This is a genomic window from Plectonema radiosum NIES-515 (assembly GCF_025753815.1).
Classification (GTDB): domain Bacteria; phylum Cyanobacteriota; class Cyanobacteriia; order Cyanobacteriales; family Nostocaceae; genus Hassallia; species Hassallia radiosum_A.
The window spans coordinates 1-42,194 of record NZ_JAOWRF010000105.1 but is presented as its reverse complement, the minus strand read 5'-3'; the positions used below and the strand labels follow the sequence as shown (position 1 = coordinate 42,194).

Annotated in this window: 44 protein-coding genes; 29 read left to right on the top strand and 15 right to left on the bottom strand. The window is 41.7% G+C overall.

The window, feature by feature from the left end:
* On the top strand, window positions 1–400 hold a 400-nt coding region (locus OGM63_RS06925; protein ID WP_263744768.1), incomplete at its 5' end, for a hypothetical protein.
* Window positions 401–556: 156 nt separating this feature from the next.
* On the top strand, window positions 557–811 hold the full coding sequence (locus OGM63_RS06920) for a TIGR02450 family Trp-rich protein (protein WP_263744767.1): 255 nt from the start codon (window positions 557–559) through the stop codon (window positions 809–811).
* Window positions 812–1,062: 251 nt separating this feature from the next.
* Here the strand turns inward: OGM63_RS06920 and OGM63_RS06915 are convergent, their stop codons facing one another.
* On the bottom strand, window positions 1,063–1,290 hold the full coding sequence (locus OGM63_RS06915) for a hypothetical protein (RefSeq protein WP_263744766.1): 228 nt from the start codon (window positions 1,288–1,290) through the stop codon (window positions 1,063–1,065).
* 317 nt (window positions 1,291–1,607) lie between these two features.
* Between OGM63_RS06915 and bchL the strand changes: the two genes are divergently transcribed.
* From bchL to OGM63_RS06885, 6 genes are all read left to right on the top strand, one after another.
* Window positions 1,608–2,474 (top strand): ferredoxin:protochlorophyllide reductase (ATP-dependent) iron-sulfur ATP-binding protein, encoded by an 867-nt coding sequence (gene bchL, locus OGM63_RS06910; RefSeq protein ID WP_263744765.1) that lies wholly within the window; start codon window positions 1,608–1,610, stop codon window positions 2,472–2,474.
* Window positions 2,475–2,504: 30 nt separating this feature from the next.
* A complete protein-coding gene (locus tag OGM63_RS06905) occupies window positions 2,505–3,320 on the top strand; it encodes a DUF5331 domain-containing protein (protein ID WP_263744764.1) in 816 nt (271 codons plus the stop codon).
* Window positions 3,321–3,546: 226 nt separating this feature from the next.
* Window positions 3,547–4,950: a ferredoxin:protochlorophyllide reductase (ATP-dependent) subunit N gene (locus tag OGM63_RS06900; protein WP_263744763.1), complete on the top strand. Its 1,404-nt coding sequence runs from the start codon at window positions 3,547–3,549 to the stop codon at window positions 4,948–4,950.
* Window positions 4,951–5,127: 177 nt separating this feature from the next.
* Window positions 5,128–5,379, top strand: coding sequence for a type II toxin-antitoxin system Phd/YefM family antitoxin (locus OGM63_RS06895; protein ID WP_263744762.1), 252 nt, complete (start codon window positions 5,128–5,130; stop codon window positions 5,377–5,379).
* A complete protein-coding gene (locus tag OGM63_RS06890; protein ID WP_263744761.1) occupies window positions 5,360–5,620 on the top strand; it encodes a Txe/YoeB family addiction module toxin in 261 nt (86 codons plus the stop codon). The genes OGM63_RS06895 and OGM63_RS06890 overlap by 20 nt, the downstream gene beginning before the upstream one ends.
* A 93-nt stretch (window positions 5,621–5,713) precedes the next feature.
* Entirely contained in the window at window positions 5,714–6,007 is a 294-nt protein-coding gene (locus OGM63_RS06885; protein WP_263744759.1) for a DUF2442 domain-containing protein, read from the top strand.
* A 49-nt stretch (window positions 6,008–6,056) separates the two neighbouring features.
* Here OGM63_RS06885 and OGM63_RS06880 read toward each other — a convergent pair whose 3' ends face one another.
* Entirely contained in the window at window positions 6,057–7,070 is a 1,014-nt protein-coding gene (locus OGM63_RS06880) for a hypothetical protein (protein ID WP_263744758.1), read from the bottom strand.
* A gap of 245 nt (window positions 7,071–7,315) precedes the next feature.
* Between OGM63_RS06880 and OGM63_RS06875 the strand changes: the two genes are divergently transcribed.
* The 5 genes from OGM63_RS06875 to OGM63_RS06855 all read left to right on the top strand — a co-directional run bounded on the left by OGM63_RS06875 (window position 7,316) and on the right by OGM63_RS06855 (window position 8,899).
* Window positions 7,316–7,678 carry a hypothetical protein gene (locus OGM63_RS06875; protein WP_263744757.1) on the top strand — a complete coding sequence of 121 codons (363 nt, stop codon included), beginning with the start codon at window positions 7,316–7,318 and terminating at the stop codon, window positions 7,676–7,678.
* 5 nt (window positions 7,679–7,683) lie between these two features.
* A complete protein-coding gene (locus OGM63_RS06870) occupies window positions 7,684–7,950 on the top strand; it encodes an HNH endonuclease (protein ID WP_263744756.1) in 267 nt (88 codons plus the stop codon).
* A gap of 36 nt (window positions 7,951–7,986) precedes the next feature.
* Window positions 7,987–8,115, top strand: a complete 129-nt coding sequence (locus tag OGM63_RS06865) for a hypothetical protein (protein WP_263744755.1) — start codon at window positions 7,987–7,989, stop codon at window positions 8,113–8,115.
* A gap of 321 nt (window positions 8,116–8,436) precedes the next feature.
* Complete coding sequence (locus OGM63_RS06860) at window positions 8,437–8,676, top strand: hypothetical protein (RefSeq protein WP_263744754.1); 240 nt, start codon at window positions 8,437–8,439, stop codon at window positions 8,674–8,676.
* The gene (locus OGM63_RS06855; protein WP_263744753.1) at window positions 8,669–8,899 is read left to right on the top strand and encodes a DUF5678 domain-containing protein; all 231 of its coding nucleotides are present in this window, start codon (window positions 8,669–8,671) and stop codon (window positions 8,897–8,899) included. The genes OGM63_RS06860 and OGM63_RS06855 overlap by 8 nt, the downstream gene beginning before the upstream one ends.
* 154 nt (window positions 8,900–9,053) lie before the next feature.
* On the opposite strand, the gene OGM63_RS06850 is transcribed toward OGM63_RS06855, so the two are convergent.
* On the bottom strand, window positions 9,054–10,058 hold the full coding sequence (locus OGM63_RS06850) for an alpha/beta hydrolase (RefSeq protein ID WP_263744752.1): 1,005 nt from the start codon (window positions 10,056–10,058) through the stop codon (window positions 9,054–9,056).
* 221 nt (window positions 10,059–10,279) lie between these two features.
* Between OGM63_RS06850 and OGM63_RS06845 the strand changes: the two genes are divergently transcribed.
* Together OGM63_RS06845 and OGM63_RS06840 are read left to right on the top strand one after the other, a co-directional pair.
* A complete protein-coding gene (locus OGM63_RS06845) occupies window positions 10,280–10,837 on the top strand; it encodes a YbjN domain-containing protein (RefSeq protein WP_263744751.1) in 558 nt (185 codons plus the stop codon).
* Between the two features lie 78 nt (window positions 10,838–10,915).
* Window positions 10,916–11,560: a DUF3318 domain-containing protein gene (locus OGM63_RS06840; protein WP_263744750.1), complete on the top strand. Its 645-nt coding sequence runs from the start codon at window positions 10,916–10,918 to the stop codon at window positions 11,558–11,560.
* Between the two features lie 137 nt (window positions 11,561–11,697).
* On the opposite strand, the gene OGM63_RS06835 is transcribed toward OGM63_RS06840, so the two are convergent.
* Entirely contained in the window at window positions 11,698–11,985 is a 288-nt protein-coding gene (locus OGM63_RS06835; protein ID WP_263744749.1) for a hypothetical protein, read from the bottom strand.
* A 718-nt stretch (window positions 11,986–12,703) separates the two neighbouring features.
* Between OGM63_RS06835 and OGM63_RS06830 the strand changes: the two genes are divergently transcribed.
* The 8 genes from OGM63_RS06830 to OGM63_RS06795 all read left to right on the top strand — a co-directional run bounded on the left by OGM63_RS06830 (window position 12,704) and on the right by OGM63_RS06795 (window position 21,909).
* Window positions 12,704–13,699 (top strand): anti-sigma factor antagonist, encoded by a 996-nt coding sequence (locus OGM63_RS06830; RefSeq protein WP_263744748.1) that lies wholly within the window; start codon window positions 12,704–12,706, stop codon window positions 13,697–13,699.
* Window positions 13,700–14,669: 970 nt separating this feature from the next.
* Window positions 14,670–15,941 carry a glycosyltransferase family 4 protein gene (locus OGM63_RS06825; RefSeq protein ID WP_263744747.1) on the top strand — a complete coding sequence of 424 codons (1,272 nt, stop codon included), beginning with the start codon at window positions 14,670–14,672 and terminating at the stop codon, window positions 15,939–15,941.
* 409 nt (window positions 15,942–16,350) lie between these two features.
* Window positions 16,351–16,962, top strand: coding sequence for a bis(5'-nucleosyl)-tetraphosphatase (symmetrical) YqeK (gene yqeK / locus OGM63_RS06820; protein WP_318528417.1), 612 nt, complete (start codon window positions 16,351–16,353; stop codon window positions 16,960–16,962).
* A gap of 250 nt (window positions 16,963–17,212) precedes the next feature.
* The gene (gene rsfS / locus OGM63_RS06815; protein WP_263744746.1) at window positions 17,213–17,584 is read left to right on the top strand and encodes a ribosome silencing factor; all 372 of its coding nucleotides are present in this window, start codon (window positions 17,213–17,215) and stop codon (window positions 17,582–17,584) included.
* Entirely contained in the window at window positions 17,581–18,090 is a 510-nt protein-coding gene (locus OGM63_RS06810) for a CGLD27 family protein (RefSeq protein WP_263744745.1), read from the top strand. Before rsfS ends, OGM63_RS06810 begins: the two co-directional genes overlap by 4 nt.
* A 472-nt stretch (window positions 18,091–18,562) precedes the next feature.
* Window positions 18,563–19,516, top strand: coding sequence for an asparaginase (locus OGM63_RS06805; protein WP_263744744.1), 954 nt, complete (start codon window positions 18,563–18,565; stop codon window positions 19,514–19,516).
* 447 nt (window positions 19,517–19,963) lie between these two features.
* Entirely contained in the window at window positions 19,964–20,455 is a 492-nt protein-coding gene (locus OGM63_RS06800) for a group I intron-associated PD-(D/E)XK endonuclease (protein WP_263744743.1), read from the top strand.
* On the top strand, window positions 20,452–21,909 hold the full coding sequence (locus OGM63_RS06795; RefSeq protein ID WP_263744742.1) for a YcjF family protein: 1,458 nt from the start codon (window positions 20,452–20,454) through the stop codon (window positions 21,907–21,909). The genes OGM63_RS06800 and OGM63_RS06795 overlap by 4 nt, the downstream gene beginning before the upstream one ends.
* A gap of 201 nt (window positions 21,910–22,110) precedes the next feature.
* On the opposite strand, the gene OGM63_RS06790 is transcribed toward OGM63_RS06795, so the two are convergent.
* Both OGM63_RS06790 and OGM63_RS06785 read right to left on the bottom strand, forming a co-directional pair.
* Window positions 22,111–22,290 carry a hypothetical protein gene (locus tag OGM63_RS06790; RefSeq protein ID WP_263744741.1) on the bottom strand — a complete coding sequence of 60 codons (180 nt, stop codon included), beginning with the start codon at window positions 22,288–22,290 and terminating at the stop codon, window positions 22,111–22,113.
* Window positions 22,291–22,702: 412 nt separating this feature from the next.
* Complete coding sequence (locus tag OGM63_RS06785; protein WP_263744740.1) at window positions 22,703–23,356, bottom strand: DUF1016 N-terminal domain-containing protein; 654 nt, start codon at window positions 23,354–23,356, stop codon at window positions 22,703–22,705.
* A gap of 183 nt (window positions 23,357–23,539) precedes the next feature.
* Between OGM63_RS06785 and OGM63_RS06780 the strand changes: the two genes are divergently transcribed.
* Window positions 23,540–24,736: a DNA cytosine methyltransferase gene (locus OGM63_RS06780; RefSeq protein WP_263744769.1), complete on the top strand. Its 1,197-nt coding sequence runs from the start codon at window positions 23,540–23,542 to the stop codon at window positions 24,734–24,736.
* A 125-nt stretch (window positions 24,737–24,861) separates the two neighbouring features.
* Here OGM63_RS06780 and OGM63_RS06775 read toward each other — a convergent pair whose 3' ends face one another.
* Window positions 24,862–25,080 (bottom strand): Cfr10I/Bse634I family restriction endonuclease, encoded by a 219-nt coding sequence (locus OGM63_RS06775; RefSeq protein WP_263744739.1) that lies wholly within the window; start codon window positions 25,078–25,080, stop codon window positions 24,862–24,864.
* A 207-nt stretch (window positions 25,081–25,287) separates the two neighbouring features.
* Here OGM63_RS06775 and deoC point away from each other — a divergent pair, with 207 nt between their 5' ends.
* From deoC to OGM63_RS06750, 5 genes are all read left to right on the top strand, one after another.
* Complete coding sequence (gene deoC, locus OGM63_RS06770) at window positions 25,288–25,962, top strand: deoxyribose-phosphate aldolase (RefSeq protein WP_263744738.1); 675 nt, start codon at window positions 25,288–25,290, stop codon at window positions 25,960–25,962.
* Window positions 25,963–26,092: 130 nt separating this feature from the next.
* A complete protein-coding gene (gene recO, locus OGM63_RS06765; RefSeq protein ID WP_263744737.1) occupies window positions 26,093–27,067 on the top strand; it encodes a DNA repair protein RecO in 975 nt (324 codons plus the stop codon).
* Window positions 27,051–28,664, top strand: coding sequence for an MFS transporter (locus tag OGM63_RS06760; protein WP_263744736.1), 1,614 nt, complete (start codon window positions 27,051–27,053; stop codon window positions 28,662–28,664). Before recO ends, OGM63_RS06760 begins: the two co-directional genes overlap by 17 nt.
* A 379-nt stretch (window positions 28,665–29,043) precedes the next feature.
* Window positions 29,044–30,192 carry a glycosyltransferase family 4 protein gene (locus OGM63_RS06755; protein WP_263744735.1) on the top strand — a complete coding sequence of 383 codons (1,149 nt, stop codon included), beginning with the start codon at window positions 29,044–29,046 and terminating at the stop codon, window positions 30,190–30,192.
* A gap of 638 nt (window positions 30,193–30,830) precedes the next feature.
* Entirely contained in the window at window positions 30,831–31,796 is a 966-nt protein-coding gene (locus OGM63_RS06750; protein WP_263744734.1) for an orange carotenoid protein N-terminal domain-containing protein, read from the top strand.
* 209 nt (window positions 31,797–32,005) lie between these two features.
* On the opposite strand, the gene OGM63_RS06745 is transcribed toward OGM63_RS06750, so the two are convergent.
* The 8 genes from OGM63_RS06745 to OGM63_RS06710 form a co-directional block, all read right to left on the bottom strand.
* On the bottom strand, window positions 32,006–32,839 hold the full coding sequence (locus tag OGM63_RS06745; protein ID WP_263744733.1) for a peptidase: 834 nt from the start codon (window positions 32,837–32,839) through the stop codon (window positions 32,006–32,008).
* 84 nt (window positions 32,840–32,923) lie between these two features.
* Window positions 32,924–33,157, bottom strand: a complete 234-nt coding sequence (gene secG, locus OGM63_RS06740) for a preprotein translocase subunit SecG (RefSeq protein ID WP_029635452.1) — start codon at window positions 33,155–33,157, stop codon at window positions 32,924–32,926.
* A gap of 123 nt (window positions 33,158–33,280) precedes the next feature.
* The gene (gene gpmI, locus OGM63_RS06735; RefSeq protein WP_263744732.1) at window positions 33,281–34,879 is read right to left on the bottom strand and encodes a 2,3-bisphosphoglycerate-independent phosphoglycerate mutase; all 1,599 of its coding nucleotides are present in this window, start codon (window positions 34,877–34,879) and stop codon (window positions 33,281–33,283) included.
* Between the two features lie 245 nt (window positions 34,880–35,124).
* Window positions 35,125–36,819 (bottom strand): ABC-F family ATP-binding cassette domain-containing protein, encoded by a 1,695-nt coding sequence (locus tag OGM63_RS06730; RefSeq protein ID WP_263744731.1) that lies wholly within the window; start codon window positions 36,817–36,819, stop codon window positions 35,125–35,127.
* A 142-nt stretch (window positions 36,820–36,961) separates the two neighbouring features.
* Window positions 36,962–37,174: a hypothetical protein gene (locus OGM63_RS06725; protein WP_263744730.1), complete on the bottom strand. Its 213-nt coding sequence runs from the start codon at window positions 37,172–37,174 to the stop codon at window positions 36,962–36,964.
* A 41-nt stretch (window positions 37,175–37,215) separates the two neighbouring features.
* Window positions 37,216–38,031, bottom strand: a complete 816-nt coding sequence (locus OGM63_RS06720; RefSeq protein WP_263744729.1) for an Rpn family recombination-promoting nuclease/putative transposase — start codon at window positions 38,029–38,031, stop codon at window positions 37,216–37,218.
* A gap of 920 nt (window positions 38,032–38,951) precedes the next feature.
* The gene (locus OGM63_RS06715; protein WP_263744728.1) at window positions 38,952–41,636 is read right to left on the bottom strand and encodes a DNA methyltransferase; all 2,685 of its coding nucleotides are present in this window, start codon (window positions 41,634–41,636) and stop codon (window positions 38,952–38,954) included.
* 260 nt (window positions 41,637–41,896) lie between these two features.
* The gene (locus OGM63_RS06710) at window positions 41,897–42,055 is read right to left on the bottom strand and encodes a hypothetical protein (RefSeq protein WP_263744727.1); all 159 of its coding nucleotides are present in this window, start codon (window positions 42,053–42,055) and stop codon (window positions 41,897–41,899) included.
* Between the last annotated feature and the right edge of the window lie 139 nt (window positions 42,056–42,194).

The window sequence follows — 42,194 nt, the reverse complement described above, 5'->3', positions numbered from 1 at the left end:
CTCCCCCTGCTCCCGACACACAAAAAGTTACCATAATCTTATGATTGACCCCCACGACTTTGAGGATGATGACTTTGAATTTGAGGAAGAAGATTTCATCTTCCAAAAGCGCGTCAGCGAAATGAACGAAGGTGAATTGCTACAGCGCTTTAAGCGGTTTTTCGACAGCAGCAGTCGGGCAATGTTGCAAGATTGCCGATTTCGCATTGTAAACCACGAAGATGGCACAGGTACTCTAGAAATTCTCTGTCCTAACGAAGTTGTCCGGCAACGCTTATCTAAAAAAAGGCGCAAAATTAACAATCAGATCAGGAGTTGTTGGCTCCATATTAAATCGTTTTCCCTCTGCGTTGAAGAAAATGGTGAAGTCGTTTGTGATACCTTTACCGGTGGGGGATGAGAGGATGAGGGCAGGGGGACGACTTGGGGACAAGGGGACAAGGGAGACAAGGGAGACAAGGGAGACAAGGGGACAAGGGGACAAGGGAGACAAGGGAGACAAGGGGGAATTACCAATTACCATTGACCATTGACCATTGACCATTGACCATTGACAATGCCTAAAAAACCAAAATTTCCTTACTTAGTCGGTTCTAAATGGACAGCGCAGCAAAAAGTAGATGGTTGGCGACACTTTCAAGTTGTGAATCGCAAAAATCAGGCTAAGTGGGTTTATGCTGAGATGGTTGCTGCTTGTGACCCCAATGTTCGCTTCTGGCTCAATGCCAAATTATTACAAGATAATTCTCAGTGGCAAGCAGGCTGGCAAACATTACAAGAAATAAGGGCAGTATCCGAGGATGTATCCTAACTCTGCATATTACACCTTGTAGTTTGTGCTTTAGCGCTAAAGCACAAACTACAAACTCATCACATGAATATAAGAGTAGGACTAATTATATAAAGCTTGCCGACCCAGCCTTAAAAATCTTTGATTTTGTGTTAGTCCACGCAGGTGGACTTTGTAAATTTAGCCTCGGCTTATAGCCTGCGGGGGGTTAGTGCAAGGTATTTAATAAAATTTAACCAATATTCCGTAAATTAATAATTTTTTACAAAAAACTAGAAATCAGTCAAAAATAGCGATCGCCTAATCTTGCTTTCCCAGCCAATTACCCATTTATTGTGATTGACAAAAGTAACTTTATTTGCATTTTCGGCATAAAAACCTGGATTTCCCAGGCTGAAAGCTGAGTTTATCCCAACCAATCTGGCTTCCACAGCCTTTGCTGTCAGTACTTCAGCCTCTCTGAGCAAGCACTCATAACTAAAATTGCCATTGACAATCACTTACTTCGATGAAATCCATTGAAAAAGGCAATTAAGCTTTTTGTGTTTTGTCACTAATTTTAATTAATTAAATACCAAAAATATTAAATTTTACTTTTTTGAGGCTTTGTATAGTTTTATAGTGAATTAAAAGCCAAATGTGATTGTTTAAGACAAAATCTGCCTAATATAACCCTATGACAGATTCACCGCCACTTTCTTTTACATTCGATTTAGATAATAATGACGAAGACCTCACACATCGCGCCTTGTGCGGCTAGGTGAAGGCAAATGTTTTAGCCAAGAGTTTGAAAAGAAACTATAAGAGGCAGACAAAAGTGAAATTAGCAGTTTACGGAAAAGGTGGTATCGGTAAATCCACAACTAGCTGTAACATCTCCGTAGCCCTAGCCAGACGCGGGAAGAAAGTTCTCCAAATAGGGTGTGACCCAAAACACGACAGTACTTTTACCTTGACCGGGTTTTTGATTCCGACAATTATCGACACCCTGCAAGAAAAAGACTATCACTACGAAGATGTCTGGCCCGAAGATGTAATCTACAAAGGTTACGGTGGTGTCGATTGTGTTGAAGCCGGCGGTCCACCTGCTGGTGCAGGATGTGGCGGTTACGTAGTCGGCGAAACCGTAAAATTACTGAAAGAACTCAACGCCTTTGATGAGTACGATGTGATTTTATTTGACGTTCTCGGTGACGTTGTATGTGGTGGTTTTGCAGCACCTCTCAACTATGCTGATTACTGCTTGATTGTTACCGATAACGGCTTTGATGCTTTATTTGCCGCAAACCGCATTGCAGCTTCAGTACGCGAAAAAGCACGTACTCACCCATTGCGTTTAGCTGGTTTAATTGGTAATCGCACTTCCAAACGCGACTTGATCGAGAAATACATAGAAGCAGTACCCATGCCAGTACTGGAAGTATTACCTTTGATAGAAGACATCCGTGTTTCTCGCGTCAAAGGCAAGACTTTATTTGAAATGGCAGAGAACGATCCTTCTCTGAACTACGTTTGCGATTACTACCTCAGCATCGCCGACCAAATTTTAGCGCGTCCAGAAGGTGTTGTACCTACCGACACTCCAGACCGGGAATTGTTCTCTTTGTTGTCTGATTTTTACTTAAATCCGAGTAAACCCCAGGTTACTAATCCGGAAGAGCAATTAGACTTGATGATTGTATAAATCATCTATTTTCTCAGGATGGGGGACAATATGGCTTTCTTTTACAGCTTTACAGATTCTTTAAGACAAAAGTGGTTGCAATTTTTCCAGGCGAATCGTGACTGGATTACCCTCCACATGCAGGTAGAATCGGTTTACACCCCCGATGGTGGAAAGCGACCACCGTCTTACCTCATCCTGGGAGTCGTTAACGCGCTAGAACCGAAGTTAGCGCAGTTAATGCTGCCTTTTGCGAAATTGAATCCAGACGCAGATACTTTGGTAGAAGTGCTGGATTTGCATTTCGATCCTGATATGGCTTTGGGCAACCACGTCATGCCCAAAGTAGAAGAAGATATGGAATCAGAAGGAGTCATTCAGGGAAAGCCTCATGATGAAACCTTGACGATTCACAATGTAAATGGCTTTGGGGAAGAGGCGATTATTCACGAGTTCGTGATGGTAGATTCTCATCAAGAAATGCTGATCCCAGATGAGTTTAGCCAAATGTCCCTAGGTAAAATAGCTGAAATGCCAGTGCCGAATGAATCTGAAAATGGATTTGGCGATATTTCCTTCAGCAACGGACAAAACTCAAACCAAACACCCAGCATGGAATCTGTTGATGATTTTGGCGATATTTCCTTTGATGACTTGAAGGATAGCGACAGCAAAATCTCCGCAGCAACTGCACCATCAGCAAACTTGGGGCAAAACATGCTGGATGATTTGGATACACCAGACGAAAATGCCTTTAGCGACGTGTTGTCTGATGTCTGGAGTGAAGAAAAATCAGTCTCAGGGGAAGATTTGCCATCTGGCATTTTTGACGACTCGGAAATTGCTCGGCTTTTCCCCAACGCGTAATTACAAAGTTAGGGGTAAAGAGTGAGGAGTGAGGAGTGAGGAGTGAGGAGTTAGGAATAAGGAATAAAAACTTGTCGTAATTCATAACTCATAACTCCCGTAAAGACGCGAGGAACATCGCGTCTCTAGATAACTCCTAACTCCTAACTCCTAACTCCTAACTCCTAACTCCTAACTCCTAACTCCTAACTCCTAACTTTAAATACCACGGGGAGTAAATAATAAAATGACTGCTACTCAAGAACCATCAGCTTTAAATTTTGAGTGTGAAACTGGTAATTATCATACGTTTTGCCCGATTAGCTGCGTAGCGTGGCTATACCAAAAAATTGAAGATAGTTTCTTTTTGGTGATTGGGACAAAGACTTGTGGCTACTTCTTACAAAACGCGATGGGGGTGATGATTTTTGCAGAACCCCGCTATGCAATGGCTGAGTTGGAAGAAGGAGATATTTCCGCACAGTTGAATGATTATGAAGAGTTAAAGCGGTTGTGCTTGCAAATTAAACGCGATCGCAATCCGAGTGTAATTGTCTGGATTGGCACTTGCACCACGGAAATCATCAAAACTGACTTGGAAGGTTTGGCTCCTAAGCTAGAATCGGAAATTGGTATCCCGATTGTCGTAGCGCGTGCTAACGGTCTAGATTACGCCTTTACTCAAGGAGAAGACACCGTCTTAGCTGCGATGGCTAATCGTTGTCCAGATAAGTCTCCGGTGGCGGAAACAGAGAAAAATGAGCGGAATGCGATCGCTAAATTACTCAACTTCGGTAAAAAGAAAGAAGAAGTAGCCCAAGACGAATCTGAGTACGCAGATCATCCACCTTTGGTTTTATTTGGTTCTCTCCCCGATCCGGTTGTAACTCAGTTAACTTTGGAACTGAAGAGACAAGGTATAAAAGTTTCCGGTTGGTTGCCTGCGAAGCGCTTTACTGAATTGCCTGTCCTGGAAGAAGGGTATTATGTCTCTGGTGTCAATCCTTTTCTCAGCCGTACTGCTACCACTTTGATGCGTCGTCGCAAATGTAAGCTAATTGGCTCACCTTTCCCCATTGGACCCGATGGTACTCGCGCTTGGATTGAGAAAATCTGCTCGGTGTTTGGTATTACTCCGAAAGGTTTGGATGAGCGGGAAGCACAAATTTGGGAAGGTTTGGAAGATTACCTTCAACTGATTCGCGGCAAGTCTGTATTTTTCATGGGTGATAACTTGCTGGAAGTCTCTCTAGCGCGGTTCCTGGTGCGTTGCGGGATGACTGTTCAGGAAATTGGTATCCCTTATATGGATAAGCGCTATCAAGCTGCTGAGTTGATTTTGTTGGAGAAAACTTGTAAGGAAATGGGTTCACCCCTGCCTTCTATTGTCGAGAAGCCGGATAATTACAATCAGCTTCAGCGGATTTATGAGTTGAAGCCTGATTTGGTGATTACTGGTATGGCTCACGCTAACCCGTTGGAAGCACGGGGGATTAATACTAAGTGGTCTGTGGAGTTCACTTTTGCTCAAATTCACGGCTTTACGAATGCGCGGGATATTTTGGAGTTGGTGACTCGTCCGTTGCGTCGAAATAACAATTTGAAGGATTTGGGTTGGGATAAGTTGGTGAGGGAAGACGCTAAGGTTTAACCTTAGCCTCAGAGAAATTTTGTAGGGTGTGTTAGCGCGATCGCGTAACGCACCTTTTTTTTACGAACCGCCAAGGTGCCAAGGACGCCAAGAGAAGAGAAGGGAGCGATCGCTCAAATCTCTTCTCAGTCAGATACAGTTACAATAAGGTGGTAAAAATGGGAGTAAATAGGAATTATGTTGAGTGGAATTAAACAAAAGGCTATTGTCGGAAAAGATGGCAAAATTGAGTTATGTGCAACGGAACTAGCAGAAGGAACAGTAGTAGAAGTCATTGTGCTAGTTGAGCCACAAACTGAAGAAGATGATACTACCTATCTGATGAAATCAGAAGCTAACAAAAAACATCTGCTTAAAGCTATGGAGAATGTAGACAAAGGAAACCTAATTTACGTTGATTTAGATGAGTATGAAAAAAGTCGCATTTGAACCAGAAGCATTTGAACAACTAGGTCAATGGGCGACAGAAGACAAAAAAGTTTTCAAAAAAATATTGGAACTGATTAGAGATATACAAAGAGAACCCTTTTCAGGCATAGGGAAACCAGAGCCATTAAAATATGAATTACAAGGTTACTGGTCAAGGCGTATTACAGATGAACATAGATTAGTTTACAAAGTAGAAGAAGATTTATTGACTATTCTGTCTTGCAAATATCATTATTTATAGACGATGACGCGCCCTTAGCGGTTCGTTTTTTGGTATTTTTGCGTAAGTCTTAATCCAGTCATAAGGGAGAATATTGAACCATTAAAGTAAATTATGTTAAAAGACATTATAGAAGTTATTCCCCAAGATAATTATCAACTTTATCTAAAGTTTGAAGATGGACAAAAAGGTATTATTAATGTTAACGAATTAATCGAATTTACCGGAGTTTTTGAACCTTTAAAAGATTTAGACTATTTTAGAACAGTTAAAGTTAACTCTGAATGGGGGACAATTCACTGGAATAATGGCGCAGATTTAGATCCAGATGTTCTTTATTCTATGGTGACAGGTAAATCTATTCCTAAATATCGAGAAATAGATGAATATGAAAAAAGTTGCAGTTGAAACATAACTAAGACTCAACTGCATCTTTTTGTAGAGAAATAGCCAAGTGTCAACTCGATAGTTGTAGTTGTAGAGGTTTGGATGGGATGATATACATCAATTCGGCGCTGTCGGGTTTTGCCTCAGAAGGAGTTAATTTCAGCCATTCGTGAAAGCTAATTTTTAGTTGGGCGATCGCTTGAATTTCGGCTTGATATGCTTCAAAACGGCGATTGGTTTCCCACATGGACAGAGCTTTTTCCATAGCTGCACGTTTTCGTTCAGGTTGTTTAATAATTGCTACAACGCCCTTAGCACAGCATTCTAAAGTATCATTGGAGGGTGGCAAAAAGGGCAAATATGTCTGTCGGAAGCCCTCTTGAAACATCCCTCCCGTCATTTTATGTTGAGCTTGTTCATAAGATTTTTGATTGGATACCATTACATGTCCGCTAAAGTGTCCAACATAAGGACGAAGAACTTCTGCACCTTCTTGTAGACAACGATGTGCAGTTTCAATTTCTTCTAATTCTAAATAGCAACGCGCTCTAGCTACATACGTTAAAAATAATGACGCAAGATATTCCTTTGCAACATAGCAACGCGGTCTAATTACAGACGTTAACAAAAATGAAATATCCTCATCAGCAACTTGAATATTTTCTTCTAATGCTGTTTCAAGATAACCAACATAAGTATGTTGAGCTTCCAAAAATCTGTTAATAGCTAAATTTGCCATGTTGACGCGATTTTCAGGTTTAGTCATTGTAAAAGCATCACGCGCTAAATCAAGAGCAGCACGAAAATTAGCGTATACAGAAATGTCAAATTTACGATTAAGCTGCTTTAGGTCTTTTTCTACAAGTTTGAGACGCTGTTCAATTTCCTCTAAGCGTTTGATTACCAAGGCAAATCCTATTACGGAGACACCAAGATTGAGAATACTTGCAGCTGAACCAAATTGAGAAAGTATTGTTGAGGCTTGAGTCACATTAGGTGCTGCTTCACGTAACATAGCAACTATGTGCTTTGTTTGGGAATCACGAATAACACCTCCAACACGTTCGTAGGTTTGACTTTTCAACCCCTGTTCAATCCACTCAGGAATTGAACAGGGGTTGCTGTAACTCTGTCCATAATCCTCTTTTAGTTGCTAAATTCCGAGCAGCGCACTAATTACCTGCACCTCACTCAGTATTCCCAAAGTGCTGCCAGTATCTAACAATTCAGTTATTCTCGGTTTAGATTATGTAAGGAGCCGCATACTACTGCGACCGACTACATCCAAATTTGGATATAATCGAAAGTAAAAGGCTTATGTGGTAGCAAATGGCTGAAATTGTCACCCTTCAACTTCCTGAGACGCTGGCACAAAGAGGAAAGGAAATCGCTGCTTTCACACATCAGCGACTTGAAGATGTATTACTAGAATTTATTGACCGTGCCATTACCGAATTACCTATAGAGTCATTACCTAATGAGCAGGTTTTGGCTTTGTGCGACATGCAGATGGAAACTGAGCAGCAAGAGGTTTTTAGTGACCTTTTAGCGCGTAACCAAGATGGACAGCTTAATGAAGCAGAAGTTAGACAATTAGATGAACTGATGCAAGTCTACCGAAAAGGTTTGGTACGTAAAGCGAGAGCCTTAAAAGTAGCTGTTGAGCGTGGCTTGAAATCGGCTCTAACTTAACAGCAATGGCTCGAAGTTACATCCCTGTAGAGATAGACCGTCGTGTCCGCACTGCTGCTAGAAACCGTTGTGGTTATTGCTTGAGTCCTCAACGTTTGGTGATAGCACGTTTGGAGATTGAACACATTATCCCGATTTCTAAAGGTGGCAGCAATGATGAATCGAACTTATGGTTAGCTTGCCCACTTTGTAATGGCTACAAAAGCGATAAAACTATAGGAATTGACCTGGAGACGAGGGAAGCGGTAAAACTCTTTAACCCGCGTAACTAAGTTTGGTCTGAACATTTTTGCTGGACTGAAGATGGATTGCGTATTGTTGGGAAAACACCAACTGGTCGCGCTTCTGTTGCAGTTTTACATTTAAGTGATGACCCGGATGCCTTAGAAGTTCGCAGTTATTGGGTGCTTGCTGGTTGGCATCCTCCAGAGGATTAATGATATTTTATGAATTTGCGTTGGGATTTTTTACGAACTGCCTTCTTTGAGAGGAGAAGAATGCAAAGAGGAGGAAGAGAGCGATCGCCTGAAATTGAGAGCATTTAGATAGAGTTACAATAGGGTGGTATTGGTTAATTTATCAAGAGTACTCCAAGTAAAAAAGTGCCCAATTGTCCGCAGCGAATGGAGCGTAGCGGAATGAAGCAATCGCAAGATATTGAGATTGCTTCTCTACACTTCGTTTCCCTCGCAATGACGAGTTTTGGATCATTTATTTTTTGGAACACTCCAAAGTAAAAATGAGAGGAAATAAGACTTATGCTTAGTGGAATTAAACAAAATGCTATTGTCGGAAAAGTTGGCAAAATCGAGCTATCTGCAACCGAACTACCAGAAGGAACAGTAGTAGAATCCGATGTGCTGATTGAGCCAGCAACTGAAGAAGATGAAACTACCTATCTGATGAAATCAGAAACTAACAAAAAACATTTGCTTAAAGCTATGGAAAATGTAGACAAAAGAAACCTAATTTATGTTGATTTAGATGAGTATGAGTAAAACACCTTCCCAAAATGAAAGCCGCGAGATCCTGATTTGGCTCAACCAAAACCGCCAAATGTTGTTAGATTTATATAAAAATCAATATGTTGCTTACAATGCAAATGGCTTAATAGCTCATAGTGAAAACTTGCGTGAACTTTTACAGTTAGCAGAGGCTTCAGAGCAGCTATTTGCCATTTACTTAGTTCCCCGCAGCACCGCTTCAATCCAAATTTTATAAACTCGCTTTTGTGCAGTTGCTCGCCATGATTGGCAACTAATTTATCATGTAAAGCTGAAGTATGAAGTCCGCGTAGGCGGACTTTGTTCGTATAGCCCCAGACTTCCAGTCTGAGGGCGATTTGCGTGCATTGTCATACACTCGTGTCAGATATTCACTTATAACTATCAATAATCATTTTATCATCCATCACTGCCAGTAAAACTGATAAATCTGGAGTAACTCGATCAACTAAATCTAATTCATTCACAGCAGCCTCAAAAGTTTTTCCTTGCAATATCTGATAACCAATTTTTATCAATTCATCCCAAGTTATATTGCTCTCTACATAAGCTTTAGCCAAAGTAATCAGCAAGTCTTGATATTTATTACCCTCGGCTTTAGTCATCATCGTGTGGGGAATTTCTAGACTTTTATCAAAGCGGTGATACCATGACTTGGGTTGCTGTTTTAATAGAGCTTCAAATAAAATCTCTATTTCATGGTGATTGATAGCGCGATCGCTTTCACTATAAGTCACAAACATCGGCACTGTTGGCTCTTTTTCCACGCGCTCAAGAATCTCTTTCCCCATATCTAAAAATATTCTAAATGATGGAATCAAAAAGCCATCATAACCAAAGTTACCGGAATTATCTTTATTTAGCCATTCATAATAAATAGGCAGCACTTCTATTAAAAAATCTACTATCGCATTATTACTTCTAAGCGATGGCGCAAATAATAAACTTCTTTCAATTTGTTGAGGACGTTCAAGTGCTAACCAAGCTGCTAAATTACCTCCAGTAGATAATCCGCCAACTATTACTTTATCTCCTAACTTTTGAGCAACTTCCAACCAAGAAAGCGCAAATTGTTGATAAATTTCAATTTCACTTGGCAAAGGAGGTGGATTATCCTTGTCCCATTTTCCGGCAACTCCATGACCGGGCTGCAATGGAACTAAAACATTATAACCGGCTTCAAATAACGCTTTTCCTAGCGGTTCAAACTGATAAGGACCCGCAGTAAATCCGTGGAAGAAAAGGCAAATTTTTGGAGTAGGTTCAGGGTGAAAAAAGAATTTTGGGCGGCAAGCTTCGTTTTTTATTGGTAAAGTATTCTCAAGCTTTTTAGCTTGGTGGATGATGGCTGCTGTTATGGTCGAATAGTCAGACATATTTATTTATACAGAATTCGTTCTATTTTAAGTAACAACCACAACTTACTAAAATCTGTTGTTGGACGGATAATCTGATTACGATTATCTCAAAAGCTCTAGCAAAGAGTAAAAAGCAGCATTTTCCCTTTCCCCCTTCTCCTTATGATGTTATGGCGTTACCAAAGCCAAGTTAAACTAGGTCTGGTGACAGCCGCTCCACCGTTCGTTGTGAGGCTTTTATGGGAGCTAATCTGCAACAGATTGCCAAATACCTAGACAAACTTGGTTGGGATTACCGTTTTGATGACGAAGAAGACCGTATTATCACAGGTGTGGAAGCTGAAAATTTAGAGGATTTTCTGATTGTTGTCCAGTTGGATGAAGAGGGAAAATTTTTCCGGGTATTTGCCCCTCAAGTTCTTCAGGGAGTCAAAGACCATCCTTATAAAGGAGCTATCCTCCAGACGATGCTTGCCATTTCTTGGGAAACGAAAATGCTTCAATGGGAGTATGACCCATCTGATGGCGAAATCCGAGCGATTATTGAGTTTCCTTTAGAAGACTCAATTCTTACCGAAAAACAATTTAAACGTTGTCTTTCGGGTTTAATTCAAATTGTCGATAGCGTTGCCATCCCGCGTCTGTTAGAGGTGATGGTAACAGGTCAAGATCCTGGGAATGTGGAACTTGGGGAAAGACTATTGCTGAGTATTCAACAAGAAGCTCCAGGATTGCTTGACCTTCTGGAGAAGGCAATGGAAGCACGGAAAAAACGCGGAAGTTTACCTAACGAGTGAGGCGAATTATCACTCTTTATAGCTATACTCCAAAGTGATACCCTCACTATATACTGAATTTTTCTAGGGCTGGATTTTATGACATCCTATGCAACCTCCTCTGCCAAAGCGGAAATGAGTGAACTTCGGCGGTTGAAAAACTTACTACCGCCAGAATTGCAGAGCTGGGTAACGGTTGAAGGCACAACTGAGGTTAATCCACCCCTGGTCCGCTGCGAAGAAATTGGCAAAGACCAGGTAGAAATCCAAATTGACCTGGTGAAGTGGGATGCCCTCGCAATGGATCAGCGTAACCTACTTTTTTGGCACGAAGTCGCCCGCGTGCAAAATGACACAATCCCCAAAGATGGATGGGAAATGGCGGCTCTAGCGATTGGTTTAGGAGGTGCTGTCGGTGAATTGTGGGTGCAGGATGGATTGCTGCTGGTGTTAGCTATGGCTTTGTGTGGCGTTTCTGGCTGGCGATTATATCAAAAGAATAATGGCGAAAAGCAAATAAGAGAACTGATCGACGCAGATGAAAAAGCGATCGCACTGGCAACTCGCTTTGGTTATAGTCTGCCCAATGCCTACAAAAGTCTCGGTAGCGCCTTAAAAACTTTGGTTGACAGCACTCCCAGCAAACGCCAACGTGCCAAATACGAAGGACGCCTCTCTGCACTCAAACGCAGCGCTAATAAGGCAAAATCTAAATCTAAGACTATTGATGATGGAGGAATGTAGGGGAGACAGTTAGAGGTTGTCGATCTTCACGCATTCAACAATCCAAAAAATCACCGAATCCGTGACTCTTGACTCAAGACTATTGAAGATCGACAACAAAAGATATATCTGCCAGTTGCTCCCGTGCTAATAGTCAATTACACCCCCACCAGAACCGCGATCGTCATAAATGTTCTGGTAGCGATCGCGGTGTAGAGATCCAAGAAAAATCCCAAACGGTTGGCGTTAGCACCATTACCCTCAAAAGAATATAAATCCGTAGTCTCACCAGGAATTGTCAGAGTATTGGTAACAGAAAGACCGTAGGCAGATGTTGCATACCCCGTAATACTAGCTGCAATAGCGATCGCCCAACAGCTTAATACCAAAAGCCAATATTTTGCTTTCGTCACCGCTAAAACCCAAATAATCACCTTTGTCAGCATCTGATTTTCGTATTAAGAAGAGGTTAACCGTAAAACTATGTACTGATTTTTACGCAATAAATTCATCAAATTTATTTTTTTGCTTGATGATAGCTTTATAAAATTCTTTGGTGTTAGTGGATAGTGGAAGCGTGGTGAGGCAGCGCGCAGAACAGCGGGTTTCCACACGGCAGTGCAACAACAGCGACTGCCGAACACGAAGGGTTAGGAGTAATTTTTGACAACTAATATCGTTTCTATTCAAGCCATTCTATTAAAATGGGTAGTGAGAGAGGTACGAAGGAATTTTACTCATCACGTAATTCAGGCGATCAATCTATCCTACAACTCGATGGTGCATTCCAAGTGTGAGCGCAAGTCCTAAAGTGACAGCGCCAATCACAAAGAGTAAACCGAACAAAAATTTGATGTGTTCCCACATTCAGTCCTTCTCCTTGAATGGCAACAAATGACCTCGACCAGGGGTGCGGTTAGTGTAACAGTATTAGTAGTCATTCGATGATAGCAACGCGTACTCGTCGCGCCGACACAACAACAAGGATGTTTTTTAGCTTCTTGTTAAGTAGTTAATCGTCGCAGACGATATTCAATTTCACACTCCTGCTACTAGCAATTAACTTTAATTCCTATTGGTTAAACACAATAGTTAAGTTATTTGCTCTTGAAAAAACAGTGTTTGGCAGATTACATTTATAAGGCAACGAAAGTGCAGAGCTTCATGACTAGCCAACCCAAAGAGGTGGATTTTCCGGTTACTTCCCTAAACGACACGGCTATAGTGCAGGTACCCGCACGGTTGAGCGTGCTTGAGGCTGTAACCTTTAAGCAAACCTGTCAAGATTTAATCGAGGCAAATTCCCATCCCAAGCAAATAATTATTGACTTCCACCAAACTACTTTTATGGACAGTAGTGGTTTAGGTGCCCTCGTCAGTAATTTGAAAACCGCTCAGGAAAAAGGAATTGCTCTGACACTGCAAAATGTTACCCCTCAGGTAATGGCAGTGCTTAACCTCACAGGACTGGATCAGGTTTTTTCGATTGAGTCTCTTGGAGACACACCCCCAAGACAACCCCAAAAGTTGGGTGAGCAGTTACCAACTACTCATCTGAGCGTGCGCTCTTGGATGAAACGAGTTATAGATGTTATCGGGTCATTGGTAGGTTTGGTAATTACGGCAGTTTTATTTATTCCCATAGCGATCGCAATTCAAATCAACGATCCCGGTCCGATTTTATTTAAGCAAACCCGCTGTGGTTGGATGGGTAAACGTTTTCAGATTTGGAAATTCCGCTCGATGTGTGTCGATGCAGAAGCAAAGAAGGCTCAAGTCAAAAACCAAGTCGAAGGTGCTTTCTTTAAAAATGACAACGACCCAAGAATTACACGGGTAGGACGCTTTTTGCGACGAACCAGTTTGGATGAACTGCCCCAATTTTGGAACGTCTTAATCGGAGAAATGAGTTTAGTTGGCACTAGACCACCCACACCTGATGAGGTGGAACGCTATGAAGTACCGGAGTGGCAACGTTTGGATGTTAAACCTGGTATGACAGGAGAATGGCAAGTAAATGGGCGCTCTGCTGTACGTAGTTTTGAGGATGTAATTCGCTTAGATTTGCAGTATCAAAAAAACTGGAGCTTACTGTACGATTTAAAACTGATTTTCAAAACGGTAGCCGTCCTCTTTAATAGAAATAGTGGTGCTGTCTAGCTTCCCTAAAATCAAAAAAGGGGCAAGGGAAATTTTAATTAAAGCACGCCAAAGTCATATCTTTGTCTCCTTAACTTAGAGCAATATGACTTTTTGCTTTTGACTAGAAGAACATTCCAGCTTGATTCAATTCGGTAAAAACTGGATACAACAGAGCTGTTCTTCAATGCATATAAAACAGGGTATGTTCTGAATCCCGGTTTCTTTGAGAAACCGGGATTCTCGTTTATACGGCAATACGCTTGGTGTTAAGCCTAAAATCCGAGTGTAGAGACGCGAAATTTCGCGTCTCTACAGGTCAAAAATCAGTACCAAAAATCCTTAACACCAAGCGTATTGGTTTATACGGGTATAAACGCAAAACATGTACCACAAGAAAAATTTTAAAAGTTCTTTGAGTATATTTACATAAATGTTTGTCACCAGAGGAGTGCGTAGACGCCCAGGGACTTGTCAATAGACATCACTTTCATACTCCCAATAGTCTTTTTGAAAAAAACCCTAGCAATTAAGCAACAGAACCCGCAAAGCGATGGCTTGGATATTACCAATTTATTTTCTCTTTAAAAATACCTCCACGCAAAGCTGCTGGCACACAACTTGCAATATTTTCTAACTTTTAGTATCTCAATTTTCTAGTCAGAAATTGATTAAAAACCGTTGCAATACTGCTCTTTTTCGCAAAGTCTTCCGTATCTCATGTCCTATTAAACTAATAAATATACGGTTTTTACGTAAATAAATAATAAAAATATATACTCAAAAAAATAATTAATTAGTCAAAAAAGCATCACGTACTAACTCAGCACATGCTATCAAGTTTTACTCAATCTTCAACGAAAAATCACTGACATTAATAGATTTAAAAGCCAAAATGAAAACATAGGCGCTACGCAAGTGCGAAACGATTTTGCTAGCAAGTGTTGTGATTAATTGAACAAAAAACTGGGGTCATTCTGAATAATTTTTTATGCGGATTTTAATTTACTCGTACAACTACTATCCAGAACCAATTGGCATTGCCCCTCTAATGACTGAATTAGCAGAGGGACTGGTAAAACGCGGGCACGAAGTACGCGTAGTTACTGCTATGCCTAACTACCCTGAACGTCAAATATACGAAGGCTATCGGGGCAAGTTATATGTAAATGAATATAAAAATGGCGTTCAAATTCAACGCAGTTATGTTTGGATTCGTCCCCAACCGAACTTGCTAGATCGAGTGTTGCTAGATGCTAGCTTCGTTGTCTCCAGTTTTTTGCCCGCGCTCTTTGGCTTCAGTCCAGATGTAATTCTCTCCACCTCACCATCTTTACCGGTTTGCATCCCAACTACCCTTTTAGGATGGCTGCATGATTGCCCGGTAGTGTTAAATCTTCAAGATATATTACCAGAAGCCGCTGTCCACGTCGGTTTACTCAAAAATAAATTTCTCATCCAGGTTTTTGCCACTTTAGAAAAATTTGCTTACCGCACTGCAACAAAAATTAGCGTCATCGCGGATGGTTTTGTAGACAATTTGCGTTCTAAAGGTGTACCTGCTAACAAAATTGTGCAAATACCTAACTGGGTTGATGTTAATTTTATCCACCCTTTACCGAAAGAAAATAACGCTTTTCGGAAGGCACACAACCTAGATGGCAAATTTGTCGTGCTGTATTCGGGAAATATTGCCCTCACCCAAGGCTTAGAAACTGTTGTGAAAGCTGCTGCGGCTTTGCGCGATCTTCCAGATATTGCTTTTGTGATTGTGGGTGAGGCAAAAGGTTTGCAGCGATTGCAACAAGAATGTCAAGATATCGGTGCAGATAACGTTTTGCTGCTACCTTTTCAACCCCGCGAAAAGCTGCCAGAAATGTTAGCAGCTGCTGATGTCGGTTTGGTGGTGCAAAAGAAAAATGTTATATCCTTCAATATGCCATCAAAAATTCAAGTGCTACTTGCCAGCGGTCGGGCGTTAGTCGCATCTGTACCTGATAATGGTACAGCAGCAAGAGCGATTAAACAAAGTGGCGGGGGTGTTGTGGTGACTCCAGAAGACTCCCAAGCTTTAGCAGCGGCAGTTTTAGACTTGTACCAACATCCAGAAAAAGTTAAAACCCTCGGTTATAACAGTCGCCAATTTGCGATTGAGCAATATTCGTTTGACCAAGCCTTAAATAATTATGAGTCGTTGTGTTACTCAGTCAAGGCACAGACTCCAGTTATTGAATCTACGGTAGTGTCAAAACAGCAAGTTTGACACTCCCCATAAAGATTCACGCTTAAGCAGATTAGCAGGAGATAGTTTTAAACTAGCTCCTGCTTCTGGCTGTTTAAATGTGTAAAATATAGGGATACAGCAGATTGCGTTGTGATTAAATACACGTAGAGACGTAGCACTTGGTAGTCTTGGAGCGGGTGAGCGGGTTTTACGCATGTACCTCCTCAGGAGTGAAATTTGCTGTATATGACAAAAAGTTAGGCGATCGCTCATTTAAACCAATTTAAAGTTATAAGTAAGTGGACATAATTAATTAAACATAAAATGTATTCCTTCGTAGTCAGCGGTTTACCGCTCATAGCAAGGATTTTAACGGCTTCAGCCGTTAATACAAAAAGCTATTTACATTCATTCATCAGTAGCATTTTTTTGCCAAAAGCTTCAATTTGTGGTAATAGCTATTATGCGCGAACAAGTCCTCGCCTGGTTAGCAGAAAATGTGCCTCCTTCTAGAGTCAACCATATTCTCAGAGTTGAGCAAATGGCAACCGAGCTAGCTGTTCATTATCAACAAGATGTCACAAAAGCTGCTATATCAGGGTTGATGCACGATTTGGCAAAATATTTTCCGCCACAAAAACTCTTGTCAATGGCTCGTATTGAGGGTTTAGAAGTTGATGAAGTGATGGAAGCCGCCCCCCATCTGTTACATGCAGACGTAAGTGCTATTATCGCTAGAGATACATTTGGCGTAGAAGATGAAGAAGTATTACAAGCGATCGCCAATCACACTTTAGGTAGACCAAGTATGAGTCTCCTCAGCTGTATCGTGTTTTTAGCAGACAGTCTGGAACCAGGACGCGGCGATACCCCAGAATTAGAAAATTTACGACTCGTTAGCCGAGAAAATATAGACCGGGCTGTCTGGAAAAACTGCGATTATTCTTTAAAATTCTTAATCGAAAGTCATTGTCTGATTCATCAGCGCACAATTGCTACCCGCAATTGGTTCTTGCAAAAATCGAAAAGCAAACAGCCGACACTTCGTTATTCAGAGTGACGCTGATGGTAAATTATTAACAAAGCCAAGAAAGAGCGCAACTTCATAAACATCGATTTTTTGTTAGTATTCAAAAAAAACCAGTTCGCACATTTACAATTCTATGAATTTGTATTTATTAAGAATTGTAAAAAAAGTTGCCAAAAAAGAAAGCACCTGAGGTTTAATGTCTGATTATTTCCAAGGAATTCCATTACAATCTGTCTTTTTAACCAAGAAAGCGGTCGAGAGCTCATCAACTGACGACCAGATGAGTAGAAAGTTAGCGGAAACTATCGTCGAAGCGGCATCAGATCGCAAAGCAGGTGATATTGTATTGCTTCATGTAGCATCCGTATCTTACTTGGCGGATTACTTTGTGATGATGAGTGGTTATTCAAGGGTACAAGTAAGAGCGATCGCCGACGCAATAGAAGAAAAAGTCAAAACGGAATTACAACGAAATCCCTTGCGGACAGCAGGAAAAGCCGAGGGAAGTTGGGTGCTACACGATTACGGTGAAGTGATTGTTCATGTGATGATGCCTAAAGAACGCGAATTTTATAATTTAGAAGCGTTTTGGGGTCATGCGGAACGGATAGAGTATCCAAAACCTTCGGAGGGTGGGGGTAAACCAACATGATTAATTCCTCAGTTTCAAATTGCCCAGTTCCTAGTGAACAGCAACCGCTCAATGAGTATGAAGAATTAAAAATTTCTTGGCTATTTCGTGATTGCACCTTAAGTTGGCGCGATTATATCATGAAAATGGTTTGGATTTGGGGTTTATCTTGGGTGGTGGCAGCACCAGTTGCAGCAGCAAGTTTTACCCCAAATAAGTATATTGCCCAGTTTCTACTGTGTGGAGCTGGTGGAGCGAGTGTAGGGGTAGTTCTGGGACTGACAAGGCTGTATTTGGGCTGGTCTTATGTAGGCTCACGCCTGTTCAGTCCGGTAATATTTTATGAAGAATCAGGTTGGTACGACGGTCAAACTTGGACAAAACCCGAATCTGTCCTCATGCGCGATCGCTTAATCGTCAGCTATGAAATTAAACCGATTATTCGTCGCTTACAAATAACGAGTCTTTGCTTGGCGGGATTGTTAGTTGCTGGTACGATAATTTGGCACTTACTTTCATCGAAATAATTGGGTTTGAAACAAGAGTGCTTCTAGCACGGCTTTACAGTTTTATGCTTTAATATTAGGAATAGCCACATTGACCTTAAAGGTGGGTGAAACTCCCGGTGGTGGGACATCTAGTTAAATGACGACAGCCCGAAATGGTCTGTTTGGTGCGCTGCACTCTAGACCCAGCCCCCACAAACTTCATACTGTCTTGCGAGTGAAGCACAATATTAAAAGTAGACTCAATGGTGTTCGCATCGGAGAGAGTAGGCGCAATTGGCACTGCGTGTCGCACGACACTGGGATTCGAGTAACTACGGTCTTGGGAGTTGTGGTTCGAGCAATGTCCAACGGTGGATATCTCCTTCTAAAGAATCCTCGTCGCTAAAGCGCGAGGAGTGTCAAAAAGTCAACAGTCAATCAAAAGATTGACAATGGAATGCGTGACTTTGGACTCCTGAAAAAAAGACAAAAAAATGATATATTCTCACCCATGACAAGGGGAAAACGAACTCAAGCGGCAGCACTTGAAGTTAGGTTGCTGCGGGAAGGCATTATTGAATCGAGGCACATAGTCCAAGCTGTTGTCTGCGATGAACGGGGACGGGTGTTATCCGTTGCGGGAAACGCGGAAACTGCTACTTTTGTGCGTTCAGCCCTCAAACCATTTCAGGCACTCGCTGTCACCAGCACAGGTACACTGGAACGTTATGATTTGAGCGATCGCGACTTAGCAATTATCGTATCTTCTCACAAAGGTACAATCGAGCAGGTACGACAAGTGTTTAATATACTTTGGCGTGCCGATCTCGATCCGAACTTACTTCAATGCCCGATTCCCGAAGGTAAAAAAAGTAGTTTGCAATACAACTGCTCTGGTAAACATGCGGGGATGTTAGCCGTTTGTCAACAGCGCCATTTTCCTTTAAATAACTACTTGGAACGCAAACACCCCATCCAGCAGTTGATTGTCAGCAAAATAGCAGAATTGCTACGAATGCCGGCAGAAGAATTTATCAGCGCTCGTGATGATTGTGGCGTACCTACCTATTACATGCAACTTGCTCAAATAGCGTCTTTATATGCTCTGCTAGCCTCTGGTAACAACTTGGATATGGAGCGCATTATCCGTGCCATGACTCATCATCCCAATTTGGTCGCAGGAGACGGAGAATTTGATACAGAACTAATGCGCTTGGCTCCAGGAGAACTGGTAAGTAAATCCGGCGCCGAAGGAGTGCAGTGCATCAGCCGGCTTGGCGAAGGCATGGGATTGGCAATTAAAGTCATAGATGGAGCAAAGCGAGCAAAATACGCCGTTGCCATTCACGTGCTTCAGCAGATGGGCTGGATTAGCCCCAGCGTCGCTCAAAGCCTCTCAGAAAAGTTTATGAGCTTCGGTAAATACAAGCGTTTAGAAGTTGTTGGAGAATTATCACTTTTGTAGTTGCCAAATTTAAAAGCTTGGGTTATAGTAAATAAAGACGAACGACGCGGGATAGAGCAGCCTGGTAGCTCGTCGGGCTCAACGAGTAAGATTGACTAAACGCTTAAAAGTTATTCTTACTATGGGCGGTACGTAAAGAAACTTACGTATGTTTACCTGTCAAACTCGGGGAAGCCAATAGCGCGGTAATCCCGAACCAAGCTCCAGAAATGGAGAAGGTGTAGAGACTGGAAGGCAGGTACCCTAACAGTAAAGCTGAGGGTAAAGGGACAGTCCAGACCACAAACTGGTTAATCCAGGCAGTGAAAACTGTAGATGGTAAGCATAACCCGAAGGTCAGTGGTTCAAATCCACTTCCCGCCACCAACTTAAAAAACAAAACCCTGTAACACTAAAAAGTTGCAGGGTTTTGTTTTATGCTGATTAGTAGCTATATCCAAGTAACAAATGGACACAAAGCTAAGGGGAGACATAGCAGAACAAGCTGCGATTCTTCATGCCTTAAAGCGTGGTTGGGGAGTTTTAAAACCTGTTGGCGATCGCCTTGCTTACGATTTGGCGTATGATGTTGAAGGAACTCTGATTAAAATCCAAGTTAAATATGCCTGGTTTGATCAGCCTTCAGGTAATTATGTCGTAGATAATCGTCGCACCAAGACAAATCGACGACTAATGGTAAGAGTTGCCTACAAAAAATCCGACTTTGATTTTGCCTTGGTATATATAGAGAAACTTGACCTGTTCTATATCTTCCCGGTAGATGTGTTCATCAGCTATGGTAGCGAAATACATTTTGTTGAAACAGACAAGCGACAGCGTAAACCACGTTCAGCTAAGTATCGTGATGCTTGGGAGTTAATTTTACAAACGGTAGTAAGTAAAGAAAGTAAAGAAAATTATCCGGACTTGCCTGTGGAATTTGTCCAAGGGAATTTTTGATCTATTCTGGAAGAGAAGGCATCGAAAAAGCGCGGAGAATCATAGTTGTGAAGTTGCAGCGACCGATTTTAGTGGGAGGATTGGGACTATCCTTTTCTCTATGGATTTTAGAAAATATGCATCATTCGATGGTGCAGGTGGGAGAGTTTGGTTTATTGAGTTTGGTAGCAGTCGGTGGTGGTTTGTGGTTATTTAAGCCAAATCGCAGCAAAAAGACTTCTGATATCTTTGATAGTATGCCTGTAAATCGGGCTAAAGTAGAAGAAGCGATCGCACTGACTGAAGTCGTAATTAACCAACTTGCAAGCGAAGTAGAGAATCATCCAGCTTTAAAAACACTGCGAGAACAAGTTAATCAATTATTCTTTGAATTAGATAGACAAGAAATTAAACTAGCTGTTACCGGCGGAAAATCCGTAGGTAAAACCACCTTAATTCAAGTTCTACAGAAAAATTTCCCATCTGTACAATTCAACGAAACAGCACCTTTGTTTGTAGAAGCGGGTGAAAAGTTAGAAGTTAATCAATCTGATTTTGTGCTGTTTTTGACAAACGGTGATTTAACAGATTCAGAATTTCAAAGTTTACAGCAGCTAAAGGCAGCAAATCAACCCGCAATGCTGGTTTTTAACAAACAAGACCAGTATTTACCAGACGAACGGCAGAGCGTGTTACTGTCGTTGAAACAGCGGATGCAAACGAATGTAGTTGCAACTGCGGTGTCTCCTTTGCCCATCAAGGTGCGGAAGCATCAAGAAGACGGTTCCGTACAAGAATGGATGGAACAGCCGTCACCAGACATTCAACAGTTAACGCAGCATTTATTTGAGATTGTCGCACAGCAAAGACAACAACTTGTCTGGACAACTACGATGAGAAAAGCGAAGTTGTTGAAAGCTGATGCGAAGAACTTGTTGAATGGCGTGAGACGCGATCGCGCAACTCCCATAATAGAACAATATCAGTGGATAGCTGCGGCTGCGGCATTCGCTAACCCAGTCCCAGCGCTGGATATCTTGGCAACAGCGGCAATTAATGCCCAAATGGTGATGGATTTGGGTGGTATATATCAGCAGAAGTTTTCCCTCGAACAAGCGCAAACCGTAGCCGGTGCAATGGGAAGTTTGATGCTGAAACTCGGTTTGGTAGAACTTTCTACAAAGGCTGTTAGCACTGTCCTCAAGAGTAACGCTGTCACCTTTGTTGCTGGTGGCGTCGTGCAGGGTGTGAGTGCTGCGTATCTTACTAGGGTAGCAGGTCTTAGCTTAATTGAGTATTTCGAGCAGCAGGAAATCGCCTTAAATTCTGAAGGTGGTTTGAATTTGGATAAATTGCGGCAAACTTTGCAAAACGTCTTTGTACAAAATCAGCAAATTGGTTTTTTGCAAGGGTTTGTTAAGCAAGGTGTGAAGCGTTTGTTACCAGAAGCACAGCCTGAAGCTATTAGTGGTTAGGTAAAGAGGTAGTTTCACGCACTCGTAGAGCTATTAGCCTGCGATTAAAATCGCAGGCTAATAGCCTAAGTCTACTAAAGTAGACTGTAAAGCAATTTTTAGTCTACTTTAGTAGACTTGCGCTATTAGCCAGGGAATTAATTCCCTGGCGGGATATGAGACAGTTAGAATATATCAGTCAGATGCTCTTTAGTGTATCAGCTACTTATCTTTGTCCTTAGAGTTTATCTCTAATAGATGAGAGATTCCGGCAATAAAGACTACAACATTGTTAGCGTAATCCAAAGGTGTTTCTGTGCCGTACTGAACTCGTCCCAAGCCCAAAGCAATAACACTAGCCAAAACTAGGATTATTGGTTTAATATGGTTTTTAGTAGACATGATAAATTTCTCCCTCCTTGGAGTAATTATTAAAAAGTGACTTTTTAATTGGCTAAAAAGCCCCTTGTGCGATCGCTTACTAGGCTATAGCGCAAGACACATAATCTTCAGCAAAGTTCAGTAGAGGTTCCAGCTCTACTGAACTTTTTGCTATTGATTTGTATTTGGTTTATTAATACCGAGCAAGCTATTAGTAACTAGATATAGTGTAGATTAAAAAAAAATATTATTAATTAATTCTAGTCGGTTTACATAAAATTTATTTTTTCTTGATTTTTTCTTGATTTTTTCTTGATGTTTTCTTAAAAATACTTAATTTAGATTCTAAACTGTTTAAATTACTCTAATAAATCACGAATATGGTTGATTAAAGCGCGTTATAAATCACATTTAAGAATCTCCTCTCCCAAGTTTATAAAATAAAAAAGCTGCTTTTTAATAACTGTTGCGCTAGTTCCGATTGTGGTTTGAAACTACCGCTAAATATTCGCTCCGAATAAAATACTTTCAACAACTGTTGCGCTAGTTCTGATTGCGGTTTGGGGAGTGTGCGGTCAAAATTAGTAATAGCTTTACCCTGACGGTGGTACAACTGGCTTTCAATTTGATGGACTAAAACATTCCGACTCCAGCCATGTTGTATAGTTTGTTGTATGTACCATTCACGCTCTCCACTATCCTTGACTTTATCCAAAAGGACGCAATTGTGAAACCAAGGAATTTGTGCAGCAAGCAGCTGCACAAATTGCTCATCAGGGTAAGCTTGGGCAAATGCTCGCATATACTTGAGATTGCGAGGTGAGAAACCTTTAATTTCTGGAAAAGCTTGCTGCAAGTCGGTTGCAAGACGGTTGATTACTTTTGCTCCCCATCCTTGCTGCTGCTGTCTGTGAAGAATATCTCGCCCAATTTGCCAGTAAAGTAATATTAACTCTTTGTTGACAGCAACAGCCGCTCGTATTTGAGCGTGAGAAATCCGTGTTTTCAGTTCGCTGAGAAAGTCATCATAACCGAGGATATCAGAGGTGCCAGCTTGTGATAGGTTGAATTTATCTTCTTTTGGCATAAAACTTGCAATTAGCAGCGGAATATGGCGCAATACGGTTCAGTTAAGGATTTTTGGTAATGATTTTAGGCTTGTAGAGACGCGAAATTTCGCGTCTCTACACTCGTCCGATCAGGCTTAACACCAACGGTATTGGAATATGGCGCTAATGTACTTTAGTTTAAAGTAAGCAGCGTTAATGTGATGACAAGCGATCGCCTTTCTATTTTCTCCTTTTTTGCCGGCTCTGGTTTCCTTGATTTAGGTTTTGAAACCAACGGTTTTAATATCGTTTATGTGAATGAAATTTTTTCCCCTTTTATGTCAGCATACCGCTATTCACGGCAGGCTCTCAATCTGCCATTACCTAAATACGGATATCATTATGGGGAAGAAGCAGATGTAACCAAACTTATTGAAGGTTTACCAGCACAACGTCTGGGAGAGTTAGTAAAAGATTGCCGCAAGTCTAATAATATAATTGGTTTTATTGGTGGTCCTCCCTGTCCTGATTTTTCTGTGGGTGGTAAGAACAAAGGACGTTTAGGAGATAATGGTAAACTTTCGGCTTCCTATGTTGAATTAATTTGCCAACAACAACCTGATTTCTTTTTGTTTGAGAACGTCAAAGGTTTGTGGAAGACGACAAAACACCGTTTATTTTTTGAAGCGTTGAAACAACAATTGCAGCAAGCTGGTTATATATTAACAGAGCGTTTGATTAATGCGATTGAATATGGTGTATCTCAAGATAGAGAAAGAATTATTCTTATAGGTTTCCGAAAAAAACTTGTTCAAGATATGGGAATAATACTTCACAGTGAAAATATTCTTCCTGAAGGTACTTTTCCTTGGCAAAAGCACATTTTATATCCTCAAGATAAAGTCTTTTCTTCCCCTTGGGGGATGCGTGAAGCATTTAAAGAAGATTCTATAGTGTTATGTCCTGATGGAATTATTCAGGAACTAACTGTTGAATACTGGTTTAGAAAAAATGATGTGTTAAATCATGCCAATTCAAAACACTATTTTCAACCTAGGGCTGGGATAAAAAAATTTGCTGTTGTTGATGAAGGAGATGATTCCAAAAAGTCTTACAAACGTCTTCACCGATGGCGTTATTCTCCCACAGCTTGTTATGGCAATAATGAAGTACATTTACATCCTTACAAAGTTAGAAGAATTTCTGTGGCAGAAGCTTTAGCGATACAATCTTTGCCTGCAAATTTTGTGCTTCCAGAGAATATGACGTTGACGAATATGTTTAAAACTATTGGTAATGGTGTACCATATCTAGCTTCAAAGGGTTTGGCTCAAACTATCCTTGACTTTTTAGCAACTACAGAATGGTGCTATGAAGAGGAAATCAGCAAGCAATTAGAGCTACCGCTGATGTTTTGATTGTTTGACGGCACCCTATCTAGCTAATCGAATACACGTAGAGACTATTCTGTGCTACGTCTCTACAATGTTTTGGGTTTTAGACATGTATTTCATTTACCTGAAATCTGCTGTATTATACCTAGCTATTGTTTAATAGCCGCTGCAACTAACGGCACTAAATCTGCTTTTCTTGTGTATGGGTATGTACCATCTACTAGCTTAAAATTCTGTTCTAATGCAACACCGTGAGGGGCAATCGCTGTATTAAATATAGTTCTATCAGCGGAGGGGAGCAAATACTTGGCAGTAAACGCTTTTATCGTTTCGTTTCTAATCCACCCTAAAATTTCACTAACAGACAAATTTCCCCAATCGGACTTTGCCTTCCTAGCCTGACTAGTGCCAGATGTAAACTTAAACACTAAGGGGAACAAAGAGCGAAACTACCCCCAAAACTCAATAAGCTGTCACATACTCAGGAAAAATGTCACGAATTATGGTTTAATTTAATAAAAATGTCTTTATGATTCTAAATAAAGTTTAATAATCAATTACTGGTAAAAGTAACAATGGCAGCAGATTATCCAGACATTGATATTGCGCCATACATCGATCATACGCTGCTGATGCCTACCGCTACAAGCGAGCACGTTAAGCAATGGTGTGAAGAAGCAGACAGATTTGGCTTTGCAGCGGTTTGCGTCTACCCCGTGTATGTCAAACAAGCGGCGGAACTCCTGCACGGCAAAAGTCCTAAAGTCTGTACGGTGATTGGCTTTCCTTCTGGGGCTACAACTTCAGCCGTAAAGCTGTTTGAAGCTCAAGAAGCACTAGAAAATGGTGCTATTGAGTTGGATGTGGTAATTAATTTGGGCTGGCTGAAAGCTGGCAAAACTGAGGAAATACACCGGGAAATTGCCGAAATTTGCGAAGCCGCGGATGGAAATGTCAAGGTAATATTGGAAACTAACCTGCTGACGGATGCGGAGAAAAGTGTGGCAGCAGAAATAGCTATGGATGCAGGGGCAGCATTTATTAAAACCTGTACAGGTTGGAACGGTGGTGCGACAGTGGCAGATGTACAACTTTTGAAAGAAGTGGCACGAGAAAGAGTGGGAATTAAAGCCTCAGGAGGAATTCGCACCGCCTCGCAAGCTTTAGACTTAATAGTAGCGGGTGCAACTAGATTAGGCACGTCTCGCGGTATCGATTTGATCCGCCAGCGCGATACTCTGGAATCATAGATAGTAGTCATTTGTTTTTTGTTAGTCGGAGCGTTGTTAGTCGTTAGTCGATTTTCTTTGACTACTAAGCACTAACTACTAAGCACTAACTACTAAGCACTAACTACTAACCGACTTTGACTAATGACTAATGAGTAGAACCTATAAAGCAACTGGGATTAATCTGAAAACCCAGGCGTTTGGCGAAGCCGATAGGCTAGTGACAATTTTGACACGAGAGTTTGGTTTGATTCGAGCAATTGCTCCAGGGGCACGCAAGCACAAGTCAAGTCTTGGTGGTAGGAGTGGGATGTTTGTGGTCAATGAACTACTGATTGCAATTGGGCGATCGCTTGACAAAATTACACAAGCACAAACTATAAAAACTTATCCAGGTCTTGCTAAAGACTTGGGAAAACTCGCTGCTAGTCAGTATTTAGCAGAAATTGTATTATGTCAAGCTCTAAGCGAACAACCCCAAGAGGAATTGTATGAGTTACTCAATGAACATCTGGGTAGGTTGGAAGCGATACCCATCACAGAAGTAAAAAGTATTTTCGCTCATCTGGCACATGCTGTATTTCACCTTTTTGCGAATTCAGGACTCACCCCCCAAGTGCAAGTTTGTTGCTTGACTCAGAGTCCCTTAATACCAGATTTTACAGACCCCAAGGCTCAGGTCGGCTTTAGTGTCTCTGCTGGTGGAATAATTAGTTTACAAGCTTTGGAGCGCTTGCGTAAAGAGGGGGACAAGGGGACAAGGGGACAAGGGGGACAAGGGGGACAAGGGGGACAAGGGGGACAAGGGGGACAAGGGGGTAAGAAACAAATTCCTATCTCTCCCTTGTCTTCCCCCTCTCCCTTGTCCTCCCCATCCTCCCCAGCCTACGAAACCATTGTCCATTGCCAAGAAATACCAGTGCTTTCTAAAAAACTAAATGCGACAGAACTGGCTATGCTCCAGCAGTTGCCGCAACCAGAGATAATGCCTAATGCTGCCAATGATGGCTGGTCATCTGTTGAGCAAATTCTGCGCTTATATGCTCAATATCATCTTGGTCGTCCTATTCGCTCCGCTGCGTTGATCGATTCTTATTTTGCTGCCAACCATGATGCAACCGTCTGATTTAGAACCAAAAGTCTTGCCGATGTCACCCAGTCACGGCAAAAAACATAATAGGACACCTAATTCGCCACAAACACCACATCTTAGTGCTGTTTCCGACTTGAGGTGCGATCGCATGTATACCCAAGAAATGTCTCCAGACGTTTCTCAAAATGAAAAAAATTGGTCAAAGTCGGAAATATCAAAAAGCGATATAACAAAAGTTGGGGAAAAAAACACAAGTGAAAATGGCTTCATTGATGCTTCTGAGCATAATTTGCCATTAACTTCTATAAATGGCAAAGAACCGTCACATAAAGGTGAAGCAGTATCAAGTGATGTTCAACAGGGTTTTTTGCCTGTATTGAAAAATCCTAATTTTTTAGCTCTTTGGGGTGGTCAAGTCTTCTGCCAATTAGCAGATAAAATATATTTGGTGCTGATGATTGCTTTAATAAATACTCAGTTTCAGGCAAGCGATCAAAGTATTAGCGGTTGGGTATCAGCGCTGATGATGACTTTTACCATTCCTGCGGTGCTATTTGGTTCTGTTGCGGGTGTATTTGTAGACCGCTGGTCGAAAAAGGCAGTGCTAGTAGCAACAAACTTTTGGCGGGGTATTTTGGTTTTGGCAATTCCGATGCTGTTGTGGTTAACTCATGATTGGAAACCAATCGGAGTCTTGCCAGTTGGTTTTTGCATGATTTTAGTTGTAACTTTTTTGGTTTCGACGCTGACGCAGTTTTTTGCACCCGCAGAACAGGCAGCGATTCCTTTGGTAGTGAAAGAGCAAGATTTACTCTCGGCTAACTCGCTGTATACAACAACCATGATGGCATCGGTAATTGTCGGGTTTGCTGTCGGGGAACCGTTATTAGCTGTTGCCGAGCATATTTGGCAAATTGTTGGTGGTAGTGGGGGATTGGGTAAAGAACTTTTGGTGGGTGGTAGTTATGCGATCGCCGGCATAATTTTGTTACTTTTGTCAACTAACGAAAAATCTCACAAAGAAAAAGCAGAATACCCCCACGTTTTTGCTGACCTGCGTGATGGTTTTAAGTATCTAGGAGAAAATCATCGCCTTCGCAATGCTTTAATCCAACTTATTATCTTATTTTCTGTCTTTGCCGCATTAACTGTTCTTGCCGTTCGCATGGCAGAAATAATTCCCAACTTAAAAGCCTCCCAATTCGGCTTTTTACTCGCATCTGGTGGTGTTGGTATCGCTCTTGGGGCAACCATTCTTGGTCAATTTTGTCAACGTTTTTCTTATACCCAATTAAGTGTATTTGGATGTATGGGTATGACAGCATCCTTAATTGGTTTGTCGATATTCACAACACAGTTATGGATTATCCTTTTGTTGGTGGCGTTGTTGGGTGTGTGTGGAGCGTTAGTCGGTATCCCTATGCAAACAGCGATCCAAAGCGAAACCCCACCGGAAATGCGTGGTAAAGTTTTTGGTCTGCAAAACAACGTGATTAATATTGCCCTCACCTTGCCCTTGACATTGGCAGGTGTCGCAGAAACATTCGTTGGATTACAAGCTGTATTTTTGGGATTGGCGGCGATCGTCTTTTCAGGTAGTATATTAACCTGGTATAACTTCTCTGACTAGTTATCAAAAAAAAGGAGTTATTATTCACTCTTCTGACACGATCAATTATTTACTGAAAGCTTTTGTTTTCGTGCTAAACTGAAGTCAATAATGATTTATCAGGTACTTGCTGGAAATAAACCTGACATTAACCAGAGGCGATACATCGCATCTATGTAAGTTGTTATGAACTGATTAGGAATTAGCAACTTAAAAATTGAAAAAAATCCATAAATACACTTTCGCTATCGCAACCGAACATTTTGCGCGGGGAATTGAGTAATCGCGGGATTTGATAAGAACTAAAAACCTAGCAAGTACAACAGCACAATCAGACAAAAAACACAATTCCGACAAAAAGCTGATAAATCAAACCCGCTTTCCTGATAGCTAATAAAGAATGCGTATAGCCTGGATTGGAAAAAAATCACCCTTTTGCGGCAATGTCACCTACAGTCGGGAAATCACAAATGCCTTGCTAGACAGGGGACACCAAGTTAGTTTCCTTCACTTCGCCCAAGAAGAATCTGAACCCGACAACTGGCCCAATTGTCCAGAGGTTCCGCTACCCTTCATTTACAAGTCCCAGGTTTACACAATTCCGACTTTTAAAGCGACTAGGGTTTTAACTCAGTCGTTAAAGCGTATCAAGCCGGATGTAGTTCACGCTTCTTTAACTTTGTCTCCCCTTGACTTTGTTCTGCCAGAAATCTGTGAAGAACTGAATTTGCCCTTAGTTGCCACTTTCCACACACCATTTGCTGGCAAAGGGGCAAAACTGATATCAGGAACACAACTTTTGGCGTATCAACTTTATGCGCCTTTTTTGGGTAACTACGATCGCGTGATTGTATTTTCTCAAATACAGCGAGAATTGCTAGCCCGGATGGGTGTCCCAGAAGAAAATATTGCCGTAATTCCCAACGGTGTGGATACTAGCAAGTATTGTCCTGGGACTTCTAAAATCAAAGCAGAATTTAACGCAGAACGCTTGTTTGTTTATCAAGGTCGCATTGCCCAAGAGAAAAACGTCGAAGCTCTCCTTCGTGCCTGGAAACAAGCAGAAATGCGGCATGATAGTAAATTGCTAATTGTCGGCGATGGTCCATTGAAATCTTCTTTAGAAACCTTTTATGGTTCCGAATATGGCATAAGTTGGTTAGGGTTTATTGCCAACGAAAACCGACGCATCGATATATTACGCGGTGCAGATGTATTTATTTTGCCTTCATTAGTAGAGGGACTTTCCCTGTCTTTGTTAGAAGCAATGGCAGTGGGAAGCGCGTGTTTAGCCACAGATGTCGGTGCAGATGGTGAAGTAGTGTCGAAGGGTGCAGGTGTAATTCTCAACACCAAAACAGTGCGATCGCAATTAAAAACTTTTTTGCCCCTCTTCCAAGACCATCCAGAATTAACAACACTGCTAGGGCAAAAAGCCAGAAAGCGAGTACTAGAGCGATATACCCTCAGCAATAATGTTACTCGACTCGAAGAACTTTATACTAATGTTTTAATTCAACCCCGCGTGCAATTTAGTCGCGGAGCGTAGGTAAGCCCTTGGCTGAATTTATTTTTAAGTAGTTGTGTTCGGTTTCGCTTCGCTTTACCCAACCTACAAACATTGGAGCCAAAACAGACCCCAGGCTTCGGCTACAGCTACCACCAACACACCTAGAATACTGAAAAGCATGTTTATTTCAGATATCCAAGCGATCGGCATTTATTCCCCAGGGTTCGCGTTATTATCTTGATTTCCTTAGCGAGAAGGTAACGCCTCATTCACCTTGGTCAGTTCAGTAAAGATTATATATAAAATATATAATATGAGCGATAAGCAATATTTGTAACTATTTTGTTAAAAAAATTTACAAATGTTTATTAATTTTGGTAAACTTACCTATGTAAACGTTAAACCTCTAACAAATAAATTTTCCTAGCTGTAAGCAGTTAGGTTGTTGAGGCGCTTTTTCAAACCGCACCTTTGTATTGAATTAAAGATTTACCTGGAAGACAGTCCCTGACTGGCTTTTAGCACGCTAACAAATGAACACCTGCAAGGGTGATTACTTTTCCTGTCTGGCTTTTAGCACGCTAAAAGTCTCGATTTGAGTTGACGCAGGTTTATTGTCAGTCTGTTTCAGATTGAAGATTCTTGCTAATTAACAAATAACATTGGAGATTGCGAACATGGCTTTAAGTATCGAATCCGCTCAAAATATTTTCTCTAACACTCAAGTTCCTAGCCCAATTCCAGCTACCATAGCCCTATTCGATCAACTAGGCGTTGACGATCAACTGGCTTATCTCTGGTATGCTTACACCGAAATGGGTAAGACAATTACTCCCGCAGCTCCTGGAGTAGCACGCTTGCAACTAGCGGAAGGTTTGCTCAACCAAATTAAGCAGATGTCTCAAGAAGAGCAAACCCAAGTCATGCGGGAACTTGCTAACCGTGCTGATAGTCCAATCAGCCGTTCTTATGGTTTCTTCAGTGTTAACACCAAGCTGGCTTTTTGGTATGAGTTAGGTGAGTTGATGAAACAAGGCGTTGTGACTCCGATTCCCAGCGGTTACCAAATGTCTCCTGGTGTGAAAGTAGTATTAGAAGCTACCCAGAAACTTGATGCAGGTCAGCAAATTACCGTACTGCGTAACACTGTAGTAGATATGGGATTTGATACATCTGCTCTTGGTCCAAGTAGTTCCAAAGCTGCTGCGGAACCTGCGTTTAAACGTAGTGCTCCTGCTATTACTTCAGTCAAGATTGAAGGTATCACAGAGCCTGCTGTACTCGGCTACATTGAAGCGATGAACGCAGATAAATTTGATGCGGCGATCGCTTTGTTTACTACCGATGGTGCGCTGCAACCCCCATTCCAGAAGCCAATAATCGGTCATGAGGCGATCGCTAAATACATGCGCGAAGAAGCCCAAGGACTAAATATGATGCCCCAACAAGGTATCTGCGAAGTTCTGCCAGATGGTTCTAAGCAACTGAAAGTCACAGGTGTGGTACAAACTCCTTGGTTTGGTGTAACTGTGGGTATGAATATTGCTTGGCGGTTCTTAATCAATCCCCAAGGTAAGATTTTCTTTGTGGCGATCGATATGCTAGCATCTCCCCAAGAACTCATGAACCTACGTCGCGTTTAGAAATGTTGGGTGGGCATTATTGTCCACCCTAGCTTTTAACGGCAGAAGAACAAGCGGTCAATTCTCTTCGGTGAATTCAATAAAAGTAACTTTTTCAGCGCTCAATTAGTCTAGCTGAATCACGTCTTGGGTTTTATTTTTAATTTTAAATTTAGAATTGTAGGAAAGCGATGATCGTGGCTCAATGATAGTTTTAATGGCAAAAACCTTTAGTTTTGATACTTTTCCCCCAAAGACCAACCCAAACTAGTTGGCTGTTCGTAAACGCGCTTCAAAGTATTTACATCTCTGGCAGAAATAGGCGGCGGGTTGCGGACTTGCGAAAAGTATAAAGCATCACTTGGGAGTGGACTATGACCCCAAATTCCCAGGGCGTGACCGAATTCGTGGCGGGCGGCTGCGGTAAGATAATTACCAGTCTGGGTAGGACTCAGCAATATCGTGAAGCGGTGAGATAAAACTTTGTTATTTGTGTATAACTTGTAAGTGGTTTGTGCCGATCGCGCACGGGGAATGTTGCTATTAGGCGACTTCTGAAGAGGTGGAGCTTTTCGCACAATTGTAATATTAGCAACTTCCGGCTGTTTGACTACCTCCAAGGGTAAATAAACATTCCACTCTTGCACTGCTTGGATGACAGTATTAACCCATGTTTTAGCCTGTTCTTTGCTAATTTCTTTCGGTGTTTCTACGTAAATGCGAATGGGAAACTGCGACCAAACTAAATAACAGACTTCAGTTAATTTAACTTGAGAAAAGTAGTCACCGCTGTTGGTGCTGTCTTTCCACTGTACCAGCGTCGGCGGTAGGGGATGAGGTCTTGGGGAAGGAGGGAGGAGGGGAGGAGGGGGAGAGGGGGAGAGGGGGGGAGTTTTTCTTAAGTCTTGTGCATTTTCCGGGGTATTTGTCAATATGCCATTTTCTGCAAGGGTGGGCTTGTTCTGTAAGTTAGTAAAAATGGCTAACAGCCCTGTGCCAATAACCAAGACAAGGGCTGTAATTAAACGTAAAATACTCTTCGTAGTGAGCGGTTTACCGCTCATATCTTCGCCTCATATCTTCGCTTTTAAGGGCTTCAGCCCTTACTACGAACTTCCCCATAGGGCGTTAAGTTATTCTCCCCATCCTTACTTAGGCAGCCAACCAGCGCTTAAAACTACAGTTAAGCCGAGGAAAATTACCGTAAGCGTCCAGGTAACTCGGTTGAGTGTGGTTTCTGCACTTTTGGTGCTGCTAAACAATTGAGCCTGTCCGCCAATGGCAGCAACGCCATCGCCTTTCGGGCTATGCAGTAATACTAAAACAATCAAACCAACGGCGGAAAATGCCCAGATGCCTTGCACGATATTAGTAACGGTCATGGTAGGAATTTAAAAAGTTAGGAGTTAGGAGTTAGGAGTTAGGAGTTAGGAGTTAGGAGTTAGGAGTTAGGAGGAGCGAAAAATTATTAATTCTTAACTCATCACTCATAACTCCTAACTTTTTTACAATCCAACTGGTGCGGGAGTGCGTTTTAATTCCACTTCATACTCAGCATTTTGGAGTAGCGATCGCCCTGTCATTTCTGGTGGAATCGGCAGCTGTAAAATCTCCAGAATTGTGGGGGCAATGTCGGCTAGCTTACCATCGTTTCGCAGGCTAACATCTGTACCATGTCCGGGGATTTTTGCGCCTTCTCCTTCTACCAAAATTAAGGGGACTGGATTGGTAGTGTGAGCTGTCCAAGGATTGCCCGCATCATCTAGCATCTGCTCTGCGTTGCCGTGGTCGGCGGTAATAAGGGCAGTACCTCCAGCTTTGCTGATGCTCTCTAGAAGGCGTCCCAAACATCGGTCAACGGTTGAGAGTGCTTTAATCGTAGCGTCTATTTGACCAGTATGCCCTACCATGTCTGGGTTGGCATAATTAATTACAATTAGCGAGTAAATTTTCTTTTCGATACCGGCGATCGCTACCTCTGTTAGTGGTTCTGCTGACATCGCCGGCGCTTTGTCGTAGGTTGCGACCATTGGACTGCTGACCATTTCCCGGTCTTCTCCGGGAAAAGGTTCTTCCAAACCACCGTTAAAGAAGTAGGTGACGTGAGCGTATTTTTCGGTTTCTGAGGTGCGAAACTGCTTTAAATCATGATTGGCAATTACTTCCCCCAGAATATTACTGAGATTCTGAGGTTCAAAGGCTACAGCTACTGGTAATTCTGGATCGTATTGAGTAAAAGTAGCAAACGACAGCGGCGCGATCGATAAAGTTTCAAAGCCGTTAAAATCAGGATTGACAAAAGCTTGCGTCAATTGTCTAGCGCGATCGGGGCGGAAGTTAAAGAATATCACTCCATCGCCTGACTCTACTGCGCCTGGGGCAATGCGGGTTGGTAAAATGAATTCGTCGGTAACACCTTCTAAGTAAGATGCTTGTATGACTTCCACCGAAGAGCGACCGTCAAAAGCGCCATCTTGTGTCATGATGTCGTAGGCGCGTTTGACTCGATCCCAACGGCGATCGCGATCCATTGCGTAATAGCGACCGCTGAGGGTGGCTATGCGTCCTACACCGATGCGGTCAATATAATTTTGCAGCAACCCAATTGCTTGTACAGCATCTTTTGGGGTGGTGTCACGACCGTCTGTGATGGCGTGGATGCAAATTTCGTCAAGTCCTTGACCCTTGGCTAAGTCAAGTAATCCAAACAAATGCGACAGGTGCGAGTGTACCCCACCCTCGGAACAAAGCCCAACTATATGCAGCTTGCCATTTCGACTGCGGACTTCCTGGCAAATTTTGACCAGTGCGGGGTTGCGTTGGATGGAACCGTCTTCCACAGCATCTGAGATGCGGACTAATTCTTGCGGTACAACTCGTCCAGCACCGATGTTCAAATGACCAACTTCTGAGTTGCCCATTTGACCCTCTGGCAATCCCACGGCTTTTCCGGATGTGCGGATGAGGGTATGCGGATAAGCTGCCCATAAGCTTTGCATTACGGGAGTTTTAGCAGCGGCGATCGCGTTTCCTTGTGTTTCCTCGCTGTAGCCCCATCCGTCTAAAATGACAAGCACCACGGGAGCAACAGGTGCCTTGGTCATAATAAAATTGCCCTTTACTTTTTGTAATATCCGAATGATACCACTGCTAATCACCACCGCAAGTGAATTTCTGCTTCTTAACTTTTTTTTATGACGTAATTACGATTTTTTTAACATTTTTTAAATTTGAATAATTTTTCCTAATTTTTTGTGGTTGACGTTGTTGGTTGTTAGTGGTTGGTTGTTCGTTGTCAAAAGAATAACCACCATCCACTAACCACTATCAACTAACCACTCCCAACCCCTTATTTACTTTTGCCGCTGGTTTTTGCAGCTTTTGCGGCTTTTTTGGCAGCTTTGTCAGCAGCGATCGCTTCTAAGCGAGCTTGTTCTTTTTCTTCGGCGATTTTATCCAAATAGTAATGATAATCCCCTAAATAAACGCGAAATTCACCATTGCGGATTTCGACGATTTTATTTGCTACCTGAGAAATAAAATAACGGTCGTGAGAAACGACAATTACAGTGCCATCATAATTTTGGATTGCTTCTTCCAGCATTTCTTTTGCTGGGATATCTAGATGGTTTGTCGGCTCATCTAAAATGAGTAAATTTGCTGGACACAAAAGCATTTTTGCCAATGCCAAACGCGCTTTTTCTCCCCCACTTAATGCTGCAACTGGTTTCAACACCGTGTCCCCAGAAAACAAAAAGCGTCCCAACAGCGTGCGGACTTCTTCATTTTTCCAGTCGGGAACTTCATCATGGATGGTTTCCATGACAGTTTTCTTTAAATCTAAAGCTTCGGCTTGATTTTGCTCAAAATAGCCAGGAATAACGTTGTGGTCGCCTACCCCAATAGTACCTTCTGTGGGCTTTTCGCTACCCGTAATTAAACGTAGGAGAGTAGATTTACCGGCACCGTTTGGACCAAGAAAAGCGATGCGATCGCCTCTTTCAATTAAGAGATTTGCCCCCAAAAAGAGAATTTTATCATCGTAGGTATGAGTTAAATCTTTAATTTCCACTACTTCGCGTCCGCTGCGGGGTGCGGGGGGAAAACGGAAGTGCAAAGTTCTCATCCCACCTACGGGTGCTTCAATGCGTTCAATTTTATCAAGTTGTTTTTCCCGGCTTTTTGCTTGGGTACTGCGGGTAGCACTAGCGCGGAATCTGTCAACAAAGGTTTGCTGTTTTTCTAGTTCTTTTTGCTGACGTTCGTAAGCACTAAGTTGCGCTTGTTGACTTTCAGATTTTTGTAACAGGTAGGCTGAGTAATTACCGAGATAAGTGCTGGAAACACCGCGTTCTGTTTCCACAACTTGGGTGCAGAGGCGATCTAAAAATTCCCGGTCATGAGATACTATTACCATCGGGGTAGTCAGCCCTTTGAGGTAAATTTCTAACCATTCGATAGTTTCTAAGTCAAGATGGTTGGTAGGTTCGTCCAGTAGCAATAAGTCGGGTTTTTGTAGTAGGATTTTACCCAAACTCATCCGCATTTGCCAACCGCCACTAAAAGCACTCACCAAGCGATCGCTATCTGCCCCATCAAAACCCATTTCTGGCAAAATTTTGTCAATTTTTGCCTCTAATCCATACCCATCAAGTGCTTCAAACTGCCTTTGGAAACGATCCATTTTGTCGATCAGTTTGTTTAACTCCTCTGGAGTTGCCGTTTCCATTTCCCGATGCACCTGTGACAAAGCTTCATTAACTTTGTTTGCTTCGACAAACGCACGCCAAAATTCTTCTTTAACAGTACGGCTGGGGTCTACTTCAAATTCTTGGTTGAGGTAAGCTATGTGTAAGCTCGTAGGACGAATAATTTCACCAGCAGTCGGCTCGATTTCGCCGGCGATGATTTTTAGTTGGGTGGATTTTCCGGCACCGTTGACACCCACCAAGCCGATGCGATCGCCAACTTTGACTTCCCAGTTGACATCTTTGAGAATTTCGCCTGTGGGATAAATTTTACTGATATGTTCGAGTCGCAGCATGAGAGTGTCTCTAGGGGTAAAATATGGGTAACAGAGGCGCAGAAGCTCACGCCGTGTCCAAATATTAACAAAATTTAACTACATATTTCGTATTGATTATTGGCATCAAGAGAAGATTTTCAAAGGTGTCACGAGAATGCTGCTATTGCGCTAGTTCCCTTACTTCTTCAACACTCAAGCCTAAACCTTCTGCTATCTGCTCTAAACTCAATCCTAATGCCAAAAAGCGACGTACAGCGCTTGAATAAAATTCGCGTCTCCCTAGTTCCCTACCTAGTTCCCTACCTAATTCCTTACCTTCCTCAAAGGCTTCCTGATAAAATCTGGTTTGCTTAAACTCACTTAAACTAAACATTGCTTGTATTTACTCCTGAGGCCTGTTGTTAAGTTATGATTTCAACTATTACCTTGCTCGTTTGAAGACTGTTGTTGTGCCATTTGTCTTACTTCCTCAAGACTTAGACTTAAGCCTTGTGCTATCTGTTCTAAACTAAGCCCCAAAGCTAAAAATTGACGTACAGCGTTTAAAGTAGCTTCGCGTTTGCCTTGTTCTATGCCTTCACTGAAGGCATCCTGATAAAATCTGGTTTGCTTCAACTCACTTAAACTAAACATTGCTTGTATTTCCTCCCTAGTCATCCTTGGAAATTTGTAGACGATGATTGTCTCTATTAATTGTAATAATTGCTGTTGAGGAATTCCACCGCCGACATTTTGCTTAACTCTGTCTATCAATTGCCTGAAGAGTGCGATCGCTGTCTCTTCATCTGAAATAACTAACTTGATAGTAGCAATGCCAATTGGTAGCGATGTAGCTTCACCTAATTCATCTAGATAAATGCGACTAACTCGCTGACTTGCAAAAAACTCGCGGTAATGTTTTATATTTCCTGTGTCTACACTCCGGGTTGGATAGATAACAGTAGCAAACCAATCGTTTTGGGGTTTATTCTGACGAAGATATAAACATATTTCTGAAAACAGTCGAGAGTAAATTTCTGAGTCTGGTTGAAATTGAACTTCCACAAAATAAATTGGGTTTTCCTCTGTTTGTGTAGGAAGAAAAACCCCATCAATTCTAAATGCTGTTTGTTTAACTTCAACTGATGAAAATTGATACAAGTTCGCTTCTTCTGGAGGTTCCCCGATGAGTTCAAAGAAGATACTGGGGAATTCTTGAAATAGCCGATAAAAGATGCTGTCGGTTTTCACAACTTAGGAAATAAAACACCCATGACAAGATTATCATGTATCGCTTTCTTCTTTTTCATCCCAGGGGTTATAAACCCCTGGCTAATAGCCAAAGTCCTATAAATAGGACTCAATTCTCAGAAAGCTTACCTTTCTTTCAGTCCATTTTAATGGACTTTCACTATTAGCCAGGGAATTTATTCCTTGGCGGGATAGGAATTTATTATATCTTCAAATCCGTTCCTAAGAATAATAAAAAGGTGATTTTTACTACTTTCAAATGATTGATTCATCACCCACCAGGGGTTATAAACCCCTGGCTAATAGCCAAAGTCCTCTTAATCGGACTCAATTCTTATAAAACTTACCTTTCTTTCAGTCCATTTTAATGGACTTTCACTATTAGCCAGGGAATTTATTCCTTGGCGGGATAGGAATTTATTATATCTTCAAATCCGTTCCTAAGAATAATAAAAAGGTGATTTTTACTACTTTCAAATGATTGATTCATCACCCACCAGGGGTTATAAACCCCTGGCTAATAGCCAAAGTCCTCTTAATCGGACTCAATTCTTATAAAACTTACCTTTCTTTCAGTCCATTTTAATGGACTTTCACTATTAGCCAGGGAATTTATTCCTTGGCGGGATAGGAATTTATTATAGCTTCAAATCGCTTGCCAACAACAAACACAGGTGATTTTTACTACTTTCAAATGATTGATTCATCACCCACCAGGGGTTATAAACCCCTGGCTAATAGCCAAAGTCCTCTTAATCGGACTCAATTCTCATAAAACTTACCTTTCTTTAAGTCCATTTTAATGGACTTTCACTATTAGCCAGGGAATTTATTCCTTGGCGGGATAGGAATTTATTATAGCTTCAAATTTGCTATTAGCTGAAGAATTTATTCCTTGGCAGGATGCAACTTATTCTACTTCAAATCGGCGCCCAACAACCTACAATAGTTTCACCCCGCTTTTCTGTATCAGCTAATTCTAAATTCAATTCCAGCAGCTTCTCTAAAATATCGTCATTAGGATTAAAACCATAAGCTTGCATCACCAGTTTATCAAGCTGTTCATGCAATTTATAAAGTTGGCTCGTTGGCTCATTAAAAAACTTATTATACAGCGTCGTAATTCCCCACTGTTTTGCTGACATTTGTTGAGTGCGATATTGATGAAGTTCTTCAGCTTTCGCGCGAATTTGATTAACTAATTTCGCATCAGGTGTTTGGGGAAAGGGGAAGGTTTCAAAGCATGTGTTATGCGTGTAAGCAATATCTGCTTTTAAAGTTGATTTTTGAGCGTGCATCCAAATACGATGAACTTGAGATGAGAGAATACCAAAAATATAAAAATCATCAGATGCTACAGCTTTAGTCTTATTACCTGGAAGCCATTCAAGAGGACAAGGAATAAATATAGCCCATTTGGATACTTCGGGAACAGCGAAGTAGTAAGATAAAGGTTTTATAGCTTTTCTCATTTCTATTCTTTTACCTTCGTATTTCCACCAATTAATCTTTAGTTGTTCATTACGATTATTTTTACGTTCTGATGGAATAGTTCGTTGAACTTGTTCAAAAGGTAATTGATAATCACTCGCTTCCTCAATAGTCATATCATTAAAATCAATAATCCAGCGTTCAGGCTTACCGTGAGGATTTTTCGCTAGATTTGCACCCATTGAGAAAAGCTTCAGAACTTCTTGATTTTTGGCATCAGCTTTCACCCAATTTGTCATCTGTGTCTCAGTAACTATAAAACCTTTCCCGTTAGGAATCACACCTTGAAAGCATTTATTCAGATTCGCTTTCAATCTAACAGCCTGAGAAACATCTGTTGTTGTTTTAAGTGAAGAACTTATTCTAGAAACTACCTCATTATCTAAATAATATTTTTCCGGCTCTTCCTTACTCCAGTTAACAATACTAACATGAACTTTAGCTTCACCTGACCAAGGTTGTGTAGAAACAGCTTCGTGAATATAACCACCATTTTGAGTAATATAATCTAAAGCAGCAATTCTACTTTTACCTTGACTAACTGAATTAGTCCCAACTAATCCGGCTCTACCTTTTTGATCAATGCAATTATGAGCTAACCGAAACCAATAAGCACAAAAATCTACAGAATCTTTAACATCGGGAAAGCGTTGAAAAACCTTATCTATATATTCATCACCCAAAGCTATTCTCATATGCTTTCCACCCAAAAAAGGAGGATTGCCGATAATTACATCCGCTTTCTGCCATTCACTAAAAAGCGCATCTTGACAAACAATATTATTATCTAAAGTATCCAAAGGCAAAGCCGGTTCAGTCAACTTTAAATTATCAATTGCAATCTTCCGCGCAATCATCAAAGTCACCCGCGCTAACTCCACCGCAAACGGATTTGTATCCATCCCATAAAATTGTTGTGGTGTCACAAAACCCATTTGCATTTGCTCATTAGCCGACTTACGACGCTGGGCAATTTTATCTAACAGCAGCATCTCAATTCGCTTTAATTCTTGATATGCCATATAGAGAAAATTCCCCGAACCACAAGCCGGATCTAACACCCGATAACTTTGTAATTCCAATTGCAAAGCCGAAAGTTCACCTATAGTCGTAGCCTCTTCAATTCTTTCTTCCCAATATCTACTAATAGTTGGACGGACAATTTTCATAATGTCCGCTTCTGAAGTAAAGTGAATTCCGCGTGCGTGACGCTCTTTTTTATCCACCGTCCCTTCAAACAAATTCCCGAAAATCGCCGGACGTACTTTACTCCAATCTTCCCGTGCTGATACATCCAAAAAGTTCAATTCTTCCCGCGTTAAATCAATTCCATGAATCAGCGAAAATAAACCCCCGTTAAAATAATCTACACCCTGATAACGTCCCGCTGGCGTAATTCCTGGCTGATTCATTTCCCGAAATAAACCACCCAAAACATCATAAGAACTTGCCCCTTTCATGCAATCCTGAACGCAGGAAATAAACATATCACGCGGTAATAATTGTCTATCTTCAGCAAACATCGCTAGCACGCATTGCAAAATAAACCGCTGGGCTGTCAACTTCTCAATTTTGCGCTTTTCCAACTCCAGTAGTAATTCACCCATGCGACGTGCAGCGCGTTCTGTGACTATTAGCTGATTATTTCTAAATACAGGAGTTTTTTCCCCTAATTCCATAAATGTAAAGGCTCCTGCCCTTTCTGGCAGTTGCTCTAGGGGAATTACATCTACGGGTGTATCTAGCTGGATATCAAAGTCAAAAATCCAGAATTCGTCAAAATTGCACAACAACACATAACGCGGACGATTTGGAACTAACCGCGTCCAATAATCAAAAGCTTGAGAATAATGCTTACTTAAATCTTCCCCGCGCTTCTTCATCTCAATCAATACGCGGGGTTTCCACACCAAATCAGCAAAGCCAGTTTTACCCTTCTTGCTGCTTTTTTTTATCGCTTCTTCGTAACTCGCTCCCGCTTCTAGCGCTCCTTCATGTTCAAACGCTCGAAAAAACCTATCTAGAAAGGTTTGCGCTTCTTTTCTTTCTTCACCTTTGATGTGAGAATGGCAAAAATTAACAAACTTGTGGAGACTTTCAGTGGTTGCTACCATTTTGGATTTTTGATGCTTGGGGAATAATCAGTATTTTTAACTATTCCTTTGTGATAAATTCATCAATCCAAATGGTATTTTATATTTGGTAAATTTGCACTCCCTCCCTCAGGCTGGAAGCCTGGGGCTATACGTACAAAGCCCACCTGCGTGGGCTAGAATCATTTAGCCCACGCAGGTGGGCTTTGTTTGTGTAGCCGCACCCTTCTAGGGTGTCGGGCAGAATTGTATTGAGATGGGCGCACAATTCCCCTCAAAATTCAACTAACTTTCGCTTCATCTCCCGCAGACTCAGCCACAGCAGCAAATCTCGCAGCAGCAGCTTGAACTATCTGAGCCACTTGAGACAAAGGCATGTGATTTATTTGTCTGAGAATCGCGCTGACATCTGAAGTTTCTGGTACTGGTTTACCTTCCAAACAGCAGAGTAACTGCTACACAAAACTTGGTTAAACTTATCGCTCGTCTTACCATTCAATCAAGATTGCTCCTGAAGGGTCTGCTTCCTGCTTCAACCAAGCCCGTCGGCGGGTTCTTGTCCACAGGCGTAAATTCGGC

What these genes read in the sequence shown, in the direction of transcription:
- gpmI (WP_263744732.1), bottom strand. Translation starts at nt 34,879, where the DNA reads ATGACCAAGGCACCTGTTGCTCCCGTGGTGCTTGTCATTTTAGACGGA.
- OGM63_RS06905 (WP_263744764.1), top strand. Translation starts at nt 2,505, where the DNA reads ATGGCTTTCTTTTACAGCTTTACAGATTCTTTAAGACAAAAGTGGTTG.
- OGM63_RS06730 (WP_263744731.1), bottom strand. Translation starts at nt 36,819, where the DNA reads ATGCTGCGACTCGAACATATCAGTAAAATTTATCCCACAGGCGAAATT.
- OGM63_RS06830 (WP_263744748.1), top strand. Translation starts at nt 12,704, where the DNA reads ATGACTAGCCAACCCAAAGAGGTGGATTTTCCGGTTACTTCCCTAAAC.
- OGM63_RS06750 (WP_263744734.1), top strand. Translation starts at nt 30,831, where the DNA reads ATGGCTTTAAGTATCGAATCCGCTCAAAATATTTTCTCTAACACTCAA.
- OGM63_RS06875 (WP_263744757.1), top strand. Translation starts at nt 7,316, where the DNA reads ATGGCTGAAATTGTCACCCTTCAACTTCCTGAGACGCTGGCACAAAGA.
- OGM63_RS06870 (WP_263744756.1), top strand. Translation starts at nt 7,684, where the DNA reads ATGGCTCGAAGTTACATCCCTGTAGAGATAGACCGTCGTGTCCGCACT.
- recO (WP_263744737.1), top strand. Translation starts at nt 26,093, where the DNA reads ATGAGTAGAACCTATAAAGCAACTGGGATTAATCTGAAAACCCAGGCG.
- OGM63_RS06850 (WP_263744752.1), bottom strand. Translation starts at nt 10,058, where the DNA reads ATGTCTGACTATTCGACCATAACAGCAGCCATCATCCACCAAGCTAAA.
- OGM63_RS06800 (WP_263744743.1), top strand. Translation starts at nt 19,964, where the DNA reads ATGGACACAAAGCTAAGGGGAGACATAGCAGAACAAGCTGCGATTCTT.
- OGM63_RS06825 (WP_263744747.1), top strand. Translation starts at nt 14,670, where the DNA reads ATGCGGATTTTAATTTACTCGTACAACTACTATCCAGAACCAATTGGC.
- OGM63_RS06810 (WP_263744745.1), top strand. Translation starts at nt 17,581, where the DNA reads ATGATTAATTCCTCAGTTTCAAATTGCCCAGTTCCTAGTGAACAGCAA.
- OGM63_RS06855 (WP_263744753.1), top strand. Translation starts at nt 8,669, where the DNA reads ATGAGTAAAACACCTTCCCAAAATGAAAGCCGCGAGATCCTGATTTGG.
- OGM63_RS06745 (WP_263744733.1), bottom strand. Translation starts at nt 32,839, where the DNA reads ATGAGCGGTAAACCGCTCACTACGAAGAGTATTTTACGTTTAATTACA.
- OGM63_RS06760 (WP_263744736.1), top strand. Translation starts at nt 27,051, where the DNA reads ATGATGCAACCGTCTGATTTAGAACCAAAAGTCTTGCCGATGTCACCC.
- OGM63_RS06900 (WP_263744763.1), top strand. Translation starts at nt 3,547, where the DNA reads ATGACTGCTACTCAAGAACCATCAGCTTTAAATTTTGAGTGTGAAACT.
- OGM63_RS06780 (WP_263744769.1), top strand. Translation starts at nt 23,540, where the DNA reads ATGACAAGCGATCGCCTTTCTATTTTCTCCTTTTTTGCCGGCTCTGGT.
- rsfS (WP_263744746.1), top strand. Translation starts at nt 17,213, where the DNA reads ATGAGTAGAAAGTTAGCGGAAACTATCGTCGAAGCGGCATCAGATCGC.
- OGM63_RS06725 (WP_263744730.1), bottom strand. Translation starts at nt 37,174, where the DNA reads ATGTTTAGTTTAAGTGAGTTTAAGCAAACCAGATTTTATCAGGAAGCC.
- secG (WP_029635452.1), bottom strand. Translation starts at nt 33,157, where the DNA reads ATGACCGTTACTAATATCGTGCAAGGCATCTGGGCATTTTCCGCCGTT.
- OGM63_RS06755 (WP_263744735.1), top strand. Translation starts at nt 29,044, where the DNA reads ATGCGTATAGCCTGGATTGGAAAAAAATCACCCTTTTGCGGCAATGTC.
- OGM63_RS06920 (WP_263744767.1), top strand. Translation starts at nt 557, where the DNA reads ATGCCTAAAAAACCAAAATTTCCTTACTTAGTCGGTTCTAAATGGACA.
- OGM63_RS06790 (WP_263744741.1), bottom strand. Translation starts at nt 22,290, where the DNA reads ATGTCTACTAAAAACCATATTAAACCAATAATCCTAGTTTTGGCTAGT.
- OGM63_RS06785 (WP_263744740.1), bottom strand. Translation starts at nt 23,356, where the DNA reads ATGCCAAAAGAAGATAAATTCAACCTATCACAAGCTGGCACCTCTGAT.
- OGM63_RS06805 (WP_263744744.1), top strand. Translation starts at nt 18,563, where the DNA reads ATGACAAGGGGAAAACGAACTCAAGCGGCAGCACTTGAAGTTAGGTTG.
- OGM63_RS06860 (WP_263744754.1), top strand. Translation starts at nt 8,437, where the DNA reads ATGCTTAGTGGAATTAAACAAAATGCTATTGTCGGAAAAGTTGGCAAA.
- OGM63_RS06885 (WP_263744759.1), top strand. Translation starts at nt 5,714, where the DNA reads ATGTTAAAAGACATTATAGAAGTTATTCCCCAAGATAATTATCAACTT.
- OGM63_RS06890 (WP_263744761.1), top strand. Translation starts at nt 5,360, where the DNA reads ATGAAAAAAGTCGCATTTGAACCAGAAGCATTTGAACAACTAGGTCAA.
- OGM63_RS06895 (WP_263744762.1), top strand. Translation starts at nt 5,128, where the DNA reads ATGTTGAGTGGAATTAAACAAAAGGCTATTGTCGGAAAAGATGGCAAA.
- OGM63_RS06845 (WP_263744751.1), top strand. Translation starts at nt 10,280, where the DNA reads ATGGGAGCTAATCTGCAACAGATTGCCAAATACCTAGACAAACTTGGT.
- deoC (WP_263744738.1), top strand. Translation starts at nt 25,288, where the DNA reads ATGGCAGCAGATTATCCAGACATTGATATTGCGCCATACATCGATCAT.
- OGM63_RS06715 (WP_263744728.1), bottom strand. Translation starts at nt 41,636, where the DNA reads ATGGTAGCAACCACTGAAAGTCTCCACAAGTTTGTTAATTTTTGCCAT.
- OGM63_RS06835 (WP_263744749.1), bottom strand. Translation starts at nt 11,985, where the DNA reads ATGCTGACAAAGGTGATTATTTGGGTTTTAGCGGTGACGAAAGCAAAA.
- OGM63_RS06840 (WP_263744750.1), top strand. Translation starts at nt 10,916, where the DNA reads ATGACATCCTATGCAACCTCCTCTGCCAAAGCGGAAATGAGTGAACTT.